Here is a 57429-nt window from a genome sequence, read left to right as displayed (position 1 = left end):
CCAGCAAAACAATTAAAAATATTTTTGGAAAAACTTTCACCTAAGGGAATAGCTCTGATGAATTGGTATTTCTATAAAGGGAAAAACGGAGAATATCCTTTTCATTTCGATGATCCTGATCTTATTGAGAACTTTTTTTCTACATTACAATTAAACTTTCTAGAGGTTTTTCATCCTTTTCTAATTACTACCAGAGCTTATAAACCTAAACTGTAAAAAAACAAACTAGATTGCTTTTGCAACGGAAATATTAATTCTTTTTCTATTTCTTAGGCCTCTACGAATACTTTCGAAATGAACCGAACCATCAGTTAGTGCGAAAAGAGTATCGTCTTTGCCTCTACCTACATTGATTCCAGGAATGACAGAGGTTCCTCTTTGGCGAATAAGAATAGACCCAGCCGTTACTTTCTCACCACCATAAGCTTTTACACCAAGTCTTTTGGAGTTTGAGTCTCTTCCATTCCTGGTAGATCCGGTACCTTTTTTATGAGCCATGATTTATGTAATCTTTTGATTTTATTTATTCAGATTCTACTTTACTAGCAGTGGTTTTGACATCTTTTGTTTCTTTTGATTTTTTAGGTTTTGATCCTACTGAAATGGATTGAACTAAAACTCTTGTTAATTCTTGACGATGACCATTTTTTCTCCTTGTCTTTTTCTTTGGTCTCATTTTATAAACTATTATTTTGGGTCCTCTTCTATGCTCCAAGACTTTAATTTCTACTTTCGCATCTTTTACATAAGGTTTCCCAAGCATTAAATCTTTGCCATCGTTAAGTAGAAGAACCTTGTCAATGGTTAAGACATCATCAACTTCTGCATGGCATCTATCTAAATCGTAATAACGGTTGGGTTGAAGCCAAAATTGTTTTCCTGATGCTTCAACTATCGCATAAGTTTTATCTTGTGGGGTTTCCTTTTTGGGAGATGATTTTTTATCAGACATGATTATTGGTGACACGTTAAGGCTCGAAATAAAAAGGATGTCCCTTTCTTTTAATCGATTAAGCCCTAATCGTAATCGAAAAACAAACTAACATTTTGGCTTTTTGCTGGTTACTTAGTCAAGATCTAAGAAGGACGAATGTTCTGTTGAATTTTAAGAGGTTTTAAAATGAGTGTAAGAAAGACATATATTCTCAAGCTTTATGTTGCTGGGAATACACCAAACTCAATGCGGGCTTTAAATACGTTGAGAGAAATTTTAGAAAGTGAATTCAAAGGTGTTTATGCACTTAAAGTTATTGATGTTTTAAAAAGCCCTCAATTAGCCGAAGAAGATAAAATACTTGCTACACCAACTTTATCTAAGATTTTACCCCCACCTGTCCGAAGAATAATTGGCGACCTATCAGATAGAGAAAAGGTGTTAATTGGATTGGATCTTTTGTATGATGAGCTCTCAGATAAAGAAATGTTTTACTCCTCAGATAATTAATTGAACTATTTAAACAAGAAGTAAATGAATTCTTAAGCCCAACCAATAACTAAGCAATTTTTAGTGTTTGTTTATTATGTTTTATACATAACAGCTTTTAGCGTTATTCAATAAAAAAACCGATCAAAAATGCATGTTCAAAAACTCCCCACTGGAATTGAGGGCTTTGATGATATTTGTCATGGTGGGTTACCTAATGCACGCAGCTCTCTAGTCAGCGGAACATCAGGGACTGGTAAAACAGTTTTTTCTTTGCAATATCTTCATCATGGAATATGTAATTTTGATGAACCTGGGATTTTTGTTACTTTCGAGGAATCGCCATTAGATATTATTCGAAATGCTGCAAGTTTTGGCTGGGATCTACAAGAATTAATTGACCAAAATAAACTCTTTATTTTAGATGCATCTCCAGACCCAGACGGACAAGATGTGGCTGGAAGTTTTGACTTGTCAGGTTTAATTGAAAGGATCAGTTATGCGATTAGAAAGTTCAAAGCCAAGAGAGTAGCTATAGATTCAATGACAGCAGTGTTTCAACAATATGATGCTATTTATGTTGTTAGGAGAGAGATTTTTCGACTAATAGCAAGACTTAAAGAAATAGGTGTAACAACGGTTATGACCACAGAAAGAATAGATGAATATGGTCCAATTGCTAGATATGGAGTTGAAGAATTCGTTTCTGACAATGTTGTTATTTTGAGAAATGTTTTAGAGGCAGAGAAGAGGAGAAGAACTGTAGAGATTTTGAAATTAAGAGGGACTACACATATGAAGGGTGAATTCCCTTTTACGATGGGTCCCCAAGGGATAGTTGCATTTCCCTTAGGAGCAATGAGGTTGACGCAAAGATCATCAAATATTCGTATCAGTTCAGGTGTTCCCGATTTGGATGAAATGTGTGGAGGAGGATATTTTCAAGACTCAATTATTCTTGCAACTGGTGCAACTGGTACTGGAAAAACAATGCTAGTTTCTAAGTTTGTTGAAGATGCTTATATAAATAAAGAAAGAACAATACTTTTTGCATATGAAGAATCAAGAGCACAACTTCTTAGAAATGCAACTAGTTGGGGGATTGATTTTGAAAAAATGGAAGCCGATGGATTATTGAAGATTATTTGTGCTTATCCAGAATCAACTGGGTTGGAAGATCATCTGCAAATTATCAAATCTGAGATTAGTGAATATAAACCTTCCAGAATGGCAATAGATTCTCTATCTGCATTAGCAAGAGGTGTCAGCTTGAATGCATTTAGGCAGTTTGTTATTGGGGTAACTGGTTATGCAAAACAAGAAGAAATAGCAGGATTCTTTACTAATACTGCCGAAGAATTTATGGGAAGCCACTCAATTACTGATTCCCATATATCAACTATAACTGATACTATTTTGCTTTTGCAATATGTAGAAATAAGGGGTGAAATGGCAAGAGCAATTAATGTTTTTAAGATGAGGGGATCATGGCATGACAAGAGGATCCGAGAATATATCATTACTAATGAGGGACCAGAGATTAAAGATTCATTTTCTAATTTTGAACAGATTTTCAGTGGAGCCCCTCATCGCATTAATCCTGAAGAGCAAATACCAGGTGTCTTTAAAAGCATAAAACAAAATGAAGAGTAACTTTATTAGATTAGAGACTTATCATTCTCAATTTCCCAATTTTTTCTTGCTGATTTAAGTAATAATTCATCAGAGTCAGAACCTTCAAGAGGAAGTTCAAACCAAAAAGTCGTTCCAGTATTTGGTTCACTAGCCATTCGTATCTCACTTCCGTGTTTATTAACTATCCCTTTGACAATTGAAAGCCCTAGTCCAGTTCCTACTTCAGTGTGAACTGAATCTTCAACTCTGTAGAATCTTTCAAATATTCTTTGTTGATCAAGTTCAGAAATGCCACACCCTGTATCAGACACCTCAACTCTGATCTTTGGCATTGGTGACAATATCTCGCAATGTGGAGCTTTATTATCTAAATCAACTGGCGAAGCAAGGCATATGTCAGGCCATGTATAAGCCTTTAAATTTATTGTTCCTCCTTCGTTACTAAATTTAAGCGCGTTACCAACAAGGTTGTCTAAAACTTGGAGAATCATATCCCAATTACCCAAAACAAATGCTAAATTATTTTCAACATTCAGTATTAATTTAACATTTTTATCTTCAGCGTTTAGTTTATAGTTTCTTAGGGTTTGTTCCATTGCTTCTTTTATACTTAGTGCTTCTAATTGGATCGTCCTACCAGACTCAAGTTTGGATAAGTCAAGAACATCATTGACCAAGCGTGTAAGTCTATCTGTCTCTGAATTTGCAACACCTAAAAATTCTTTTTGCTCATCTTTTGTAAGTTGTTCACCTAAGTCGTACAAAGTCTCAACATAGCTTTTTATATTAAATAAGGGCGTTCTCAATTCGTGAGAAACATTACTTATGAATCTTTTTTGTGCTGCGTTTAACTGGACTTCCCTAGTAAGATCTTGAACTGTAACTGCAATACCTTTAATATTCTCACCTGTAGTGTCTCTGACAGATTTAAAAACTATACGAAGTGTTCTTGGCGGCTCTTCAAGATTACAACGCAAATCATCGCTGTCTCCAAAATTGTTCAATAGAGAAGTTATTGGTGTTTCCAGCTCTTTTACAAGAGAATCAGGAAGTTGATTCAATAATTTTTGACCTTCAAGATTTCTCCCTTCCCATCGAAAGAGTCTTCTAGCAGTTGGATTGACTAAGACAATATTTCCTTGTTCGTCAAGAAGAAGGGCTCCATCTGCCATGGTGGCTATTAAAGATTGCTGCTTGACTTGTGCAGCTTTTAATTCTTCAATATTTGCAGCGTCATAGTCCTCTAATTTTGATGCCATTGCATTAAACCCAGTCAAGAGTTCTCCAAGTTCTCCACTCATTGGTAGATCTACTCTTGATTTGAAATTGCCTTTAGCAATTTCCCTAACTCCAATCACTAACTCTCTAATTGGACGAGTGATTGTTAGTGCATTAAATACGGCGCCTATTATTACTAAAACCCAAATAGAAATAAAAACCGCAACAGTAATCTCTCTAGTTAATGCGGCTGTAGCAAGAGCTTTTTTATTGGGTGTTACTCCTAGAGCTAAAGTTCCTAAATATTCACCCTTCCACAGCATTGGAACAAAAACATCAGTTACCTGACCTTGTGGAGTTGAATGTTGTCTAACTAATGGGAATTGAGGTTGTTTTTTTAATTCACTCGGTAATTGAAGTTTTCTTGTTAATTGTAAGGCCCCCTCAACATCCGATTCCGATGTTGTTGCACTTACTGGGATACCCAGTTTTACAAAGCCATCTGGGTCAGTAAAAAAAATGTATCTTAAGTTCCTACTTGAACGCCAAAACTTTTCAGCCACGTTGAAAAGTTCTCTTGTTTGATTCTTCGCTACTAATTCCGTAACGTTTCCAGATAATAATAATCCTAAATCTCTGGCATATCTTGTATCGTTCATACCAGCATCTTTTTGTATACTACTTAAAGCAAAGAAAGTAATAAGTGTCATTATAAAACTAACTACTAGTGTTCCAAAGGCTAATAATTTTGATCTTAAATTAAATCTAGACCACCATAAATTTATTTTTTTTAAAATACTTAAATCATCTAAGAATACGTCTTCTTTTAATGATGAAAAACCATTTTTTTTGTTTATATTTGAATTATTCATTAATGATAGACTAAGTTAAATATTTCTAACTTGGTAACCTATATCTTTTCGATAATGCATGCCATCAAAGTTAATTCCTTTGAGGCTAGAGTAAGCTAAATTGAAAGCTTTGTCGAAGTTTTCTCCTTGAGCAACTATTGAAAGAACTCTTCCTCCAGATGTAATTATATTGTCAAATTCATCTGACGTGGTCCCAGCGTGAAAAACTTGAAGTGAAGAATTTGATTCAACATTGATGCTAATCTTTTTTCCTTTTTGAGGACTTTCAGGGTATCCCTTAGAGGCTGCAACTATGCAAGCACTGAATTCGGATTTAAATGTAAGTTTTGGTGCCTTTTCAATCTCTCCTTGTGCACAAGCAAAAAGGACAGAAGCAAATTCATCTCCCATTATTGGCATTAAAGCTTGACATTCTGGATCACCAAAACGGCAATTGAATTCAATAACTTTTGGTCCAGATGATGTAAGCATTAAGCCCGCGTAAATAACTCCTATATATTTGATTTTCTTTTTTTTCAACCCTTTTAAAGTTGGGATAAGAACCAGTTCAGTTAAGTCTTTAAGATCTTCATCATTGATTAGAAGAGCTGGAGCATAAGCACCCATCCCGCCAGTATTTGGACCATTGTCTCCATCAAGTAATCTTTTATGATCCTGGGCTGGAGGAAGAACAACTAATTTTTCCCCATCACATAGAGCAAAAATAGAAACTTCTGGTCCTTCAATTTTTTCTTCGAGAATAACTTTATTTCCTGCAGATCCAAACTTTCCAGAAAATAGTTCCTTAATTGCTTCCTGAGATTGCTCAATAGTTTTGCAAACAGTGACACCTTTACCTGCCGCAAGACCATCTGCTTTGACAACAAGAGGTTGGTTGAATCTTTTAAGAATTTCTAGTGCTTCCTCTTTAGATTCTGTAGACCAGTACTTTGCTGTAGGAATATTGTTCTCTATCATAAGAGCTTTGGACCACTCTTTACTTGCCTCTAATTGAGCACCATCTTGGCCTGGACCAAAAACTGTTAATCCTGCATCACGCATTTTATTTGCCAAGCCCTGAGCCAAAGGCACTTCAGGACCAATGATGACCAAGTTGATTTCAAGTCGTTGACACTCACTAATGATTATTTTTTCATCTTCGGATTTAGGTTTTAGGCAAATACATTTTTCAAAGTTAGCGGTCCCTCCATTACCTGGGCAAACATATATTTGTTCAATTGATTGATTTTTTGATAGAGCCCAAGCAAGAGAGTTTTCTCTTCCTCCACTTCCAACTATTAAAATCCTTTTTAATTCTTCAGCTTGTTGATTCTTTGTCATGGTTTTTCTCTTTCTTGAATGAAAAATAGTTTTAGTGGATCTTTAATTACCTTTTGATTATTAGTTAATACATTTTTTTTTTGGGAAAGTTATTTAGTTGTTTGGAGTTTAGGTTTTAAAGAAATTTGTCTTGATTAAGGTGATTTATGTAGCATTGTCTATTTATACTAATTAGATATCAGAGGTATTAATGAATCATATCCAAGGATCACTACTTTACGAAGGGAAGGCAAAACGAGTGTTTGCTTGTGAGAATCCAAATAGGGTTTTAATAGAGTTCAAAAATGATGCTACAGCTTTTAACGCAAAAAAACGATCAGAGATTGAAGGTAAAGGTCGCTTGAATTGCAAAATTTCTTCGGCCCTTTTTGAATTGCTCGAATCGAATGGAATTCCCACCCACTTCTTAGAACTTCATTCAGAAACATTAATGTTTGCTGAAAAAATCAATGTAATTCCTTTAGAAGTTGTTATTCGCAATATTGCTACAGGTTCATTGTGTAGAGAGACTCCAATAAATGAAGGAACAATATTAACCCCTCCACTTCTCGAATTTTATTATAAAGATGATAAATTAGGCGACCCTATACTTACAGAAAGAAGATTAAAGTTACTTGATTTGATAAGTCCTTCTCAGAAAGAAGAAGTAGAGAATATTACTAAACGTTCGAATACAATTTTAAAAGAATATTTTGATTCACTAGATTTACTACTGGTTGACTTTAAATTAGAGTTTGGTCTTAATTCATTGGGCAAACTTGTGATAGCTGATGAAATAAGTCCAGATAATTGTAGATTTTGGGATAAAACAAATTCTGATCCTAAGGGACGGATCCTTGACAAAGACCGCTTTCGGCAAGATCTTGGAGGAGTGATAGATGCATACGAGGAGATTTTGAAACGTATAGAAAAAGACCTTTCTCATGCTTCTTAAGCAAATTATTCTTGGCCAAGAATTCCTTCGTTTAATTGAATTTTTTTGAAATCTATGAACAAAAGACACGCCAGCTCTAATAAGAAATTAATAAGCACTAGTGCATACGCTATTGCTTTTTCAGTGCCTTTTATTAGCCTTTTTGGAGAAACTAAAGCCTCTAAAATAATCTCAGCAGAAAATCAACTCTTTTTTGAAAATAAGCAGACTGAAAGTGTTCAATTTAATTATCAATCCAATAATTATAAATTGAATTTGAATCTTGAAGATTATTTAATTTCTGAGGGAACAAATAAAAAAGATGAAAATAATATTATTGAGGAAGAAAGAGTATTGATTTCAGAAGTTATTATTGAGGGACTTGAAGATCATCCTGATAAAGAGCGCTTGGAAGGATTAGCTTATGATGCAATGTTAATTAGACCTGGTAGTAAAGTTACAAGCAAAGAAGTTAAGAAGGATTTAGATCGGATTTATTCAACAGGTTGGTTCTCTGGCGCAAAAATTGAATCTTTACAGAGTGCTCTAGGAGTCCAACTTTTGATTAGCATTGAACCTAATCCTATATTAAATAATATTAGCATTCTTCCGTTTGAAAGGAAACTATCAAATACAAAATTAAATGAGATTTTTAATAATGATTATGGAAAAACCTTAAATCTAAATACTCTACAGATAAGAATTAAAGAAATTAAGGATTGGTATAATTCAAAAGGATACTCATTGGCAAGGATCTCGGGCCCAAGTCGTGTAACTAAAGAGGGAAGAGTTGAACTTAATATTCAAGAAGGATATATTTCTGGTATTGAAATTAATTTTATTGATGAAGATGGAAATACAGAAGATGAAAAAGGTAGACTAATACGAGGGAAAACAAAGAGATGGGTAATTGAAAGAGAATTAATTACTAAAATTGGAGATGTTTTTAATAGAAATAAATTAGAATCAGATATCAAAAGACTATACTCAACGTCACTTTTTAATGATGTAAAAGTAACTCTAAAACCAGTAAGTTCGGAACCTGGAAATATTATTATTGCACTAGGTATAACAGAGCAAAGAACTGGCTCTTTGACAGGAGGACTTGGTTATAGTGGGGCTCAGGGCGTCTTTGGACAGATCGGATTACAAGAGTCGAATTTGGTTGGAAGATCATGGTCATCAAATATGAATTTGACTTATGGAGAATATGGAGCGCTTTTAAATCTATCCTTATATGATCCTTGGATTAAAAATGATAAACATAGAACATCCTTAAGAACTTCATTGTATTTAAGTAGGGAAGTTCCTCAAGAATTTAGAAGTCAAGAGGGAGGAAGTATTCGAGGAGTTTCAGATAGATATGAAGCACCTAACTCCTTGATAAGTTACGATACTAATCAATCTCATAATTTAGATTTAAACAATAATAATACGTTAATTAATACCGGTCCATTTACCAATTTTTCTTCAGCCAGGTTGTCGGCACCACAGTTTAGCTGGTTTGATTATGAGGGTGACTCTATTGTTTTAGAGCGAACAGGAGGAGGTTTCTCTTTTGCAAGACCTTTGAATGGTGGTCAACCTCTAAAAAAGGTTCCTTGGAGTGTACTTATTGGTGCTAATTTCCAGAAGGTTAGGCCAATAGACTACGCGGGTGATAAAAGACCTTATGGCGTAGCATCAACAAATTTTAAAGAAGGTAAAGTCCCTGAGAATGAAGTTATTTGTGTTGCACATAATTGCTCTACAGAAAATACATTAGTTAGTTTAAAAAGTGCTATTACATATAACAATTTAGATAATTCAAGAAATCCAACTTCTGGAGATTATTTAAATATTGGTTCAGAGCAATTTATTACTTTAGGCGAGAATTCACCGACCTTCAATAGAACGAGGATTAGTTATTCTCGTTTTTATCCTGTTAATTGGTTGAAGTTTCATAAGGGTTGTCGACCCAAGCCTGGTGAAAAATCAGATTGCTCTCAATCGATAGGACTCCAAGCAAAGGTCGGAACAATTATTGGAGATCTTCCTCCTTATGAAGCATTTTGCTTGGGAGGAACCAGCTCTGTTAGAGGCTGGAACTCTTGTGATTTAGGTGTTGCAAGAAATTATGGTGAAGCCACAGCGGAATACAGATTCCCTATTTGGCGATTGGTTTCAGGAGTGATGTTTGTTGACGCAGGATCTGATTTTGGTTCTCAATCAAGTGTCCCAGGGAAACCAGGGAAAATTCTTGAAAAACCTGGAGCTGGCTTTTCAGTTGGACCTGGAGCAGTTATCAATACACCTGTTGGCCCAATTAGGATAGAGGCAGCGACTCAAGATTTCAGTGGCAATTGGCGATATAACATCGGAATTGGTTGGAAATTCTAGTGTTTTTATTCCCTAATGATTACGAAGAAGGTTGGACGCTTAAAAATGAAATTAAAAAAGATGGAATTGGATTGCATACAGGTCTTAAATGTTCAGTCATTATTAAGCCATCAGAATTAGAGGGATTTCATATTTCTTTTTCAGAGGAACCAAATAAAGTTATCCCTATAGAGATTTCGCAAGTAAGGAATACTCCTTTATGTACAACACTTGATCTGAATGGAAAACAAGTATCTACGGTTGAACACTTGATGGCCTCTTTAATTGGATCAGGTTTAACTCATGTAAATATTGAGATAAATGGTAGTGAGATACCTTTACTAGATGGTTCTGCTATTGGTTGGATAAAGGAAATTGAGAAAGTAGGAATGATTAATTCCTATACATCTCCTAGGCCAAGGCCAGAAATTAAATCTCCAATTTTTGTTAACAAAGGAGAAAGTTTGATTTTTGCAATACCATCAAAAAAATTGAAATTAATAGGTTTGATTGATTTCCCATATAAGGCAATTGGACAACAAATGTTTTCTATTGAGCTGACTCCAAATAATTTTGTTAAAGAAATTGCACCTGCACGAACTTTTGGCTTTCTTGATCAGTTAGAAGAATTAAAGAAAGCTGGTCTAATTAAGGGAGGAGCACTTGAAAATGCGTTGGTTTGTGATGGTGATTCTTGGGTTAATCCACCCTTGAGATTTGAAAACGAACCAGTACGCCACAAATTGCTTGACTTGATTGGAGATTTAGCTTTTGTTGGATTGCCGAAAGCGCAAATTTTTGTTTATAAAGGGTCTCACTCTCTTCATGCTGAATTTGCAGCTTCTCTTCAAAAGGTATTAACTTAATTAAATCTGATTTTGACTGACATTTCTCCTTCCCAGCCTCTTGTTTTAAATAGCGAGCAAATAATGGGGCTTTTGCCACATAGGTATCCTTTCGCGCTTGTTGACAGAGTGATTGAACATGAGCCTGGCAAGAAAGCTGTGGCAATAAAAAATGTCACTCTCAATGAGCCTCAATTTCAAGGACATTTCCCTGACAGACCTTTAATGCCTGGAGTGTTAATAGTAGAAGCAATGGCTCAGGTGGGTGGTTTGATTGTTTCTCAAATGCCTGATCTTCCTAAAGGACTATTTGTTTTTGCTGGGATTGATTCAGTTAGGTTTAGGCGTCCAGTCGTACCCGGAGATCAATTATTAATATCTTGTGAATTGATAAGCATCAAAAGGAAGAGATTTGGAAAGGTAAGAGGAGAAGCAAAAGTTGATGATCAGTTGGTTTGTTCTGGAGATTTGATGTTCTCTCTTGTGGATTGAAGTAATGAGTGAACGTGAATCTTCTGGAAGCTTAATCGGAGGTAACAAAGTTAATATTCATGACTTTGCAGATGTTTCTCCTAAGGCTGAACTTGGGAAAGGTGTATGTGTAGGTTCAGGGTCTGTTATTGGTCCGGATGTGATTATTGGTCCAAATACTTGGATAGGACCAAATGTAATTATCGATGGGAAAGTAAGAATAGGATCAAATAATAAGATTTTTCCAGGAGCCTGTATTGGTTTAGAACCCCAAGATTTGAAGTATAAAGGAGATTTTACTGATGTTTTAATTGGAGATAATAATACTTTTCGAGAATGTGTAACTATTAATAGGGCTACCTTTGAGGGGGAAAAAACTATAGTTGGGAATCAAAATTTGTTAATGGCTTATTCACATTTAGGACATAATTGTGATATTGGAAACAGTGTGGTTATCGCTAATAGCGTGCAGATTGCAGGTCATGTTGTTGTTGAAGATAGAGCTGTTATTGGAGGTTGCTTGGGGATACATCAATTCGTTCATATTGGTTATTTAGCAATGGTTGGAGGTATGACAAGAGTTGATAGGGATGTCCCTCCATATTGCTTGGCGGAAGGTCATCCTGGAAGGATGCGAGGACTAAACAAAGTTGGCATTAAAAGGCAAAGTATAGATAAAGATAATAAAGAAGAATATCTACAATTGAAAAGAATTTGGAACTTATTATTTAAATCTAAATTTGTAATTTCTGATGGTTTAAAAATTGCAAGAGAAGAGAATTTATTCACATCCTCCGCAAGGTTATGTCGATTTATAGAGCTTTCCATTGGGAATGGTAGAAGAGGTCCAATGCCTTCTCTAATGTCAACTAAATAAATAATGAAATTATTAATCAGCACTGGTGAAGTCTCTGGAGACTTGCAGGGAAGTCTATTAATAAAAGCGTTAAAGACTAATGCAAAAAAAAGAGATATTGAATTAGAAATAATTGCTTTAGGTGGTGAAAGGATGAGAAATGCTGGAGCTAAATTAATATCTAATACTTCTTCAATAGGTGCAATTGGTTTTTTAGAAGCGCTTCCTTACGTACTACCAACTTTAAATGCACAATCAAAAATTGACAATTATTTAAGTTCTTCCCCGCCTGATGCTGTTGTTTTAATTGATTATATGGGGCCCAATATTCGGCTAGGATTAAAAGTAAAAAAAAAGTTTCCTAACATTCCAATAATCTATTATATTGCGCCTCAGGAATGGGCATGGAGATTAGGTGATACTGGTACAACCGATTTGATTAGTTTTACAGATAAAATATTAGCTATTTTTCAAGAGGAAGCTAATTTTTATTCAAATAAGGGAGGAAATGTAGAATTTGTTGGCCATCCAATGTTGGATTTCTATAGAAATATTCCTACTAGAGAAGAATCTTTTAAGAGAATAGGATTAAGCTCTGATCAGAAAATTCTTCTTCTTATTCCTGCTTCTAGAAAACAAGAGCTTAAATATATTTTACCCACATTGCTTCGAGCGGCTAAGATGCTTCAGGACAAGGACCCTTCGATTACTGTTCTAATACCATCTGGTTTGAGAGAATTTGATGGAATTTTAAATAATTCACTAAATGAATACGGTGTTTCTGGAAGAATTATATTGTCGAATGAAGTTGATGATATAAAGCCATTTTTATTTTCTGCAGCTCATCTTGCTTTGGCTAAGTCTGGAACGATAAATATGGAATTAGCTTTGAACTCAGTTCCTCAAATTGTTGGATATAAAGTAAGTAGGGTTACCGCTTTTTTTGCTAGATATTTATTACGATTTAATGTGAAATATATTTCACCAGTTAATCTTCTTTTAAATAAAATGTTAATACCAGAGTTGATACAAGAGGATTTTAAAGCTGAAGAAATATTTAATGCAGCATTAAATATTCTTGAAGATAATTCGAAAAAAGAAGAAATCATGATTGGTTATAAAAACTTGAAAGATAAATTAGGAAAACCAGGAGTTACAGAAAGAGCATCAAAGTATATTCTGGACTTATTAGCACAATGATTCTTATGACTAAAATCTGTAGAAGACTAATAGTAATTTGCATGCTATTACAATTATTAATAGTTTTCCCGTTTCAAGCATTTGCTGAATCAGAAGAGGCTATGTTTGCAGGAGGGTGCTTTTGGTGCCTAGAGCATGATCTAGAGGCGATTGATGGAGTTGTTTCTGCAGAAAGTGGATACTCAGGAGGAGATCTGACTAATCCCACATATGAAAATCATAGTGGTCATCAAGAAGTAGTTAAAGTTAGTTTTGATTCTAATATTATTAGCTATAAAGATTTACTTAAGCAGTATTGGGTTAATATTGATCCTTTTGATAATAAGGGACAATTTTGTGATAGAGGTGATTCATATAAGCCTGTTATTTTTACATTTAATCAAGATCAAAAGCGAGATGCAAAAGAGAGTCAAGAAAATATCTCTGACATATTAAATATACCCCTAGATCAATTAAAGGTTGATATTACTGATTCAAAAGTATTTTGGTTAGCAGAGAACTATCATCAAGATTTTGCAGTAAATAATCCACTTAAATATAACTTTTATAGAACTAGTTGTGGAAGAGATAATAGGCTAAAAAAAGTCTGGGGTGAATATAAATAATAATAAATGACTTTAACCAAATATTTTAAAGAAAATATTTAGATCTTTGGTTTATATACTTAGTATTTAATTTGCTTCTAAACTTAATTCTTTTATCCAATTAACTAACGTTCTTACACCATAACCAGTTGCTCCCTTTGGATTTATATCTCTATCTTTTTCTGTCCAACATGTACCTGCTATGTCAATGTGAGCCCATGGAATGCTTGGATTAACAAATTCTTTTAGAAACAATGCCGCAGTAATTGATCCCCCTGGCCTAGGACCTGTGTTTTGTAGATCAGCAATAGATGATTTAATTCCAGATTTGTATGACTCTTGCATTGGCATTCTCCAGATACCCTCTCCAGCCTTGCCCGCCGCTTTGGTTAATTGTTCAGAGAGTTGATCATTGTCAGTCCATAAACCTGCTATTTCATCTCCTAATGCAATCACACAAGCCCCAGTAAGAGTGGCTAGATCTACGATGGAGTCTGGCTTAAGTTTGCATGCATAAACCAATGCATCAGCCAATGTTAATCTTCCCTCTGCATCGGTATTGTTTACTTCAATGGTTTTTCCATTTGAAGCTTTGATTATATCTCCAGGATGCAATGCAGAACCGTTAATCATATTTTCGCAAGCAGCAACAATAAAATGAACCTCGATGTTGCTTGGTTTTAGTTCTGCGATGGTTCTTGCTGTCCCGAGCACAGAAGCACTTCCTCCCATGTCGTACTTCATTTTTTCAATTTGAGAGGCACCTACTTTTAAGTTGTATCCACCAGAGTCAAAAGTTAAGCCTTTGCCTATTAATACAATTTTCTTTTTTGCTGTTTTTGGAGAATATTTTAAATGTATAAAATTTGGCTCTAGATCTGATCCTTTAGCAACTGCTAAGTAAGCTCCCATTCCTTGAGCTTCGCACTCTTTTTTGTCAAGAATTTTTAAATCTAGATTATATTCAGCGGCTAATTTTTCAGCTTCTTTTGCCATTTGAAATGGAGTAAGAAAATTGGGAGGGGCTGAAACAAGTTCTCTAGCAAATTTAACTCCTTCGCAAATTGGATTTATTTCAGCAATTGCTGACTGAGTTGTTATGTTGTCCAAGCCTATCAATTCCACTTCATTTATTTGAGCAGGATCTTTTGTTTCTGATTTGAATCTAAGATCTTTAATAGATGATAATTGAACTGCTTCGCCAACTGCACATGCACCTAAAGAAGGGTCAAATGCATCCCAAGGGAAAAATATTCCTAACTTTCTCTCGTAACTTGCAACTTGACGAGTAGCAATTGAAGCTGCCTTACGTAGATCATCAATTCGAAGAGTTTCGGCCTTGCCTAAGCCTACAAAGATTAATTTTTTTATTTTGCCTTCTATGAGTTCAATGGATATTTTTTGATTTTTTTTGCCTTCGAACTTTGAATCACTAAATTTTTTGCTTAATAAAGTATCTTTTATTATTGTCTTAAATATATTTATTTGGCTTTTGATCGTTCCTTCTAAAATTCCAGCAATAAGTACTGATCCTGACCATTCGTTAATTTCTTTGGAGACTGTCGAAATTTGCATTTCATTTTTATACTTGTAACTATGATAACAACTTTTACTAACTGATTTGAGAAGTAAATGGCGTTGACCATATTTCCCTTGTCTCCTTATTAAATGGTGGAAGCCAAGTTTGTATCAGCTGTTGTTCTAATTTTCTTCTTTCCTTGGTTTTGATTGGAACATCAAGCCAAAAACGAATGTTTAAATTGGTTGATATATTTGCTTTTTGCAGATAATCGGAATAACTTGAAAGATAATTTTTACAGTCATGTTCCCCTTTCCATCTCTTTTCTGCGGAAATTGTTTCTCCGATATATAAAATTATATTTTCATCAGAATCAATAATTTTATCCATTACAAAATAAACCGCGGGCCCCTCATGCATCGCTTTTGGCCACCTCCAAAAACTTAAAGGTAAAGGAGTAAGCTTAAGTGGGTTAATAGGTTCGTTTAACTCTTCTGAAATAGATTCAAATAGTGAATATTGATTTATATTTTTATTGCCGTATTTAAAAATGATAGATTGATGACTAATGATTTTTTCTTGCCATTCCTTAATTATTTTTTGGTTAATGAATATATCTTGAAGAGGAATATTCTCGGAAAAATTTAAATCACTCTTTTTAAATAAATTATGTTGCCGTTCGAATTTTATCATTTTTAAAAAAATTGAAATAAGATATAATGATCAATTGATTTTTTCAAAATGATATGACCAGTATTTTATATCATTTTGATTTAAAACAGTTTCAGCTTAGCTTGTCTAGATCAAATAAAAAGTGTTTTTCTTCATTAGTAAGTTTTATGTGACTTGAGTAAGAAATATATTTTTTTGGTGGTGTGGCTATTTACACTTCCCAAGCAAATTTTTTTACGTAGAAATGCTCTAAACTTTAACGAAGATTTCAATGATACAATTATTGTTAGACGTTGAATTCAAAATCGACCAATTGATCTATCAACTTGGGTTAAGTATATGAATTTTTTTGAGTCCGAAATTGTTCAGGAAGAGGCAAAAAAACTTTTCACTGATTATCAGAATCTAATGCGATTAGGATCTGATTATGGGAAGTTTGATAGAGAAGGGAAAGTTATGTTCATTGATACTATGGAAAATTTAATGGATAGATACAAAGTTTTTATGAAACGATTTGAACTGTCTGAAGATTTTCAGGCAAAAATGACAGTTGAACAGCTTAAGACTCAGTTGAGTCAATTTGGTATTACTCCGGATCAGATGTTTGATCAGATGAATAAAACATTGGTGAGAATGAAATCAGAATTGGATAAATGATTATTAACCTTTTTAAAATATAAACTATGTTAGATAAATTCAATGAATTACCTAATTGGATCTCTAGAGGTTTAGATGATCTTTTCCCTTATTATAATTCAGGAGATTCAGATCAAAGCTTTTTAAAAAGATTAGAACTTTCATCTATTGAAAAAAAACCTTTGCGTATAAAACTTGGAATTGATCCAACAGGCACTGATATTCATATAGGTCATAGTATTCTTTTTAGAAAATTGAGAGCTTTTCAGGATGCTGGACATACTGCCGTACTTATAATTGGAGATTTTACAGCAAGGATTGGAGATCCAACTGGAAAAAGTAAAACTAGAATTCAGCTTTCAAAAGATGAGGTTGAATCAAATTCATTAAATTATCTTGAACAATTAGGTCTAGGTAAAGAACCCAAAGATTCATTGATTGATTTCTCAACTCCTAGTCGCTTAGAAATCAGAAGAAATAGTGAATGGCTTGAAAATCTTAATTTGTCTAAAGTTATAGAACTTTTGTCGAATTCAACAGTTGGTCAAATGCTGGCAAAGGAAGATTTTAGTAATCGATATAAATCTGGTACTCCTATATCCCTTCATGAATTTCTTTATCCACTTCTTCAGGGATATGATTCAGTCGCAATCAATTCAGATTTAGAACTTGGAGGTACAGATCAAAAGTTTAATATTGCTATGGGACGAGATCTACAAAGGGCTTTTGGACAGAAGCCTCAATTTGGAATGCTATTACCTATCTTAGTTGGTTTAGATGGGACACAAAAAATGAGTAAAAGCTTAGACAATATTGTAGGAATCAATGAAGATTCATTATCTATGTATTCCAAATTAGAAAAGGTTCCGGATGATTTAGTTATTAGTTATTTAAATTTACTAACCAATGAAAATTTAAAAGAGTTAAGTTCAAATCCAAGAGAGGTTCAAAAATTTATGGCTTTAAAAATAACATCTAATTTTAAAGGAATTGAAGCAGCAAAAAAAGCTCAATTTAATTCTGAAAAATTAGTATTAGGTACTCAAGATTCTCTTGAGGAAATACCCGAAGCATCAATTGCTAATGTAAACTTTCCAGCTAAAGCATTTTATTTATTTAGTAAGATGGAAATGTGTTCAAGTAGCAGTGAAGCAAGACGAAAAATTCTTGGAGGAGGAGTAAGAATTGATGGAAAAAAAATTATGGATCCTAATTTAGAGTTTAATACTAGAGATGATCTCATAGGAAAAATATTGCAAGTGGGAAAGAAAAAATTTCTTCGAGTTTCAAATTGATTAAATTTTATGAAAAATATTGATAATCCCAGCGAAAAAATAATTATTGCCTTAGATGGTATGGATAAGAAAAATGTTTTGAATCTAATTGAAGAGATACCTGAAATTACCTGGGTTAAAGTTGGTCTCGAGTTGTTTGTTAGTGAAGGACCAGATGTAGTCTCAATATTAAGGGATAAGGGAAAAAAAATATTTTTAGATCTTAAATTTCATGATATTCCTACTACAGTTGCTAGAGCATGTTATGTAGCATCACAAACTGGTGCTGAATTTATTTCTTTACACACTTGCGCAGGCATAAAGGCTCTTAAGATGGCAAATGAAGCAGCACATGAAGGAGCCGCTAAAGTTAATTTAAGGCCGCCAAAACTGTTGGGAATTACAGTCTTGACTAGTTGGACTAGTGAGAGTTTTGCGAGCGATCTATTGATTAATGAATCAATAGATAAACGCGTTGCTCACCTAGCAGAAATTGCTTCGAAGTCTGGTTTAGGAGGATGTGTCTGCAGCCCTAAAGAGGTTCAATCCCTTCGTAAAGTTTATCCAGAGACTTTTGAGTTGGTAACTCCTGGAATACGTTCATTAGGTTCAGATATTAACGATCAATCAAGAATTTCCGATGCATCCGAAGCTATTAAGATGGGAGCATCAAAGTTGGTTATCGGAAGAGCAATTACTCAATCAAATGATCCTGCCAATATGTTTAAAAGCTTTTGCGATAAAGTTATTATTTAATTTCTCAGGGCTGTCCAATTCTTGGCTCTTTACCTTTGATTAGTCTGACTATATTCTCTCTATGCCTCCAAATTACTAAAGTCATAGCTAATATTGAAACAACTAAAAATGGTAAAGAAAAATTTGAATTTTGAAAGCTTATAAACATTATTAAAGGTAGAGCCAATGCAGCGCTAACACTTGCGAGTGATACTATTCTAAATAATGTGATCATTATGATAAATATGCCTAGTGTGCTAAGTCCAACTTGCCATGAAATGCCAAGAAATATTCCCAACCCTGTCGCTACAGCTTTACCACCTTTCCAATTAAGCCAGACAGGCCAAATGTGACCAATTAAAGTTGATAGACCTATTGCTACTTGCCATGAATCATTTAATTGGAAATATTTTGCTAATAAAATAGCTAGAACTCCTTTGAAAACATCTAGTAAAAAGACTATAATTGCAGCGCGCTTTCCAATATGTCTTAATACATTTGTTGCTCCTGTCGACCCTGAACCTAATGAACGGATATCAATTCCTTTAGCAAGTCTTCCAGCTAGATAACCACTAGGAAAAGATCCAAAAAAATATCCTAAAAATAGAATTAACAGATTCAAAATAATTTAAATAGGAATTTTTATATTAATCCATCTTCTTCGTAAATTTCATTTGGAGTCCCTGCAAAAGCTAGCCAAATAGGAAACTGAAGAATTGGAATTTCTACATTAACTTCAGCCGCATCAATAATTATAAAAGGCAACTCACCTCTTTCTTCCAGTCGATCTGCTCTTTCAATTAGTCCATCGGATCTCTCGAAAAGGACTATCCCGCTATTTGGCCCAAAATCTTCACGATTAAGTCCTAATGAATCTTGTAGACATCTTCTCCATTCTCCAAGCCTCTCTGGTTGACTCGCTAAAACTAAAGTCTGAAATTGTTCTCCATATAATTCACCTAAAATTGCAATAACTCCTGCTGCAACTAAAGCATTCTTTGACCTGCTTCCTCTGCTTGGTTGAGCACCTCTTCCCCCCATGCTGAAGAACCAATCTTCAAGCATTTCTACATCAATGGATTCAAGACTTCTTCTTAGTTTCCATGGCTCAGCATAGAAATCTGGTTGTTCTAGAAATTGATTGAAGCATCTTCTGATTAAACTCTCGTCAGGTTTGAAAGTATCAGAAACAGCAGGGATAACTTCTTGTTCTTTAGAAGGCTCAATTTTTTTATTTTCATCAAGTGGTGAAGGCGTCACTACTACTGGTGGTACAACAAGTTCAAGTTGCTCGGCTGCCTGAGCTAGGTCTTGCAAGGCACCAGTTAAATATTCTTGAAAACCTTTGACTTTTCTAGCGATTGCATCAGATTGACCTGTAAATGAACTTTTAAGTTGATTATCAATTTGTATTTTCTTTTTAGAAAGCTCTTCTATTTCTTTTTCTAATTGCTCTCGTGAAAGCTGAAGATCTTTAAGAGCAAGGTCGATTAAAGACTGCGTTTTAGGGCTTTTTTGATTGTTGTCAGGACTAATAAAACTTTGTGATTTAGCTTGCTTTTCGTGCTGTTCTTGCCGTGTATCTTTCGATGAAGACGAATTTTCTACAGAAATATTCTGTTTGGAATTTTGCTTTTCTCCAGATAGATTTTCTTCGGATTCCATTTTTCAAAAACTTCAATTAAGTTTTAGATTTCGATGATTCTACTTCTTTTTGTATTTCTAAATCCTTTACCCTTAATCTTAGCTGTTCTTTTAATGAGTTGACCTCAAAAAGTATTGGTAATAGATGTGGGCTTGCTTCTTCTCGAAAATAAAGAAAACCTGGCAATTTAGGTAATATAATTCTCCATGCTATCCAGTTCTTAAAAGGAAACCTTCTTAATTCATTCCCTAGTTGCATAACAATTAAATCTTCCTTAGTGAATTTTAGTTTTAAGGTAAAAGATTGTAGTAATAGGAAAAAGCCAAAACTGCTAATTACAATCGATGGCCAGGGTTGAAATGGTGTTATTAATAATAATAAACCCAAAAATATTATGATTATGGGTAAACGATAAGAAGGCGATAAAATCACACTATCTTTATCAAGAAAATTTTCAGAAGTCATAGTTTTTAGCCAAAAAGAACTTGGGTGAGCAAAACATCTACTAAAGAAACGGTTATTAGAGTCATTACTACTGCTCCAGTAGTACTTGAACCTACTTCTTTTGGCCCGCCTCTTGTAGTTAATCCCCATCCACAAGCAATGATTGCGATTAAGAAACCAAACACCAAAGCTTTAACGATCATAAATGGAAGATCAGATGTTATCAGCCATTCTCTTACCGAATTCCAAAATATGCTTGGTGGTATTTGATAAAGAATTGTGCTGCTAAATTGACCGCTAAATAAAGCTATAGAAAAAAATAGTAAGCATTGAATTGGCGCCATTACGACCATCGCGCATAGCCTTGGAACAACTAGATATTGAACTGGATCTGTTTGTAGCATCGTAATAGCATCAATTTGCTCTGTAACTTTCATTGTCCCTATTTGAGCTGCATAAGCAGTTGCAACTTTTCCAGTGAGAAGAGTTGCCGTAAGTAAAGGTGCTATCTCTCTAGCCATGCCAATTGCTAAAAGTCCTCCAACTGCAGAACCTAATCCTTGTTTACTCAATTCTGCGGCAACTTGAATGTTGAAAACAGTTCCTGCTGCAATACCTGTAATTAAAACAATAAGGAAGCTACCTGGCCCTGCTTCCATTAATTGATCTATTAAATCTGATTTATTTATGTTCCCCTTGGATATGGATGCAATTGCTTGCCCTCCAATTAACATGCTGCTAAAAAATCTTCTGAGCCAACGAGGTGAGTAGTTCATTGTATTACTCGTTTAGATTCGAAATCTAAATTTCGCCAGGGTTTCATAGTTATTAATCCAGCAATTACAAGAAAAGAAGGTATTAACCCCATGCATAATCTAATGGTAATAATTGCTGTTAGAGGTTGATCTAAGTCTTCAAAACTTGATAGACAATTAGTCGATGATTTATAACCTGATAAAGATAAAAGAACCCCTAAGAATTGGACGCTTAAACCAATACCGATTTTCTGAATAAAAACCATCCAGGCTGTATATACTCCTGAGGGCTTTTCGGGATCTCGATCAATAGCATCAGGAAGTAAAGACCAAGGTATAAGATACGCTGTCGAAGCTCCGAAACCTACTAAAACAATTACTAATAAAAGAATTAGCATCTTTATCCCTTCAATATTGCCAAATAATAATAAATTATTGATACTCACTCCTTTAGATATAGGAGGTAAAATCATAACTAAAAGACAAGCTAATATCCATATTTTGCCTCCTTTGAAAAGTGCAGATACTCTTCCATATCTGTTGGAGTAAAGGCTCCAAAATTGTAGACCTAATAGAGTACTAATTTGAAAGGGTATAGGGATCCATTTCGAAATTTCTATTGGAACAAGCATTACTTGTTCAAGATAGATTAATGAAACGGTTTGCATCAACTGTAGCCCGCACCAAAGAAGCAAATAAAGAGCGATAATTCGAGTGAAAAGCTTATTACTTAAAACCCTTTTTAGTTGTTGATTAAAAGGTTCAGTTTGAGAAGTTGGCTTTCTAGCTTTTTTTGCAAATGGGGCGAGTCCCCAGCAAGCAATTAACGTTGTAAAAGTAGCAATAATTCCTGTTACTCTCCCCATTGATGTATAACCTTCCACTCCTTGCGATAAGAAGCCCGCAGCTACTATTAAACCAGTCGTTCCAGCCAAAATAGACCCAGTAAATCTTGCCGCATTTAGTCTTGTCCGAATAGCTATATCTTGAGTGAGCTCCGTAGATAATGCTGCAAAGGGTAGATTTACGGCTGTATAGGCTGTCATCAAGAAAATTGCTGCAAATACGTAATAGGTCGTTTTTGCATCTACTCCCCCTGGGGGGATCCACCACATCGCGGCAAGGAATAAACCTAGAGGAACAGCACCTCCAATCATCCAAGGAAGTCTTGGCCCCCATCTTGATCTCGTGTGATCACTCATCCATCCGATTAGCGGATCATTTATTGCATCCCAAAGTTTTGAAACCATGAGTAGCGAGCCTGCAATAAATGCAGGGATTCCTGCAGCACAAGTGAAAAATAAAAATAGATAAGTTCCTAATTGTATTGCGGCTAATCCCGTTCCAGCATCCCCCATTGCGTAGGAGATCATTAGTCTTGTGCGATTATTTCCTTCGTAAATCGATGTGGAATTATTCACTCTTTTTTGGATAATGGGACTCGCAAGGTAATAATGGAAGAAGCTAACTTAACATTTACTCCATTAGGTAGTAGATCTTTAGTTCTAGCGCGGGCGTAGTTTAGTGGTAAAACCTCAGCCTTCCAAGCTGATGATGCGGGTTCGATTCCCGCCGCCCGCTTTATTTTGTTCCTCATAGCTTAATTTTTTTTGAATACTCGCTGGCAACCATAAGTACAAGACTGTTACTTTCAACAAGTACATTTGATTGATTTGCTAAAGGTTTTTTGGAGACATTTTTAGTCTTCAAAATAGAGGTATCAATATATTTTTTCCAAGGGGAAATTGGTGTTGGTAAGTCAAAAAGCATTGATTCTTTGTAAGCATTAAAGCCAAGCCAGATCGATGAGCCTTCATTGTTTTTGTTAATGCTAAATCCAAGAGTATGTGACCAGTCACCCCAGTCAGGTTTATTAACTTTAACGCCATGCCACTGAACCCAATAATCTGAATTTTTGACCTTTGTATTATCTTTTTGATAATCACAAATAATATCTGGACTAAAAAACTCAGGTAGGTGTTTCCTTAGAGATATGAGCTTCAAAACAAATTCTTTTAAGTCATGATCCCAATTCTTTTGATTCCAATCCATCCAACCAAGTGGGTTATCTTGACACCATGTGTTGTTATTACCTCCCTGGCTTCTGCCTACTTCATCTCCCATTAAAAGCATTGGGACTCCCGGGGATAAAAGGAGTGTTGCAAGAAGATTTCTTTGTTGTCTTTGCCTTAAATTATTTATTGCTTTATTAGTAGTTGGTCCTTCAACTCCATAATTAAAACTATTGTTGTTGTTCTCCCCATCTCGATTATGTTCACCATTTGCAAAATTATGTTTTTTGTTAAAACTTACTAGATCTTTTAATGTGAATCCATCGTGAGAAGTGATGAAATTAATACTAAATATATTCGCTAAATTATTATCATGATATAGTGCTTTATTTCCTATTAATCTATCTTTAAGTGGCCATATTGTGCTTTTTTCTCCCTTCCAAAAACGTCTAATATCATCTCTGAAGTGCCCATTCCATGTTCTGAATTTTCTTGCTGGGAAATCACCGAGTTTGTAAAGCCCTCCGCAATCCCAAGGCTCACTAATTAATTTCACATCACTTAATTTAGGATCTGCTTCGATCTCTTCGAATAGGGGTGGGGAATCTAAAGGAATTAAATTTTCACCTCTACTCAAAGCAATACCTAAGTCAAAACGAAATCCGTCAACACCTAATTCAATTGCCCAACATCGCAATGATTCTAATATTAATTTTCTAACTAAAGGACGATTAGCGGCAATACTATTTCCACATCCACTCACATCTTGATAATTTTCATTCTCATCTTGATGGTAGTAGGTTTTGGGGCCAAAACATTTCCAACTTATATTTGGACCATTTTGATTCCCTTCGGTTGTGTGATTATAAACAACATCTATTAATACTTCTAGCCCATTATCATGGCAAACTTCTACCAACTGTTTGAATTGCTTTCTTGCTTCTAATGGATCACAACTATCTACAAAATCTTGATGTGGTGTGAACCAATTGATAGGGCTATAACCCCAATAATTAACCAGTCCTTCAGGTGCATCATTAGCATCAAAAGCAAATACTGGAAGTAGTTCAATAGAAGTAATACCTAAACTTTTAAGATAAGGTATCTTTTCAATTAATCCGATAAAAGTCCCTTCCTTACCTTCGCTAATATTTGAATTAATATTTTTAGTGAATCCACCAACATGTAATTCATAAATAATTGTTTTATTCCATGAATGCTTAGGTCTTGGATGAGCTTTAAAATCAAAATAATCTCTTTTAGTTACTACTCCCTTTAGGCAATTACTATAACCTTTATTTCCTTGTTCTTCTTTATTCCTTATGTAATTTACCCACCCACTTATTGCTCTAGCACACGGATCTAAAACGAGATGTTCTTGAGGAGATGAGTGCTCGTCAATGGATATTCTATATCCATATAAAGAGCCTTCAGTTAGCCCATCAAGTTCAACGTGCCAATAATCTCCTGACCTGTTTTTCTGGTCTAAGGATATTGTTTCTTTTGCACAGTCATCATCTTCATTTTGGAAGATTAGTAACTCTACGTTTGTAGCATGTGGTGCTGCGATAGAGAAATTAACACCATTAGGTGTAACTGAGCTACCCAAAGGCCATGCTGAACCAACTTTTATTTTTCCCAATTGTGTTTATCCTTCATAAAAATAATCAAGTAACTTTTCATACAAGTTAGGGGTATAGTTTGTTTTAACAAGTTATGAAAAAACAAATTCAATTTTAAAAGGAAGCTGTTATTAAGGATATAGTGCTTTTTTCATAAATTAAATTGTTTTCACGCGAGAATTTGGTTTTTTTTTGCGATTTGGGGTTTGACTGAAGTTCAAATACATTCTATTCCAATTAAAATTTCAGTCTTTAAAGATTAGGAAAAATAATCAAGAAAAATTTTAGAGCTCTTTAAGGATTTCAGCTCCAAAAAAATTTTCTAGTCATATTCATAGTCCTAGAGCTAACAAAATCTGATTTTTCATTTATTCCTTCCCTTTTTTAGTGTGAAATTATTTTGTAATACCAATAAATGTGCTGTTCTGCAGACCTTTGTTAATTCATAAGAATTTAATTAAATATTTGATTTTTGCTAGAAAAAATAATTAATTTCAAACTTCAGACCTTTTCTTGATGAAAAACCTGAGAAGTCAAACTTTCCAGAATCCCTGTCCTGACAAGCTTCTTGGGGAAAATGGAAAACTTGAAATTTCTTTTGAACTGTTTAGTTTAAGTTTTTTAGATATTGTTCAATCGACAAATAATGCGTATATATTTTTTAGAAAGCTTACTGTCACAAGCTCTTTGGGTTGCAGGCAAGTGATTTGGTTCATACGATTAGCAAGATTGAGTTTTTTGGAGACTAATTACCTATTGGTTTCCCTCCTCTTACTCCCTGCTACTACATACAATCTTTCCAATGAACAAAGCAGATTTAGTCAACCTAGTTGCTGCTCGTACAGAGCTAACTAAAACCGACGTCTCTCTGGTAGTTGATGCCGCCATAGATACAATTATTGATTCTGTAGTGGAGGGTAAGAAAGTCTCCATTCTGGGTTTTGGCTCTTTTGAACCTCGCGATCGCTCCGCTCGTCAAGGATTAAACCCTAAAACTGGAGAAAAAATAGCGATCCCTGCTAAAAGAGTACCTGCCTTTACAGCTGGGAAGTTGTTTAAGGACCGTGTTCAGGGATAAGTCTTTTAAAAGCTGTTCTTGTTACTTACCTCTTCCTCTTGAGGGACTCTTTAAAAATGAGTCCCTTTTTTTGTACTAAAGAATTGTTTGTCATATTTAAAAAGCTATTAACTTTTTTAATGGAGATTATGTTTTGACTGGTTATCCCTTTGATAAAATCAAAATAAAATTGTTTGTTTTTATATATTTGCTAAGTCTTTTAAACCCAGTGATGGCATATGAATCAAGAGAGTATTTGTTAATTGATATGTTGGTAAGGAGTTGTTATAAAGATATGAAAAATTGTATTCCAGCATTATTTAAGATTAATAATTATCAGAAAAAAGCTGCAAGAAATAAAAAGTTTTCTTGTCAAACTAGATTACTTGGTTTAGAGGCAAATTTAATAATGGCTACGAACTTTAATTTAAAAAGAAAGGATGCTAAAAGTATTCTTGATTCTATCAAGAAATATTGCTAAATATAATCAATAAATTGATCAATAATGTTGGCATTGTTACTTGGTAAACAAATTAATGTGAAAAACTAGAACAAAATAGCTTCTTATCTGATTTATATAAGTAAGCTTAGAACTATAAAGATAAAGAAATTCTTCTAACTAAGAAAATGAGCCCCAAAGCCTCTAATTCCAAAAAAACTAATGATAAGGCAATTAAGACCAATAAGGTCAAGGATAATAAATTTAAAAAATCAAGTTCTAATGATCCAGACGTATTAGTTAACCTGCCAGCTGGTATGAAATATAAAGTCCCTGGTAAGCGTCAGAGAGTAGTTATCGGTTCAATAGTAATTGGTTTAAATGTCTTATTAGTTATTAGTGTGCTTGTTTACTTTTATAATCCATCATTCCAAGAGTTTGTTTACAATTTTGGTCGTAGCTAGTGGCTTTAAAAACTTAATAATTGAATTTTTATTAATGATTAGCTTCGATTGAGACAAATAGGAAAAAATTACTATTTTGGGAAAAAAGTAAAGTTTGACTAAGAATTTTTTCTTGAGTTATGTTATGGAAGCTATATATTTTAATGTTTTATTAGAGTCAATCTAATAGTGATGCTAGAAAAAAGCAGTCAGGAGAAGAAGTCGAAAAAGATTCCCCAACAGCGAAAGACAACTCTTAAATGGGGAACCAATGGTGAGCTATCTGCGCTTGATATGGTTCGTATATTGGATCGTTTAAATGATCAAGATTTAACAGAATGTGAAATACCCTTAGAAAAAGTAAAAAGGAAAAAAATATAAATGCTTTTTTTATCTACTATCAAGGGTAATATAATTTTAATAATATAAATATATTATCTATTATGAAAATAATTCTTGTGTTGATATCTTTAGTTGCAATAATTTTTGGATATTTATATTTTTTTACAGGATATAAATCTGCTTTTGAAGCCGATCAGCAATGCCATTATGAATTACGATTAAAATCTGTTGAATTAGAAGGATTGGGTTGCGATCATGATCTTGAAACAAATCAATGGCTACTTTATCAAAAGAGTATTAATGACGAGCCTTCTCAAGTTGTTGAACGTTTTCGTTATTAACCAATAAATTTATTATTTATTGTTGGAAACATATAGATAGCAATGATTGAAGAAATAAAAGCTGTAATTATAAATGTTGAAAATTGCCCTATCGAACCTGGGAGATATGTATTTTGAAGGAAATAAAAATCAATAAGTGAACCAATTGTTCCCCAAATAATTACCCAAGCAGATACGTATGAAACACCCACTAATGTTTTTTTATTCATGGCTTTTAGAATCATGCTAATGGAATAAATATAATATAAACCTTTGATCTCTAGCTAATTCCGAAAATTTTTAGCGTTGCTGGTTCGCCACCAAAAGCTAATTCAGTGAGTATGAGCATCAGAAAACCAATCATGGCTACTCTGGCATTAACAAGTTCAGCATTTTCATTGAAACCAAAAACTTGTTTGACTTCTTCGCCTTTATTATTTATCCATTTAGGGTATGAACTTAGACTATGGTTTTGATCATTTAGTTCTGGATCGTTTTTAGATTCAATTGTTTTTGCATCATCTAGCTCAGAATAGATATTTTGATTATTGACATCTGAATCATTCTCTGACATTTCAATTTAAAAGATGAATATGTTTAGATTATAAGCCATTTTTGTTTAGATTCCTGCTTTTCGAGATTTAGTCATTCTTTAAACTATTTGAAGTTATTAATTTTTAGTTTCATATACTACACAATCCTAATTAACAAAAGAGTTTGTAAAAATAATAATATCTAATAATTAAAATTAAATTATATATTACCAATTTATTTGGCTTGTATATAAAAAAAAGAAAAGAGTTATATCAAAGTTAATAATATTTGATTACTTTCGTTATTAAGTTTTGTTTGACTATTAATTTATGGCTTGTTTTTCTCTCAATTCCTTGCTAAAAAATATTATATGATTTTATGTAATGAATAGATCTATCCCTATCCCTATCCCTATTTCTATTAGGATTGTTATATATTCAGTTGGTTCCTTGATACTTAGTCTCCGAGAACTAATAAAAAAACTAACTGTTTCATATAAAAACTAAGCTTCTTTGAAAACTATGTTATTAAATTTGACTTGGCTAATCCCTGGCCTGCCAATAATTGCATCTGTTATTGTGATGGGGCTCTTTTTGAGTTTTAACAAAACAATGAATAGGCTTACAAAGCCAGTATCCTATTTTCTTATTAGCAGCATTTCTTTTTCTGAAATAATCAACTTTATTTTATTGAAAAATGATATATCAGGTAATGATATTCTTTTTGGGAGCGGGTTTGAATTGATTGTTGATAGACCAGCATTGCTATTTGCTGAATTAACAGGCTTGATTTTTTTATTGATTATGCTTTTTTCATTTGCTAAATTAAAAAGAAGAATTGGCTATGTTAGATACTTTGTTTTTCTTGGATTTTTAAGTGGTTTCGTTTATTTACTCTCTTTTAGTGGTAGCTCATTCCATTATTTTTATGATCCATTAATATCATCTTTAGACAAAACAGGCTTTTCTTTTTAGAGTGATTATTTGATAACCTATTGAGCTTAATCAAAAATAATTTTGATCTGTATAATTGATGATATGCTTTTCTGTTGTCATAATATCTAGGTTGTAATAAACTAAAAATAATTTTAGGATTTAAGGTTTTTACTTTGAGCGTAAATTCATATTTAGATCTTCCAAGCAATATTGCATTAGTTCATGAATGGTTTACTCCGAGATCATCAGGAGGTGCTGAGAATGTTGTGGAGGTGATTGATGACTTACTAAGTGAAATCGCATCAAAGCCAGAACTTTTTTCTTTGGTTAATGAAGAGAATTTACAAAAAAATAGCTGGTTGTTTAAAAGAAAAGTAAAAACTAGTTTTATTCAAAAATTACCATTCGGGATCTCGCATGTTCAACAATATTTACCCCTTTTACCTTTCGCGATTGAGCAGCTCGATCTAGAAGGATATCCATTAGTTATAAGTAGTAGTCATCTTGTTGCTAAGGGTATTTTGACTTCGCCTGATCAACTTCACATTAGTTATGTGCATACACCTGTTAGATACGCTTGGGATCAAATGAATATATATTTGCAACGAACTTTTTTAAGAAGAATTGGTTTAGGACCATTAATTAGATGGCAATTGCATGCTTTGAGACAATGGGATCAATTAAGTAGCTCAAGAGTTGATTATTTACTGGCAAATTCTAATTTTACTGCAAAGAGAATTTGGAAGTATTGGAGAAGGCGGTCAGAGGTCCTACATCCACCAGTAAATATAAATCGTTTTGCATGGAATAAGCCCAGAGACGATTTCTATTTAAGTGTCTGTAGGTTGGTTCCTAATAAAAGGGTTGATTTACTCGTTAGGGCTTTTAATAGGCTCAAATTACCTTTGATCATTGTTGGGGATGGAGCTGAAAAAGCATATTTAAAAGACCTTGCAGGTCCAACAGTTCAAATTCTTGGTTTTCAAAGTAAAGAGTATATTGAAAATCTAATGAGCAGATGTAGAGCGTTTGTTTATGCTGGTATTGAGGATTTTGGTATAGCTCCTGTTGAAGCAATGGCTTCCGGAGCTCCTGTGATTGCTTTTGCTAAGGGAGGGGTTTTAGATACAGTAAAATGCTTTCACTGCTCTTCAGATAAACAAGCAACTGGACTATTGTTTCCTTCTCAGACAGTGAAGTCTTTGATTGAGGCAATTGAGTTTTTTAAAGAAAAACAACTTTGGAAAGATTTAAATCCTGAGCCAATTAGAAATTGGAGTAATTCTTTTTCTCAAGATTCATTTAAAAATAGATTTGAGAAAACCATAAATAGAGTTTGGAGAGATCATATCAATTCTTGTGACATTGCTACTAGTGACCTTAGTTCTTCATCAAGAAATATTTATTAAGTATGGTGTAAATTTGCAGTCTTGAGATTACTAACTCAATAATTTGTGCAAACTAATCCAAGAAAATCTTTAATACGATGGTATGAGTTCCGTAAAGGCTCTCCAAGAATTCCTTTTGAAGTTATCTCAAAAGAACCTTCTTCTTTGTTGGCTGTAGAAATAATAAGAAATCAAAGTCGTTATGGACGCTCTTTAAAAAGGATAGGAGATGTTATTTTTTCTTTGATTGTTTTAACTCTAGGCTCTCCAATATTTATTTTTATTGGTATATTAGTAAAGTTAAGTTCTCCAGGATCTATCTTTTATATTCAAAAAAGAATAGGAAGAAACTATAGAGAATTTGGATGCATCAAGTTTCGTACTATGTATAAAAATGCTGATGATTTACTACCAAATTTGTTAGAGAAATATCCTCTTATGAGAAAGGAATTTGAAAAAGATTTTAAATTGCGTAAAGATCCTAGAATAACTAAATTTGGTAGATTTCTTCGACGATCTAGTTTAGATGAATTACCACAATTCTTTAATGTTCTAAAAGGAGAAATGAGTGTTGTTGGTCCAAGACCAATCGTTAGTAATGAAATAAACAAATACAGTCTTTTCATGGAAGAAGTTATTTCTGTTAGACCAGGACTCACTGGCTTATGGCAAGTTAGTGGTAGAAACAACCTTAGTTATAAAAAAAGGATTGAATTAGATTTAGCCTATGCAAGAAATAGAAATTTTATACTTGATTTGGAAATCATCATTCTTACATTAGGAGTATTGATCTTTCCTATGGATAGAGGTGCTTATTGATTTATAAATTAATAAATTTAATTATTAATGTAAAAACTATTATCCAAACGATTTGTAGCCTAAGACTTAAATTAAGTATCCTTTTGACAGAATCTATACTTGCTATTGGATAGGACATTGCAACTATAGGCTTTATTACTTTTACCCCTTTGTAATAATTTACTCCGCCCATTCTTACTTCAGCACAATAAGCAAATATTGCTTCAGAAATCCCTGAATTTGGTGAAGAATCAACAATACCTTCCTTCCAGGAATTACTTATAGTTTTTAAAATGGACGTGTTTGTTTTACAGCAAAAAGGAAGGGTAATTAATACAATCCTTGAAGGAATCCATACCATTAGATCATCCAGTTTTGCACCAGTAAAACCAATCCACTTTAATTTTCCCTCTTTGTATCCAAGCATTGAATCAATAGTGCTAGATGCTTTAAAAATCCATGCCATCGCCAATGGCCCAGGCATAGATTGATTGAATTCCCAGAAAATAGTTCCTATAAACATCCAAAATAATGGAGCAAAAATACCATCTACAGAATTTTCACTTGCGGTTTCTGCTGAAGCTCTAAGAATCTCATTAGTATCTAAATTCTCAACATCTCTACCAACTATAAGACTTAATTTTTGTCTGATATTATTTAGATTATCTCTATAATTTTCTTTTCTTATTGAATTTAGAATTTCTAAAATACTTTTGTTCAGACTTCTTGTCGCCAGTGAACTACTTAAAATGAAACAAAAAAATAATGTACTTAAAATAGGATTTTTTATTTCAAAAAATAAAAATAATCTTTCTATAATCCATCCAGATATACCACTTAATGATACGACTATAAATGTAATTATTAAGCCTCCAATAAATAATCTAGATTTATTTTCTTTCCCAATCTTCTCAGCTAATCCTTTCAGAAAACTAATAACCACACCCATAGATTGGACTGGGTGTGGCAAGTTTTTTGGATCTCCTATTAAAAAGTCAAGAAGAGCTGCAACAAAGATTAAGTAAATGATTTTTAATCTGATTTAAGCCAGCTAAACATCGAGCGAAGTGTTTTACCTACTTTTTCAATGGGAAGTTCTGAATCTTTTTGGCGAATTTTCTTCATCTCAGGTTTCCCTGCTTCGCATTCTTTTACAAAGTTTTTAGCAAAAGTACCATCTTGAATATCTGCAAGAATGTTTTTCATTTCTTCTTTTGTCTCTTTGGTTATTAACCTTGGACCGCTTACGTAATCTCCATATTCAGCTGTATTTGAAATTGAGTCCCTCATTGCAGTTAGACCTCCTTTCACCATGAGGTCAACTATTAGTTTGACTTCATGCAAGCATTCGAAGTAGGCCAATTCAGGTTGATAACCTGCTTCAACAAGAGTTTCAAAACCAGCTTTGACTAACTCTGATAGGCCTCCACATAAAACCGCTTGTTCCCCAAAAAGATCAGTTTCGGTTTCCTCCTTGAAATTAGTTTCTAGGATCCCAGCGCGTGTTCCGCCAATACCTTTGGCATATGCCATCGCAAGTGATCTTGCATTGCCTGAGGCATCTTGCTCAATAGCAAATAAAGCTGGAACCCCTTGACCATTTTGATACTCCCATCTAACAGTGTGACCTGGTCCTTTCGGGGCAATCATTACTACATCGACGAATTCAGGCGGTTTAATTAATTCAAAGCGAATATTGAACCCATGAGCAAAACTAAGTATTTTCCCAGGTTTTAAATGAGGTGCTATCTCTTTGGAATAAACATCTTTTTGAAACTCATCAGGCAAAAGTATCATTATCCAATCTGCTCTTTCAGAAGCCTCCGCGACGCTTAAAACTTCTAAACCATCAGAAGTTGCTTTGCTGGCTGAGCGACTTCCTTCATAAAGCCCAACAACAACTTTGATACCACTATCTTTTAAATTTAATGCATGCGCGTGGCCTTGAGATCCATAGCCAATAATTGCAACGGTTTTATCTTGAAGAAGACCTAGGTCTGCATCCGAGTCGTAAAAAAGTTTTGCCATGTGAGTGGGTATTTCAGAACTGTATTAAGGCTGAGCTTACGAAATAGAGTGCTATTGAAACCACTTCCATTGATATATTTTTTTGTCTATCAAGACAATTTAATTAATTAAGAGCAACATGCTTTTAACTTAACTTTCACTTGGATGGGTTATCACCCTGTCGATTAGGCCATAATTTTTTGCTTCTTCCGCGCTTAGAAAGTAATCGCGATCAGTATCTTTTTCTATCTTTTCATATGTTTGACCTGTCATCTCTGCCATCGATTTATTGAGCATTTCTTTTATTCTAAGAATTTCACGTGCTTCAATTTCAATATCACTCGCTTGTCTTTGAGCCGTACCGCCAAGTGGTTGATGAATCATTATTCTGCTATGCGGAAGAGCAAGCCTTTTGCCTTTTGTTCCTGCAGAGAGTAAGAAGGCACCCATTGAGGCCGCCAACCCAACACAAATGGTTACAACATCACTTTTTACATATTTCATCGTGTCATAGATGGCTAAACCCGCGGTTACGGAGCCTCCGGGACTATTGATGTACAAATAAATTGGCTTGCTACTGTCTTCAGAATCAAGATAAAGCATTTGAGCTACAAGGCTATTTGCTATGCCGTCGTTCACTTCTTGACCAAGAAATAGAATTCTCTCAGCACCAAGTCTTGTATATATATCAACCCATCTTTCAAATTGACTTCCTGGAAGACGGTAAGGAACGCTTGGAGTACCTATAGGCATGGCTTTTTAATGTTGAGTAGTTGAGGAAATGATTTAAAAACTTGGAAAAATATGTTGCTATGTGGGCAAAACTTTCTCGCCTGGCAAGTCTTTTCTACTAGTAAGAACTCTATCTATAATCCCATAATCAACCGCTTCCTGAGGGTTCAGATAACTCATTCGATCTGAGTCTTTGGATAATTGATCCACTGATCTTCCAGTGTTATGACTAAGGATTTCTAGCATCGCTTTCTTGTTGTGAATAACCTCATTAGCTCTGATTTGAATATCAGTTGCTTGGCCTTGAGCCCCACTTCTAGGCTGATGAAGGACGATTGATGCATGAGGTAATGCTGCTCGTTGTCCTTTTGTACCGGCCGAAAGAATTACTGCAGCGGTTCCCATTGCTTGACCTATGCAAATAGTATGAACCGGAGGTTTCACGTATCTGAGGGTGTCGCAGATTGCAAAGGCTTCAGTTTCAAATCCGATTGCATCTCCTGTGTACCAACTTGTTCCTGTGGAGTTTATATAAAAATAAATAGGTTTTTCTGAATTATCAAATTCCAGAAAAAGAAGTTGGGCAATAATTAGCTCAGTTACATCCATTCCGAGTTGCCTCTTGGCATCATCATCGGAAAATAGCGGTAATCCTAAATAAACTATCCTTTCTTTCAGAAGAAGCGATGGTAAATCAGGAGGTGGAGTTCTCATTACGGCAGAATCGCCATAATACGGTGCGGATGCGGTCATATGAAGTTAAGTCTTCTTGGATTCGAGCCTAGCTAGATCTAGCCTTGAGATGCTTTTGTTTTTTCAAATTTGTTCGGGGGCTGATCATTTGAAGCTTTACTAAAAACCATTCGGCCCGTCGGTGTTTGTAATGCTCCAGTCACAACTACTTCAATCCTTTTACCGATCCATTGGAGACCCTCCTCGATAACTACCATTGTGCCATCTTCAAGATAGGCAATACCTTGTGAGTTTTCCTTACCTTCTCTAACTACTTTTAAATTTAATTTTTCACCTGGTTGAACTTCAGGCCTAACTGCAAGTACTAGATCACTTAAATTGAGAACTTTTATTTCTTGGACTAAAGCTACCTGAGATAAGTTGTAATCAATAGTGATTAATATTCCTGAAATATCTGAAGTTAACTTTAAAAGAATTTCATCAGTTCCTTCTCCTTCATATTTTGTACTATTGATAACTAATCTTCTTCCGTAATTTTCTCTTAATTGATTCAGTAATTTTAGCCCTCTCCTTCCTTTCCCTCGTTTTTCATTGTTACTTGAGTCAGCTAGTTTTTGAAGCTCATCCATTACTGATTGGGCTACGATTATTTGCCCTTCTATTAGTCCAAATCTGAGAAGAGCCTGAATGCGACCATCAATTATTACGCTTGTATCTAAAACTTTCGCACTGGCTGGAGTTAGAATTCCATCTGCCATTAACAAAGACTCAGTGCTACTTGGATTGAAAAGACGTAAAACTGTTCTTCCATGAACATCGGCAAGGTTATAACCAAGTACTCCAAAAAAAATGTTGCTAAGTACAGCAAAAATAGGTTTTACAAAAAATAATTCAGCGGGTAAAGGTAAAAGGAGTACAGGTACTAATAAAAGTGTTGCTATGACAAGTCCAAGAACTATGCCAACAGATCTACTAACTAGTAGGTCTGTTGGCATAGTTCTTATTCTTTTAGTTAATTTATTTCTAAATTGCTGAAAAAGGAAAGCTATTAAAAGACCTACAAGAGCGGTTAATCCTGATAGAGCAATTTTTAAATTTTTAAGATTAGTAATATGATCTAAAGTCTCTTCAGGTAGCCAATTCACCCCAATCCATCCGGTGATTGCACCGGAAATAAGAAACAAAACCAGAATAACTATGTCTGCCATATGTTCAGGTTATGCTTGCTTCTCGTTTTTTACTAAAGCTTTATTTATTTTCAAAGATTTGGATTGTAAAAGTGACCATTTATTTGGGTTTGTAAATCTAGAGCTCAAATGGTAGCCCCACCAAGAAGTGCATATTTGCATATACCCTTTTGCCATAAAAGATGTTTTTACTGTGATTTTTCCATTATCCCTATAGGTGATAGCGTTCAAGTCCCAGGTAGTCCAGGGATAACTTCCGTTAACGCATATTTAGATTTACTTCATAGAGAGATTTCAATAGCCCCCCAAGGTCCTGCATTGTCAACAATCTATTTAGGCGGCGGAACCCCTTCGTTGTTAAAAAAAAATGAGTTAGATGAGTTGTTGAGAAATCTTCAAAAAAAATTTGGATTTCAAGATGGTGCGGAGGTAAGTATGGAGATTGATCCAGCAACATTTTTTGAAAATGATCTGAATGGATACATAGAAATAGGAGTCAATAGATTTAGCTTGGGCGGTCAGTCCTTTGATGATAATATTTTGGCCTCAATTGGTAGAAAACATAATTCCTCACAATTAATAGAGGCTTGCAATTGGTTAAATAACTTTTTTAAAAAAGGAATTATAAGAAGCTGGAGCCTTGATTTGATTCAGAATCTTCCTGGTATAAATTTGTCTAAGTGGATTAAAGAGTTGAACCAAGCAGTTGAAACGGAAGCCCCACATTTGTCAATTTATGATTTGACAATCGAACCAGGTACTGTTTTTGGAAGATTACATAAAAAAGGTAATTTGAATATCCCAATTGAATCTGAAGCTCAAAAAATAGATTTTTTAACAAATAGATTTCTGAAAAGTAGGGGTTTCTCTAGGTACGAGATTTCAAGTTACTCATTGCCGGGACATGCATCTAGACATAATCGTGTGTATTGGAGTGGTTCTGGTTGGTGGGGCTTTGGCATGGGGGCAACAAGTGCTCCTTGGGGGGAGCGATTCACTAGACCCAGAACAATTGCTGGGTATAAAAAATGGCTTCTACAGCAAGAGAGTCAATTATCAGAGAAAGCTTTGTGTAATGAAAAGTCAAAACCAATGCCATTGGATGAACTATTGATGATTGGCCTAAGAAGACGTGAAGGTATTCATTTTGAGGAACTTGCTAAAAATTCAGGATGGACGCAAAAAGAATGCGATAAAAATTTAAAATTACTAGAGAACTTTTGGTTGAATTCTTTAAACGATGGGTCTCTATTAAGAAACAATGGAAGATATTTTTTAAGTGATCCGAGAGGGATGCAAATTAGCAATCAGATTTTGATTCAAATGTTTTTGTGGTGGGATTCGCTTGATCTGGATTAGTAGAATTAATCCATTCTTTTAAGGCATCGATGCAAAGTTCTCGTCCTGCTAGGAAAGGTTTTGCAAAAGGAGGCTGTGAAATTGAAAGGCCAAGAATATCAGCTGTAACTCTTACCTGCCCATCACAATTACAGCCTGCTCCAATGCCAATTACGGGAATGTCTAAATGATTCTTTAATTGGCTGGCAATTTCTCCTGGGATATGTTCAAGAACTATTGCAAAACATCCTGATTCTTGAAGCATTTTTGAATCTTTGAAAATTTTTTCTTGACTGTCTTTGTCCCTGGCTTGTGATTTATATCCAAGTTGATGAACTGATTGAGGAGTTAGGCCAAGATGACCCATTACAGGGATTCCAGTTCTAATAAGTCTTTTAATTACTAATAAAGTCTCAGGTTCAGCTCCTTCAAGTTTCACTGCTGAAGCAGATGAATTTTTCAGGAGAGTTCCAGCAGCTTCAACAGCCTTGTCTTCGCCACATTGATAACTTAAAAAAGGGAGATCACAAACTACTAATGGTTGTTCGGAAAGAGGTTTAGAAAAGCCTCTACATACAGCCTGTGTGTGGTGAAGTATTTGATCAAGTGTTACTGGAAGTGTCGTTGCGTGTCCTAAGACAACCATTCCAAGTGAATCTCCTACTAAAACAACATCAGCTCCTGCGGCCTCTACTATTGAGGATGAAATAGCATCCCAAGCAGTTAATACGATTATCTGTTTACCAAACTTTTTAAAACGAACCAATTCTGTGGTTTGCATTTAATTCTTAATAACGTGGTTAGCTATTGCTAGAATATTATTGACTCGGCCCCATGCGGCTGTGACGCCTAAACCTGGTCAGGACCGGAAGGTAGCAGCCATATGGGATGCTCAAAGCAGGCGTGGAATCCGGGTCACCTTAATTAAAGCAATAAGAGCAATAAAAGTCTCAACGATTTTGTCTTAGACGTAAAAACTCAGGTATAGAAGCACCTGCTTCCCTATTTTCTGATCCTTCATAAAGTGATTGTGGCGTAAGTCTTGCTCTAGTTCTTTCATTTGAATAAATTTGATTACTGTCAAACCCAGTAGCAATAACAGTTACTTGAATCTCGCCCTCAAGTTTTTCGTCAACAACTGTGCCTACAATAATATTTGCTTCGGGATCTACTACATCGGAAATGACCTCAGAAGCAGATGTCATGTCTTCTAGAGTCATATCTTTCCCTCCAGTTATGTTTATCACACACCCTTTTGCTCCATCTATTCGAGCTGCTTCTAGAAGAGGACTATTGATTGCTGCTTGAGCTGCTTCTAGAGCTCGTGATCTTCCAGAGCCTAAACCAATTCCTAAAAGCGCAGTACCGGCTTCTGTCATAACAGAACGCACGTCAGCAAAATCTACATTAACCAATCCAGGACAAGTGATTATGTCGCTTATTCCTTGAACTCCTTTCATTAGAACATCATCAGCGCTTCTAAAGGCTTCTTGCAAAGGTGCTCCTGAAATCACGTCTTTTAGTCTGTCGTTTGGGATGACAATTAACGTATCAACATTCTCTGCAAGCCTTGCGATACCTTCATCAGCTTGTCTCAAACGACGTTTCCCTTCGAAACTGAATGGTTTGGTAACTATCCCCACTGTTAAAGCACCGCTTTCCTTGGCGACTTGAGCAACAACAGGGGCTGCTCCGGTTCCAGTACCTCCTCCCATACCGGCGGCAATAAAAACTAGGTCTACCCCTTCTAATGCTTGTTGAAGATCAGCCCTCGATTCTTCTGCTGCCTTCTGCCCAATACTTGGATTACCGCCTGCTCCAAGCCCTCTAGTTAAGCTTTGACCAAGCTGAACTCTATGAGTAGCGGATGATTGTATTAGAGCTTGAGCGTCTGTATTGAGTACGCGATATGTGACTCCATCAAGATCGCTATTAATCATGCGATTGACGGCATTACTTCCTCCGCCCCCAACGCCAATAACCTCAATACGTGCAGATTGACTGGGTAGGATTCCTTCATCCATGTTGAAACTAGGTTTGTTTCCCATTCCCATCACCATATTCAGGATTAGAACTCGTTTTGGGCATTATGAACATCATCTATGAATTCTGTTGGCTTATGGGTTCAAATTGATTAACAAATTAATTTCCTAGATTGACCTTGAATTGCTCCAAATATAATAATGATTTCAAAGGAAACATGTTATAGCAAGGCTTTTACTTTCCATTGTCTAGCAATTTTTCTATTTTTAATTCTGGTTTGCTTGGATCTTTAAGATCCACGATTTTTACTTTTGTGTTGATTAAAAGATTTGGTAATGATTTTTGTAGTTGGTTGAGTTTATTGATTTGCTCGATCAAACGATCAGTTCCTAAGCCTAGAAGGACTGAATCGAATTGCTCTGTTTTTAGGCTTATTTCTTGAAGAGGATTTATTTTGATTTTTTGAAGAGGGCTTTGAAAAATAAATCTATTTTTAATTATTTCAATAATTTCTTTTTTTTTATCTGGATTCCAATTCTCTATAGATAATTTTATTTTATTTTGTTTTGATTTATTTACAAATCGAAGTGGTATCCAGGATCCTTCGATATCAATCATTCCTTTTTCTAGATTGCTTGAAAAAATGCGACTCGCAAATGCGACTGGCTCTCTTTCTAAAACATTTACATGAATTTCAGGAGGGAAAAACTTTCGGCTTACTGAAACTCCTTTAATAGGAAGCTTTTTTATTAAATAAGATTCAATTTCTTTTGGATTTAACTCCAACAAATTTTTAGGAAAAAAAATACTAGTTGTTTTTTTTATGTCGTTTTTTGTTATTCCAGATAGGCCTGTTATTTTAGTTTGATCAAAACCTATTGGTTTCCAAGCCTGGTTTGAAAATGAAAGAATTAGAAAAATCGAAGTGCTAGAAAAAAAGAGTAATTGCCAAAGTTCAATTAGAAAAGTTTTGTTTTGAGCAATAAACGAGACTTTTTTAGTTGATATTCGGTTGTAGTTATTTAATGTTCCCTTTTTTCTTCTATTTGATTTCAAAGGTCGCATCTTGCTCTGGACATTAGTTTGTCCATCCATTGACGAGCACGTTCAGCATCTGAGAAAGGCACATCTATTTCTCTTCCCGAACCAACAAGTCTTAGTCGGCAACGTCCCTCAGATTCTTTTGTTAATGGTGCTTCTCCTGAACTGAGAGCCATAAGCTCAACCATTTCTAGTTTCTTAACTTCGAAAGTTGCTTCCTCCTTGAAGCTGCCAGCTTCAAAGCTGCTCCAGCATAAAATTCCAGCCTTTAATCGAGCAGCTCCTGTCCCATCAAGCTTTGCAAGCTCTGAACCTTTAGCCCAAATCAAATAGAGATTCTGTCGCCTTCTCTCGATCCAGCCAAGGGAAGCTATGAGAATAAAAGCCATCAATAATGGCAACCAAAGGAGACCGTGAATCATTTTTTGAAAAAGAGATCTAAAAATGTCATGGTTAATTCATTCTTTAGCTGTTTCTATGAGACTAGCAACAAGTTTTTCTAGTTTTAATCCAGAAGCTTCCCATAACATTGGATACATACTTGTTTTTGTGAAGCCAGGCAAGGTATTAACTTCATTTATGTAAATCTGTTGCGTGCTCTCTTGGTAAAAGAAATCTACTCTCGCTAATCCATAAGCGTTAATAGCTTTACATGCTTCGATAGCTAGCTTTTGTATTTTATTAACTATCTCTATATTTAAATTAGCTGGTATAATTGTACTACTTAGATTTTCATCGTATTTGGATTCATATGTATACCAATCAGTTTGAAATTTAACTTCGCCAATAACTGATGATTTCATTTTAGACTTTCCTAATACACCACATTCAAGTTCTCTACCTTCAATATTTTTTTCTATTATAATTCTCTCATCATATTTTACTGCAATTTCTATTCCAGTAATTAGTTCTTGTTTTGAGTAAGCTTTGGTTATGCCAATAGAAGAACCCAAGTTGGCTGGCTTTACAAAACAAGGATAGTTTATTATTTTTTCTATTTTATCAAAAACGGAATTCATAAATAATTCATTTAATAAATTCTCTTTATGTAAATAAATATATGGAGATTGAGGCAGATTTAATGAATTGAAAATAGATTTCATTGCTATTTTATCCATACCTAAAGATGAACCAAGAGTTCCGGATCCAACAAAAGGCTTTCCGGTTAATTTAAATAATCCCTGAATAACTCCATCTTCCCCGTTTGGACCATGCAATGCGGGGAACCATATATCAACTTTGTTACTTTCTTTTGCAAAGTTCGTTAAATTATGATTTGAATCTTTATTACTTTCTATAGTTTTAATTGATTCTTTTTCTTCCAATAAAATTGACTTTGAGTATGCTGAATCTTCCCAAAAGCCATGCTTGTCTATATATATTGGATTTACAACAAATCGATCACAATTATAAGAATGAGAAAAGGCGTTGTAAATAGTTTTAGCTGATTTTATCGAAACCTCATGTTCGCTTGAATTTCCACCAAATACTAGTCCTACAGTGAGTTTTTTATTCGACATGACTATTTTAGTTTGAATATTTTATAATAAAGTTCATTTAATTTATCAAAATTTATGAAAGGCTTCCAGTTAATGAGAATGGACGTATTTCATTGATTTTTATTGTCACAATTTCTCCTGGTTGATGTGATTTGATATTACTTGATGATCTCGGAAAAAATGTTAATCTATTTGTTCTAGTTCTTCCCATTAGTTGGGAATTATCTTTAGAATTTATATTCTCTATAAGTATTTCCTGTAATGAGTCTTTATATCTTAAATTTCTTTCTTTTGCGGTCTTTTCCACCAAGTTGTTAATTTCTCTTAGCCTATCAATCTTTATTGATTCAGGTAATTGATTAGGCCATAAAGCAGCTGGTGTATTTGGTCTTGGAGAGTAGGCTGCAGTATTAACAAGATCAAATTTAACATCCTCTATAAGTGATAGTGTTTCTTCGAATTCATCTCTTGTCTCTCCTGGAAAAGCTACAATTGCATCAGAAGTAATAGATGACTCAGGCATTATTTGTTTTATATAATCTATAATCTCTTTATAGGTTTGAACGGTATATCCCCGACCCATATTTTTGAGTACTTTATTACTTCCACTTTGGAAAGGGATATGAAAGTGTTCACAAACCTTAGGAAGTTTTGCACATACATCTATTAACTCTTTCGTAAAATACCTTGGATGACTTGTAGCAAATCTAATACGCTCAATTCCTTCAATGTCATGAATATATTCCAATAAATTTGAAAGTGTTAATTGTCCGGATTTATTAAATTCATAAGCTTTAAAGTCTCTACCATAGGCATCTATGTTTTGCCCTAACAGGGTTATTTCTTTGTATCCAATTCTCGCTAATTCTTCTATTTCATGTTTAATAGCTTGAGGTGTTCTTGATTGCTCTTTCCCTCTAACCGAGGGGACTACACAATAAGTGCAGCGCTCATTGCATCCATATATAATGTTGACCCAACCGCAGATGGCGCTCTCTCTTCTTGCTGTTGCTATGTCTTCGTATATGTGCTGTTCATCGGTCGCTAATACTTGATGCCCGTTATCAACTTGATTAAGAAGAGTTTCCAGTCGATTTGCATGCTGAGGCCCCATTACAAGATCTATTTCAGGAACTCTTCGTAATAGGGTTTCTCCTTCTTGTTGAGCTAAGCATCCTGCAATAATGATTTTCATATGAGGATTTGATTTTTTTCTTATAGCTTGCCTTCCTAGATAGCTATAAACTTTTTGTTCAGCATTGTCACGAATAGTACAAGTGTTGTAGAGAATTAAATCAGCTTTAAGCTCCTCTTCAGCAAGCTGATATCCCATTGTTTGCAATATGCCTGACATTCTTTCTGAATCAGCTTTATTCATTTGACATCCAAAAGTGGTAATCCAATAGCTTCCTCTGTTGGTCCTTAAAGATGTGCTTTGTTTATTAGGAGCTATTGATGATGTCATCGAAGATTTATTTCTTCCTTAGGAAAAAAGATTTTTGAGATTGATTGCAGAAATATTCAAGGGCGAGCGAGGGGATTCGAACCCCCGAATAGCGGCGCCACAAGCCGCTGCCTTAACCACTTGGCGACGCCCGCCTTGTGCTTTTAATCTACCAATGATTTGTCATTTTGAGATTCCAAAATGATTTTGGTAAAAAATTGAGCTTGATGACATTGTAGATAGTAAGGATTAAATTTTTAACTTTTTATATTTTGATCACAACGCAATTGACAGGTATTGAAGTTACTGTGGTGTTAGAACCCGGATTAAGAAAAGGACGGGAATGAAATCTATTCAAAAGTGAATTTCGCAAAAAATGTTGAATTGATTGCAAGTCCTCCAAAGTCTGGGTGCATAGATGTACTTGTTCCAAGATGTTTGATTGGCAATGGAAAGGATGTATTAGGAACATCAATTGATCAAGAAGGCTTGTCCTCTATTCAACTTGAGTGGAGGGATGGCACGATTACCTCAGTTAAGGGCTTAAAAGAAACATCTAAAGTTCCAGAGGAAATTCTTCTCCCAAGATTTGCCGAAACTCATGCACATTTAGATAAAGCATTCTCATGGTCTCGTTCACATAATTTGAAGGGTACTTACCAAGAAGCCTTAGCAGCAAATCTTAGTGAATATGAATTGAGGTCCAGCGATGAATTGCTTTTCAGCGTTGAAAAGTCTCTTGATTTAGCTCTTATTAATGGGATAAGGGCAATTAGATCGCATATTGATAGTTTTGGAAAAACTGCAATTAGAGATTGGGATCTGTTGGAGAATGTTAGAAAAAAATGGCAAGAGAAAATTTTCTTACAGTTCGTAGCGTTGGTTCCATTAGATTTTTGGCAAACTTTTGAAGGTGAGCTTTTAGCTCAAAGAGTTGCTTCCAACGGAGATCTTTTAGGTGGGGTCATTGCTCCCCCTTTTAACAAGAGAAAGACTTTTAAGTCCTTATTACATTTAGTTCAAATCGCCAATAGACTCAATTGTGATATCGATCTGCATATTGATGAGTCTCAGTCTTGTTCGGCTGGAGGATTGAAATTACTTCTGGAGGTATTAGATCAAGTTCAAAATGAGATATCAATAACTTGTAGTCATTTAAGCAGCATGGGATTGCTAAGAGAAAAGGCGATTTCACAATTGGCTAAAAAAATGGCTAAAAACAAATTAAAAGTTGTTGCGTTACCATTAACTAATTCTTGGCTTCTTGGAAGGAAAGATCGGTCCACTTTAATTAAAAGACCATTGGCTCCAATATTTCAACTTCAAAAGGCTGGTGTCGTCGTATCCGTAGGAGGAGACAATGTAAACGATGCATGGTTTCCTCTATCTAATTTTGATCCAATAAATTTAATGGCTTTTTCCATGCCAATTGCTCATTTATCTCCTTGGGACAGATTGGGCCTTTCTCCTTTTACATCGTCTGCAGCCCAAGTGCTTAACCTTCAATGGGATGGCCTTTTTCAAAAGGGAAGTCCTGCCGATTTTATTTTGTTAGATTCAAATAGTTGGGTAAAAGCTTTGTCTTACAGCCCTAAAAGAAGAGTAGTAATTAATGGCGAATTCTTAAATGAATTGCCTAAAAACAACAATTCAACATTCAACAATTCTCATCCATGACTAATAAAGAGAAAGTAGAGTTGCTTTTAGGTGAATTAAAATCAGTATCTGATCTAGAGATCTATCAAAAAACTAGTGATTTAAAAAGGTTCTCTAAGGATTTCTTTGATTATTCACCGATATTGATTGATGAATTAAAAGATTGTTTGGCTGACATAGTCGTTCGACCGCTTGCGGTTGATGCGATTATTGTTGTGGCTCGAATTTGTAATAAGTATTCAACTCCTTTGACCCTTAGAGGCTCTGGAACAGGGAATTATGGTCAATGTGTTCCACTTAACGGTGGAGTCGTTATGGTTATGTCTGGTCTTAGGAAAATTAGAAATTTCGATTCAAAATCTGGTGAAGTCACAGTTGAATCTGGTTGCTTGCTTAGAGATATTAATGATGAGTTGATTAAATATGGACGTCAGTTACGGCTACTTCCGAGTACATGGAGAAGCGCTTCCATTGGTGGCTTTATTGCTGGCGGTTCAGGTGGAATAGGATCCGTTCGTTGGGGCTTCCTTAGAGATCCTGGGCATTTGCAGGCCTTAGAAGTAATAACGACTGAGGATTTACCAAGAAAACTTGAGTTGAATGCAACCAATTCTGAAGCTTTAAATCATGCTTATGGAACCAACGGAATTATTACTGCATTGACATTAACAACTGCTCCATATGTTGAATGGCAACAAATAGTAGTCGATTGTTTTGATTTGGGTCAAGCGGTTGACTTGTTAAGTAAATTTAGTTGTGCAGCGTTGGAGCTTTATTTGGGAACTTTGTTAGAGAAGGAAATTGTTGCTTGTCTTCCCTCTGGGTCTGGCAAACCCTCAAACAAACATAGAATTTTACTTTTGGTCTCACCTGATGGTGTTAGCACCATTGAGCGACTTGCGAAAGCGGCTGGTGCTGACTTTTGTGACTTAGGTCCAGAAAATCTTAAGGTAGGGACAGGTCTTCGAGAGCTTTCTTGGAACCATACGACTTTACATATGCGTGGCATTGATTCTGATTGGACATATTTGCAATTGCTTCTTCCTCAGCCTGAGTTGGAAATGATGAAAAAATTGAAATCCGAGTGGGGATCAAATCTTTTATGGCATTTGGAATGTGTTCGTCAAAATGGAGTTCAAAGATTAGCCTCACTTCCTCTTGTTAAGTGGCAAGGTAAAGAAGCTATGAATCAATTAATCAGCCAATGTAGAGATCTTGGTGCGTTGATTTTTAATCCGCATACAATCACTGTCGAAGATGGAGGCCTAGGTGTAATTGATTCTGATCAAGTGCAAGCTAAGAGTAACTTTGATCCAAAAGGGATTCTTAATCCAGGTAAACTTAAAGGCTGGAATCTAAAAGTCAATTGATTTAATTTCTATTTTTTTAAACAATTTAACTTGTCAATATTTTTCTTTGAAAAAGGTCACCTATTAAATATAGCGATCCTGAAATGATAGGTGGTGGAGAGGGCCATCTATTTTGCTTTTTAAGTGTTGATAAAACTTCTTCTACACTAAATGCTTCTTTGATTTGGTCTATATATTCAGGGCAAAAATTTAAAATATGATCTTTTGACCAGCTTTGTTGTCCTGGGACAGGAACGATCCAAGCTAGATCTTTCTCTCTAATTAGCCTATGTAAAATGCCTATCATGTCTTTTCTTTTTTGAATCCCTAGTATCCAAATAATTCCACTTTCTTGATCAGTCCATGTGTCTCTTTCAATTGATAATTGCTTAGCCGCATGAGGATTATGTGCACCATCAACAACTATGGGCATCCCTTCCCATTTTGTTGTTTGAAGTCTTCCAGGCCATTTAGCAAGAGATAAGCCTTCTCGAAGTTGTCCTTCAGAAATATTCCATCCAATATTTTTTAATGATTCAATAACCCCTTTGGCTACAGCTGCATTTTCTTTCTGTATCGCTCCTGATAAGCCGAGTTCCCAGTCTGATGGTATAGGATCTACCCAATGAATGACTGCTTGTTTCCTCTTAGCAGCCTCTTCGAAAACTCTTTTTACAATATTGTGTTGAGTGGCTGTAATGATAGTACTCTTTGAAGTTATTACAGCTGCTTTCTCAATAGCTACTTTTTCTAGACTATTGCCTAAGTATTCACAATGATCAAGCCCAATAGCTCCAAATGCAATAATAGGTCTATATTGATGCGCGGTTGTTGCATCAAGTCTACCTCCAAGCCCTACTTCAAGGATAAGAAGTTCAACTTCCCTTAAAGTAAAATATTTAAGTGCTATTGCAATAACACATTCAAAAGGAGTCAAGCTATATTTTTTTGCAATTGGAGAAAGAGACAGGCTTAATGATTGAAATTCTTCTTTTGATATTGGAGTCTTGTTGATACATATCCTCTCGACCCAATCAACTAAATGGGGAGAAGTGGTAACTCCAGTTTTGATATTTACTAAGCTAAGAACACTATTAATAAAAGCCGCAATAGAGCCTTTCCCATTTGTTCCTGCTATGTGAATAGCAGGTGTTTCTTTGCAGGGGGCTCCCATGGCATTAATAGCCAATGACATGCGATCTATGCCCAGATTCATATCTTTATATTCTTTGCTCTTGCTTTCAAAAATGAAATTCGATTGTGCTATGAAAGTTTCATCAGACATTTGTCTAGTCTCGATAAAAGCTCGTTGATTTCTTTTTTTGTAATAGTTAAAGGAGGGACAATCCTTAATACTTTTACACCAGCTGATACTAGAAGTAGTTTCTCTTCTAAGGCGGATTTGACAATATCAAGAGATGTTATTTTGATATTGTCTTTGATAACGAGACCTTGAATAAGCCCAACGCCTCGAGTGGAAATAAATATGTCTGAATATTTATTTAAGAGTTTAATTAATCCTTCTTTTAATTGAGCACCTCTCTCGGTGACTTTATTAAGGAGGTCTCTTTTTTGTATTTCTTTCCCAACAGTTAGAGCTGCTCTGCAAGCGAAAGGATTCCCTCCAAAAGTGCTGGCATGATCACCCGGATGAAAGACATCAGCCAATTCATTAATCAATAGCGCTCCAATGGCATGACCTCCACCAAGCCCTTTGGCTAGTGTGAAAACATCAGGTTCAATACCTAGTTGTTCATATCCCCAAAGGGTACCTGTTCTTCCCATTCCAGTTTGGACTTCGTCAAATATCAATAAAACATTGCTGTGGGTACATTTCTTTCTTAAGAGCTCAAAAAATGATTTTTTTCCAATATTTATTCCCCCTTCACCTTGTATGGGTTCAATAAATACAGCTGCAATTTGTGGACCTGTTTTTTCTAAATCATCAAATAGATTTTCAAAAGATTCACTGTCGTTAAAAGAAAAAAACTGAAATCCCTGAACCATTGGCTCGAAACCCTTGTGGTATTTAGGTTGGCCTGTCGCACTTACAGTTGCGAGTGTTCTTCCGTGAAAGCTTTCCTTTGAGCAAAGAATGACTGGATTGTCGATATTACGTTCAATATGCCCATATTTTCTTGCCAATTTAATTGCAGCTTCATTTGCTTCAGCACCGCTATTGCAAAAAAATACACTCTTAGCAAAACTTTGTGAAGTTAACCATTGAGCTAGTTCTTCTTGCTCTGGTATCCCATAAAGGTTAGATACATGTTGAAGTCTTTTTAATTGTTTTGATAAGGATTTGATTAATGCTTTATCACTGTGGCCTAATGAACAAGTTGCAATGCCAGCGACAGCATCAAGATATTTCTGTCCTTTTGTGTCCCACACCCATGACCCTTTACCCCTAATAAGGTCTAGGGGAAAACGATTGTAAGTTTTCATCAATGAAGTGGGAGCGGTCGGACTTGAACCGACAAACCCGAAGGTGCCGCATTTTGAGTGCGGTGCGTCTACCAATTCCACCACGCTCCCATATGTTTATTTTATGTCAAAACTAGCAAAAATATGAAACTAAGCTGCATTTTTTTGAGTATCAATATTGTCTTCACTAATTATTTTGTTAGAGAAAGAACTTTGAGATATTGTTTGATCAAATTTTCTAGAAATAATTGAACCTGCATTAGTTAATTTTTCTTCTAGTTTTTCATATCCTCTATCTAAGTGTTCGAGGCCCGTAAAAATACTATTTCCTTTGGCAGAGAGACATGCAAGGATAATTGCAGCAGAAGAACGTAAATCTCCTCCCCTTACATTTGAACCTACAAGTTCTTTTACTCCTTTTATATAAGCAGTATTGTTTTCTAGATAAATACAGGCGCCCATTTTATTTAACTCCAAAACATGCTGCATTCTTTTCTCAAAAACTTTTTCTTTGATTTTGCTTGAACCTTTTGCTGTGGCCATAAGTGACATAAATGGAGCTTGAAGATCAGTTGGAAAACCAGGGTATGGACTAGTGGTTATGTCGACTCCTGAAATTTCTCTTGGAATAATTTTTAAATGATGATTCCCATGATGAGATATTGAGCAGCCACATTCTTGTAGTTTTGAAATAACAGCGCTCAAATGATTTGGGATTAATGGACCAACAATAAGCGGCGATCTTGTTATGGCCGCCGCAATAAGGAAAGTGCCTGCTTCGATTCTATCGGGGATAACACAATGAGAAGTCCCCCCTAAGGATTCAACTCCTATGATTGTGATTCTTTTTGTTCCAGCTCCATAAACCTTCGCTCCCATCGCATTAAGCATTTTCGCAAGATCATGAATCTCTGGTTCTCTTGCGGGATTAGATATTGTTGTTTTGCCTAAGGCTAAGCAAGAAGCCATCAAGATGGTTTCCGTAGCCCCAACGCTGGGATATTTAAGAGTGATGTTTGCTCCAAATAATCGTTTTTCTTTGTTTGAAATTTGAGCTTTTACAACACCATTCCTAACTTCTACTTCTGCTCCTAATGCTTTTAGCCCATTGATATGTTCATCAACAGGTCTTGCTCCAATATTGCAACCACCAGGTAAAGGGATTTTTGCTTTCCCAAGTCTTGTGAGTAAGGGCCCCACACAGAAAAAACTTGCTCTCAAGCTATGGACGAGTTGATAGGGTAATTCAGCGTTATGAATGGACTCTGAATTAATCTCTATAGAATTATTTGTTTTAGTTAATTTTGCTCCCAAATTACGGAGAATTTCTGACATGACTTCAATGTCCGTAAGTTGTGGGACATTTTTAATGAGGAGTTTTTCTTTTGTAAGAAGAGCAGCAGCCATTAAAACTAGTGAAGAATTTTTTGCCCCACTAACTTTTAAAACTCCACTAAGCGGATGCCTTCCTATTACCTCCAGATGTGGCGGAATAACATTCCTTTTAATTGTCGCCACACTACTCATATTGGAGCGAACTGCTTACCCAGCCATAATGCCAAGTGGATTTAAAATAGTCCAGTCAACCTTATTGAAAATTGATGGGTTCAAATTAAATATTGATAATGTTGAAAGTTTGAATAAAAATTTTAAGATGGTTTTTATTAATTTTAATAAGGATATCAGTGGTTATTTTAAGCCAAGAAACCTTTCTGATTTTTCAACAATTAAATAATTTGAGGTTGGACAATTAATTATTCTTATTCGCCATTGATTACAAGTAAAAGAAACCCTTTGGTCAAAAAATTAAGGTCTCTTTTGAAAAAAACTGGACGTGAAGAGCGTTCCTCTCTTTTGCTTGAGGGTTCTCATTTGTTAGAAGAATCTCTGAAAACAAACTGTTTGCCAATAGAAGTTATTGCAACTCCCGAATGGAGTGATGAGAATCAAGAGACCTTAAAAAAAATAGCTTCCAGATGTTTATTAACCTTAGTAACTCAAAACGTTTTAGAGGCATCTTTGTCAACTGTTACACCTGATGGTGTCGCAGCGATATTCCCAATTACAGGGTTACCAAAACCGGGAATAGCCCCAAAACACATTTTAGCTTTAGATAGGATTCAAGATCCTGGCAATTTGGGAAATTTATTTCGATCAGCCCTTGCTGGTGAATATGAAGTTATGTGGTTAGCTTCTGGAGCAGATCCCCTAAATCAAAAGGTTTTAAGATCCTCAGCTGGCTCAGTTCTTCATTTACCTTTTGAACGGATTGGAGATTCATCTTCTTCAAGTATTGAAATGCTTGTTTCAAAACTCAATATTGCAATTAATGATAATTACCAAGTAGTAGGAACAATTTCACCGAATAAAATTACTGATAACAAAGTGAAACCTTATTGGGAATTAGACTGGGATCTCCCTACTGTATTGGTTCTTGGTAATGAAGGCTCAGGCGTTCATCCTTCAATTGAAGCGTGTTGTACAGACTTTGTTACGTTGCCTCATAACTCATTAGTTGATTCACTAAATGTGGCATCTGCTGCAGTTCCTCTCTTGTTGGAGCGACAAAGAGTAAAAATGGTTAAGGGTATCCAAAAAAAACCGTGAGTGAAATTTCTTTTGACTTTGACTTAATTGTTGTCGGAGCTGGATATGGAGGTTTTGATGCCGCTAAACATGCCGCCGAGGCTGGCTTGAAAGTGGCGATTATCGAATCAAGAGATATGGGTGGAACCTGTGTCAACAGAGGCTGTGTCCCCTCTAAAGCATTACTAGCCGCCAGCGGTAAAGTTCGTGAGCTTGCAAATGTTTCTCATCTTGCTGAATTTGGGATACATTCCGCTCCGGTTAGATTTGAACGTAAGAAAATTGCGGAACATGCAAAAAGCTTAGTTGAGACAATTCGAAAAAATCTAACTAAAACATTGGAAAGATCCGGAGTTGAGATACTTAGAGGAGAAGGACGTTTAGAAGGTAATCAAAAGGTTGGATTAAGAGAAACTAATGGGGTGGATAGAATTTTTTCTGCTAGAGATATTATCTTGGCTACAGGCTCAGACCCTTTTGTACCGCGTGGAATTGAAATTGATGGACGAACTGTTTTTACAAGTGATGAGGCTATTAATTTAGAATGGTTGCCCAGATGGATTGCAATAATTGGTAGTGGCTATATCGGTTTGGAATTCGCTGATATTTATACAGCCTTAGGTTGTGAGGTAACCATGATTGAAGCTCTTGAAAAAGTAATGCCTACTTTTGATCCAGATATTACGAAAATTGCTTCAAGAAACCTAATTGATAAAAGAGATATTGAAACTCGAGCCGGAGTGTTCGCTACTAAAGTTAAGCCAGGTTGTCCAGTCGAGGTCGAGCTTACAGATGCAAAGAGTAGGGAAGTGATTGAGGAGTTACAAGTCGACGCTGTTCTGGTTGCAACTGGTCGAGTACCGTCGACTAAAAATCTAAATCTACAATCAGTTGGAGTTGAAACAACGAGAGGTTTTATTCCAATTGATGATCAGATGAGAGTATTGGTAAATGAAAAACCAGTTTCTAATTTATGGGCAGTGGGAGATGTTACGGGTAAGTTGATGTTGGCCCATACTGCTGCAGCGCAAGGGAGTATAGCTGTAGAAAATATTTTAGGAAAAGCAATAGAAATTGACTACAGAAGTATTCCTGCAGCAACTTTTACTCACCCAGAGATAAGTTCTGTTGGACTTTCGGAAGAAGAAGCAAAGGATCTTGCGAAAAGAGAAGGCTTTGAACTTGGAGTTGTTAGAAGTTATTTTAAAGCCAATTCTAAGGCCTTGGCTGAATTAGAAAGTGATGGAATTATGAAATTGATTTTTAATAAAGAGACGGGAGAGGTCCTTGGTGCTCATATTTATGGAATACATGCGGCTGATCTTATACAAGAGGTCTCTAATGCAATTTCTAGAAGACAACGGGTCAATGACTTAGCAAAAGAAGTTCATACTCATCCAACATTAAGCGAAGTTGTAGAGGTTGCCTATAAACAGGCATCTTTACAAATAAGGAAGTAGTTAAATTAAATTTTATTTTTATAGATCATTAATTATTTAAATTATGGAAATCAGAAGAAGACCTCCTAACCCAAGTATAAAAGTAGCTAATTTAGAGTATGCAATCCCTCACCCAGATTCAAAACCTAAAAATATTTTGGAGGAAATTGTTTGGGAAAAACATCTAGAAGTGGAGATTGCAAGAAAAAAAGTTTCGCTTGAAGATTTAAAAAAAAGATCAATGACTTACCAAAAACAAAAAATTTTATAGATGCATTAAGAAATAGTACATCGAAACCAGCACTAATTTCAGAAATAAAAAAAGCTAGTCCAAGTAGAGGAATAATTAGAGAGGAGTTTGATGCGAGAATGATAGGTAGAATGTATCAAGAAGGAGGTGCTAACTGCGTATCAGTCTTAACAGATAAAAAATTTTTCCAAGGTGGTTTTGATGTCTTAGTTGAAGTTAAAAAGGAAATCACAATCCCAATCCTCTGCAAGGATTTTATTCTTTATCCTTATCAGCTTTACCAAGCAAGAGCTGCTGGCGCTGATGCTGCACTTTTGATAGCCGCAATCCTGACTGATTCTGATTTAAAGTACTTATCTAAGGTCGCTGAACATTTGGGACTGACAATATTAGTAGAGGTTCATGACTCAGAAGAACTTGAAAGAGTATTAAATATTAATGTATTTAATTTAATAGGTATTAATAATAGAAATTTAAAGAGTTTTAAAACTGATCTTGAAGTTACAAAGAAGTTGGCTAAGAATTATGCTAACCAAATCAAGGAAAATTATATTACTTTAGTAAGCGAGTCAGGTTTATTTACTCGTGAGGATTTGGATTTAGTAAAGAGTTATGGGGCTGATGCTGTTTTAGTTGGCGAATCTCTTATGTCACAGGAAGATATATTAGGTGGAGTTAAAAAATTAATTGGTAAGTTATGAATTAAGGAAAAGATCTATACCAATCTCTTGAATCTATTTAGAGAAAATTTTGTCTACTTTTCCAATGATTAAATCTAATTCAATTAAACCTAATACTCGACTGTCTGTGCTTGCTAGGGAATTGTCTCCTCTTAAATCATATTTGTTTTGATAAATCCAATGAATTCTTTTAATTATTAACTTGTTTTTTGTTTTTGGATGAGAGGCAACAACGATATCGCCAATTTCTAAGTCAATATTTTTTTTGTTTAACTTTTTATATGTTACTAAATCTCCCTCTTTAAGAGTTCTTTCCATAGAGGTACCGACAACACGTAAATGTTGTCGGTATCCGATTATTAAAGTAAATAAAGTAAATAAGTCTGGCTTGCGGAAAAGACTTTTATCAGCTTGCTGTAATCCAGTTATCACTTCTACCTTTTGAAGACCAAAACATAGAGTGAATCTTTTGCACAGCTGCTAATAATTCTTCTGCTTTGGTTTGATCAATATTTACCTTGCATGCACTACAAAGTTTTGCTGCTTTCCAAAAAGTGTCATGAAGATCTGGATATGTAGCTAAGTGTTCAGGCTTGAAGTAATCAGTCCAGAGGATTAGAAGTTCTTTTTTGGCCTTTTGTGATTCTTCTTCTTTAATCGCAACGAAGCGAGAAAAAGTGTTGTTATAAGCTGAAATAGAAGCCTGATCGTTACCAGCTGGAGCTAGAGCAATAAGTTTTTTCGTCATAGATAAAACTGCCTCTGCCGCAACTCTTGCAGAAGCAGGGTCATATACACCGCAAGGTCCGTCACAGTGTGCGTGAACAGATTTTGCTGGAAGCTGGTTAAAGATTGATGTAAGTGTTTCGCTCAACATCTGAAAATAATTTGTGAACATTTTTTTTTACATTAATGGCGTTTGTCAACAAACGCCATAACTTTTTCTAGAGCTTTCTGAATAATTTAAGAAATTCACTTAACAGCTAATAATTCCACTTCAAAAGTTAAAACTGAATTAGGGGGGATTGGACCTATCCCTCTGCTGCCATACCCTAATTCTGGTGGGATGACTAATTTTCTTTTACCTCCAACTTTCATCCCTGCGACTCCCTCATCCCAACCCTTTATCACCATCCCTGCACCTAAAGAAAATTCAAAAGGACCTCTTTCATAACTGCTGTCAAATTCTTTCCCATCATCAAGAGTACCCTTGTAATTTACTGAGACACTTGTTCCTGGGGTGGCTTCTTGACCATCACCTAAAACTAATTCAGTGATTTTCAGCCCACTTGAAGTTACTTGAGATGCTCCTATCTCAGCTCCTCCGAGAGGAGAGTTACTTGCACTGGTTTTATCTGAAGCCATAGTAAAAAGTGATGGATTTGGGTCTTCTGGGTCTAATTCAAATGGATTAGTTACAGATTCGCTGGTTTTTGTGGATTGCCTTACATCCGCTTGGATTGCTTGGTCAATTTGTAAGGCATTTGTTGGAGTTGGTGAGATGATTTGGCTGATCACTGCAATCATCAAGCAGCTAAGGCAAACAGAAAAGCTAATTAAGATTTCTCTCACAGCAATATTAAGTAGTCGGAAATATTCTTACAGATTAATACCCAAATTACACCTATTTAAAAGATAACTAACCAGAGAGTATGAATTTTGTTGGTGTATATTTTATTAAATTAGATTTATGAATAATATCTATTCTCTTTTTATTAAAGCTTTTGCTGGTGGTGCTTTAGCCGGAATCTCCCTTGGTGAAGGCAATTATGTATTCATGCTTTTGGGACTATCTTTGCTTTGGCCTGCTAGTAAGAATCCATGGGGAGGCTTTTGTTGGGGTGCGATGGCTATTTTATGGAGTCATAAGTGGTTGCTATCTTTGCATCCACTAAGTTGGGTAGGGATAGACTCAAGTTTAAGCTTGCCTATTACCATCCTTATATGGCTTTTGTGTGGAGCCTTTGGAGGGACTCTGGTTTTTAGTTGGTCAGCTTTAAGTGGTTTTTTGGCTCCTGGAAGACTGCAGTTTTCTAAATTAGAAAATAAGTTTATTTATGCCGTCTTATTATCAACAATATGGGGGCTAACCGAAGAAATCCTATCTAGAGGCCCTTTGTTTTGGATAGGTGTAGGGCCAAGTTTATTACCACAAGATAGATATTTGGCAGGATTAGCAAGATGGATAGGTTCGGGCGGCTTGGCCTCTATACATCTTTTAGCTGGATGGTGGATATGGCAGCTTTCAGTTGCTTTTCAATCTAGAAAAAAACTCAAGAAATTGATTATTCTTGGCGTTGCGTATTTTTCTTTAGCTCATTTAATTGGATTTATCTTGTTGTTGGATTCTCCAACTGATTCGGCAGAACAGGTTGCGATGTGGCAAACAAATATTCCAATAAGACAAAAATTTAGTCAGGAAGAAATTAATGCTTTGCCTTCAAAAGTAGATAGAGCATTAACTGATGCTGTTGAAATGAATGCATCTTTTTTAATCTCTCCAGAGGGAACGTTGCCTTTGGATAGAACAAAGATTCGAGATTTTCCTGTGAAATTTCTTTCTGGAGGTTTCAGGAAAATAAATGGTTCTCTACGAAGTTCAATATTGGTTTTTAATCCAGGTGATGAGTCTTTTTCGGATGTATTGGACAAATCTAGATTAGTCCCTCTGGGCGAATGGATTCCTGCATTGCCTAACTTTATGAAAAATGGCCTTTCTGCAGTAGGTGGAATTGAAAGTGGGAATCCATCAAGACTTCTTGATTGGGAGGGTCCCTCTTTCGCAGGTGCTATTTGTTATGAATTGAGTAATGGAAAAGCTATAGCTAAAGCAGTAAATCAAGGAGCTAAATGGATTTTAGTCATTGCAAATTTAGATCCTTATCCTATGTCTTTGCAAAGACAATTTTTATCTATTGCTCAATTAAGGAGTATTGAAACATCGAAAAATTTAATAGCTGTCTCTAATACTGGACCAACATCTTTGATTAAAAGTAATGGAAGAATTGATACCCTACTTAAACCAAATAAAGAACTTGTTAAACTCGTTGACCTGGAATTAAACGGAAAGAAAACATTATATACATTAAACTCTGACTTGCCTTTGATTTCAGTTATTTTTATAAGTTTAATAGGCGTTTTACGATCACGTAAGTATGATGTATATTAAGAATTTTTCGAAATAATTCCTCCTCCTAATACATAATCACCCTTGTAAAATACTGCTGCTTGTCCAGGAGTAATTGAAAATTGATCTTCTTCAAAATGAATATGACATTTATAACAATAATTTTTTTTATTACTGTCAATAATTGGTATTAACTTTGCTTTCACTGCTTTGCTTCTGTATCTGATTTGGACCTCAACTTCTATTGGTTTTTGAGGTGCTTCAATTGATACCCAATTTATATCTTTGACAACACACTCTGACTTACCAGAATCTTCTCTTGGAGCAACAATTACTTTGTTTAAAGAGGCATCAATTTCAACAACATGTAGAGGAACTTCCCATGCAATACCTAATCCCTTTCGTTGTCCTATTGTGAAATGCTGAATTCCATTATGGGATCCTATGACTTTCCCGTTTTTAAGGACAATTTCTCCTTCCTTTTTGGGTAGATACTTATCAATAAAAGCATTCATTGATCCGTAATGTTCAGCAAGACAAAGGTCTTGACTTTCTGGCTTTTTGGCAGTTTTTAATGAATGCTTAAAAGCTTCGATTCGTGTTGTCTCTTTAGTTAATTCTCCCAGAGGGAAAATTGTTTTTCCTAAAATTTCTTGAGGAAGATCATATAAAAAATAGCTTTGATCTTTATTGAGATCTTTACCTCTTAAAAGCTTATGTCTTTTTATT

59 protein-coding genes, 3 tRNA genes, 1 other RNA gene and 1 pseudogene (2 of these 64 cut by a window edge) are annotated in these 57429 nt (G+C 35.1%); 30 read left to right on the top strand and 34 right to left on the bottom strand.

Translation table 11 applies throughout. The features are described 5' to 3' along the window. Positions 1-216, top strand: the final stretch of a protein-coding gene (locus tag O5640_RS05415) for a class I SAM-dependent methyltransferase (RefSeq protein WP_269613665.1). Its footprint begins 528 nt before the window's first position; the window shows 216 of its 744 coding nt (coding positions 529-744); its start codon lies off the left edge, out of view; it ends in the stop codon at positions 214-216. A 9-nt stretch (positions 217-225) separates the two neighbouring features. Here O5640_RS05415 and rpmA read toward each other — a convergent pair whose 3' ends face one another. Continuing rightward, on the bottom strand, positions 226-498 hold the full coding sequence (rpmA, locus tag O5640_RS05410; protein ID WP_269613664.1) for a 50S ribosomal protein L27: 273 nt from the start codon (positions 496-498) through the stop codon (positions 226-228). 25 nt (positions 499-523) lie between these two features. Then, a complete protein-coding gene (gene rplU, locus O5640_RS05405) occupies positions 524-952 on the bottom strand; it encodes a 50S ribosomal protein L21 (protein WP_269613663.1) in 429 nt (142 codons plus the stop codon). Positions 953-1120: 168 nt separating this feature from the next. Here rplU and kaiB point away from each other — a divergent pair, with 168 nt between their 5' ends. Next, positions 1121-1444 (top strand): circadian clock protein KaiB, encoded by a 324-nt coding sequence (kaiB, locus tag O5640_RS05400; protein WP_269613662.1) that lies wholly within the window; start codon positions 1121-1123, stop codon positions 1442-1444. A 129-nt stretch (positions 1445-1573) separates the two neighbouring features. After that, the gene (kaiC, locus tag O5640_RS05395) at positions 1574-3076 is read left to right on the top strand and encodes a circadian clock protein KaiC (RefSeq protein WP_269613661.1); all 1503 of its coding nucleotides are present in this window, start codon (positions 1574-1576) and stop codon (positions 3074-3076) included. A gap of 5 nt (positions 3077-3081) precedes the next feature. On the opposite strand, the gene O5640_RS05390 is transcribed toward kaiC, so the two are convergent. Both O5640_RS05390 and purD read right to left on the bottom strand, forming a co-directional pair. Continuing rightward, on the bottom strand, positions 3082-5148 hold the full coding sequence (locus O5640_RS05390; protein WP_269613660.1) for an ATP-binding protein: 2067 nt from the start codon (positions 5146-5148) through the stop codon (positions 3082-3084). A gap of 15 nt (positions 5149-5163) precedes the next feature. Continuing rightward, positions 5164-6468 (bottom strand): phosphoribosylamine--glycine ligase, encoded by a 1305-nt coding sequence (gene purD / locus O5640_RS05385; protein ID WP_269613659.1) that lies wholly within the window; start codon positions 6466-6468, stop codon positions 5164-5166. Between the two features lie 190 nt (positions 6469-6658). Between purD and purC the strand changes: the two genes are divergently transcribed. The 7 genes from purC to msrA all read left to right on the top strand — a co-directional run bounded on the left by purC (position 6659) and on the right by msrA (position 13716). Continuing rightward, positions 6659-7402 (top strand): phosphoribosylaminoimidazolesuccinocarboxamide synthase, encoded by a 744-nt coding sequence (gene purC / locus O5640_RS05380; protein ID WP_269613658.1) that lies wholly within the window; start codon positions 6659-6661, stop codon positions 7400-7402. Between the two features lie 54 nt (positions 7403-7456). Then, a complete protein-coding gene (locus O5640_RS05375; RefSeq protein WP_269613657.1) occupies positions 7457-9760 on the top strand; it encodes a BamA/TamA family outer membrane protein in 2304 nt (767 codons plus the stop codon). Next, positions 9760-10605 (top strand): UDP-3-O-acyl-N-acetylglucosamine deacetylase, encoded by an 846-nt coding sequence (lpxC, locus tag O5640_RS05370; protein ID WP_269613656.1) that lies wholly within the window; start codon positions 9760-9762, stop codon positions 10603-10605. The genes O5640_RS05375 and lpxC overlap by 1 nt, the downstream gene beginning before the upstream one ends. A 63-nt stretch (positions 10606-10668) precedes the next feature. After that, entirely contained in the window at positions 10669-11076 is a 408-nt protein-coding gene (gene fabZ, locus O5640_RS05365; protein ID WP_269613806.1) for a 3-hydroxyacyl-ACP dehydratase FabZ, read from the top strand. Between the two features lie 4 nt (positions 11077-11080). Next, positions 11081-11932, top strand: coding sequence for an acyl-ACP--UDP-N-acetylglucosamine O-acyltransferase (lpxA, locus tag O5640_RS05360; RefSeq protein WP_269613655.1), 852 nt, complete (start codon positions 11081-11083; stop codon positions 11930-11932). Between the two features lie 3 nt (positions 11933-11935). Further along, entirely contained in the window at positions 11936-13111 is a 1176-nt protein-coding gene (gene lpxB / locus O5640_RS05355) for a lipid-A-disaccharide synthase (protein ID WP_269613654.1), read from the top strand. Continuing rightward, on the top strand, positions 13108-13716 hold the full coding sequence (gene msrA, locus O5640_RS05350) for a peptide-methionine (S)-S-oxide reductase MsrA (protein WP_269613653.1): 609 nt from the start codon (positions 13108-13110) through the stop codon (positions 13714-13716). Before lpxB ends, msrA begins: the two co-directional genes overlap by 4 nt. A 66-nt stretch (positions 13717-13782) precedes the next feature. Here msrA and O5640_RS05345 read toward each other — a convergent pair whose 3' ends face one another. Then, complete coding sequence (locus O5640_RS05345; RefSeq protein ID WP_269613652.1) at positions 13783-15270, bottom strand: leucyl aminopeptidase; 1488 nt, start codon at positions 15268-15270, stop codon at positions 13783-13785. A gap of 37 nt (positions 15271-15307) precedes the next feature. Then, positions 15308-15907 (bottom strand): GIY-YIG nuclease family protein, encoded by a 600-nt coding sequence (locus tag O5640_RS05340; protein WP_269613651.1) that lies wholly within the window; start codon positions 15905-15907, stop codon positions 15308-15310. A gap of 318 nt (positions 15908-16225) precedes the next feature. Between O5640_RS05340 and O5640_RS05335 the strand changes: the two genes are divergently transcribed. The 3 genes from O5640_RS05335 to pyrF are packed head-to-tail and all read left to right on the top strand — an operon-like array spanning position 16226 to position 18552. Further along, positions 16226-16543: a DUF1825 family protein gene (locus O5640_RS05335; RefSeq protein ID WP_269613649.1), complete on the top strand. Its 318-nt coding sequence runs from the start codon at positions 16226-16228 to the stop codon at positions 16541-16543. A gap of 26 nt (positions 16544-16569) precedes the next feature. Beyond that, on the top strand, positions 16570-17817 hold the full coding sequence (gene tyrS / locus O5640_RS05330) for a tyrosine--tRNA ligase (RefSeq protein WP_269613648.1): 1248 nt from the start codon (positions 16570-16572) through the stop codon (positions 17815-17817). 9 nt (positions 17818-17826) lie between these two features. Next, positions 17827-18552, top strand: a complete 726-nt coding sequence (gene pyrF, locus O5640_RS05325; protein WP_269613646.1) for an orotidine-5'-phosphate decarboxylase — start codon at positions 17827-17829, stop codon at positions 18550-18552. Positions 18553-18556: 4 nt separating this feature from the next. Here the strand turns inward: pyrF and plsY are convergent, their stop codons facing one another. From plsY to O5640_RS05300, 5 genes are read right to left on the bottom strand one after another with little or no spacing between them, the layout of a single operon-like run. Next, positions 18557-19153, bottom strand: a complete 597-nt coding sequence (gene plsY / locus O5640_RS05320; RefSeq protein WP_269613644.1) for a glycerol-3-phosphate 1-O-acyltransferase PlsY — start codon at positions 19151-19153, stop codon at positions 18557-18559. A 20-nt stretch (positions 19154-19173) separates the two neighbouring features. Next, a complete protein-coding gene (locus O5640_RS05315) occupies positions 19174-20196 on the bottom strand; it encodes a DUF3086 domain-containing protein (RefSeq protein ID WP_269613643.1) in 1023 nt (340 codons plus the stop codon). Between the two features lie 16 nt (positions 20197-20212). Beyond that, positions 20213-20641, bottom strand: coding sequence for a DUF3119 family protein (locus O5640_RS05310; protein ID WP_269613641.1), 429 nt, complete (start codon positions 20639-20641; stop codon positions 20213-20215). Positions 20642-20646: 5 nt separating this feature from the next. Beyond that, on the bottom strand, positions 20647-21396 hold the full coding sequence (locus O5640_RS05305) for an MlaE family ABC transporter permease (RefSeq protein ID WP_269613640.1): 750 nt from the start codon (positions 21394-21396) through the stop codon (positions 20647-20649). Further along, complete coding sequence (locus tag O5640_RS05300) at positions 21393-22748, bottom strand: MFS transporter (RefSeq protein ID WP_269613804.1); 1356 nt, start codon at positions 22746-22748, stop codon at positions 21393-21395. Before O5640_RS05300 ends, O5640_RS05305 begins: the two co-directional genes overlap by 4 nt. 137 nt (positions 22749-22885) lie before the next feature. On the opposite strand from O5640_RS05300, the gene O5640_RS05295 reads away from it, so the two are divergent. Beyond that, positions 22886-22956, top strand: a tRNA-Gly gene (locus tag O5640_RS05295). A gap of 12 nt (positions 22957-22968) precedes the next feature. Here the strand turns inward: O5640_RS05295 and O5640_RS05290 are convergent. Further along, positions 22969-25029: a glycogen debranching protein gene (locus O5640_RS05290; RefSeq protein WP_269613639.1), complete on the bottom strand. Its 2061-nt coding sequence runs from the start codon at positions 25027-25029 to the stop codon at positions 22969-22971. Positions 25030-25811: 782 nt separating this feature from the next. On the opposite strand from O5640_RS05290, the gene O5640_RS05285 reads away from it, so the two are divergent. The 5 genes from O5640_RS05285 to O5640_RS05265 all read left to right on the top strand — a co-directional run bounded on the left by O5640_RS05285 (position 25812) and on the right by O5640_RS05265 (position 27631). After that, positions 25812-26087: an HU family DNA-binding protein gene (locus O5640_RS05285; protein WP_011295240.1), complete on the top strand. Its 276-nt coding sequence runs from the start codon at positions 25812-25814 to the stop codon at positions 26085-26087. A 133-nt stretch (positions 26088-26220) separates the two neighbouring features. After that, on the top strand, positions 26221-26547 hold the full coding sequence (locus O5640_RS05280) for a hypothetical protein (RefSeq protein WP_269613637.1): 327 nt from the start codon (positions 26221-26223) through the stop codon (positions 26545-26547). A 146-nt stretch (positions 26548-26693) separates the two neighbouring features. After that, positions 26694-26969, top strand: coding sequence for a hypothetical protein (locus O5640_RS05275; RefSeq protein ID WP_269613636.1), 276 nt, complete (start codon positions 26694-26696; stop codon positions 26967-26969). A 171-nt stretch (positions 26970-27140) separates the two neighbouring features. After that, positions 27141-27329: a hypothetical protein gene (locus O5640_RS05270; protein WP_269613635.1), complete on the top strand. Its 189-nt coding sequence runs from the start codon at positions 27141-27143 to the stop codon at positions 27327-27329. A gap of 62 nt (positions 27330-27391) precedes the next feature. Continuing rightward, positions 27392-27631 (top strand): hypothetical protein, encoded by a 240-nt coding sequence (locus O5640_RS05265; RefSeq protein ID WP_269613633.1) that lies wholly within the window; start codon positions 27392-27394, stop codon positions 27629-27631. On the opposite strand, the gene O5640_RS05260 is transcribed toward O5640_RS05265, so the two are convergent. After that, complete coding sequence (locus tag O5640_RS05260; protein WP_269613632.1) at positions 27628-27840, bottom strand: hypothetical protein; 213 nt, start codon at positions 27838-27840, stop codon at positions 27628-27630. The genes O5640_RS05265 and O5640_RS05260 overlap by 4 nt on opposite strands. A 50-nt stretch (positions 27841-27890) precedes the next feature. Further along, positions 27891-28184 carry a high light inducible protein gene (locus tag O5640_RS05255; protein ID WP_269613631.1) on the bottom strand — a complete coding sequence of 98 codons (294 nt, stop codon included), beginning with the start codon at positions 28182-28184 and terminating at the stop codon, positions 27891-27893. A 481-nt stretch (positions 28185-28665) separates the two neighbouring features. Between O5640_RS05255 and O5640_RS05250 the strand changes: the two genes are divergently transcribed. The 3 genes from O5640_RS05250 to O5640_RS05240 all read left to right on the top strand — a co-directional run bounded on the left by O5640_RS05250 (position 28666) and on the right by O5640_RS05240 (position 31286). Next, positions 28666-29118, top strand: a complete 453-nt coding sequence (locus O5640_RS05250) for an NAD(P)H-quinone oxidoreductase NdhF (RefSeq protein ID WP_269613630.1) — start codon at positions 28666-28668, stop codon at positions 29116-29118. A 134-nt stretch (positions 29119-29252) separates the two neighbouring features. Continuing rightward, positions 29253-30488 (top strand): glycosyltransferase, encoded by a 1236-nt coding sequence (locus O5640_RS05245; protein WP_269613629.1) that lies wholly within the window; start codon positions 29253-29255, stop codon positions 30486-30488. 45 nt (positions 30489-30533) lie between these two features. Next, a complete protein-coding gene (locus O5640_RS05240; RefSeq protein ID WP_269613627.1) occupies positions 30534-31286 on the top strand; it encodes a sugar transferase in 753 nt (250 codons plus the stop codon). A 1-nt stretch (position 31287) separates the two neighbouring features. On the opposite strand, the gene cbiB is transcribed toward O5640_RS05240, so the two are convergent. The 5 genes from cbiB to O5640_RS05215 all read right to left on the bottom strand — a co-directional run bounded on the left by cbiB (position 31288) and on the right by O5640_RS05215 (position 35905). Continuing rightward, complete coding sequence (cbiB, locus tag O5640_RS05235; protein WP_269613802.1) at positions 31288-32283, bottom strand: adenosylcobinamide-phosphate synthase CbiB; 996 nt, start codon at positions 32281-32283, stop codon at positions 31288-31290. A gap of 14 nt (positions 32284-32297) precedes the next feature. Beyond that, a complete protein-coding gene (gene ilvC, locus O5640_RS05230) occupies positions 32298-33293 on the bottom strand; it encodes a ketol-acid reductoisomerase (RefSeq protein ID WP_269613626.1) in 996 nt (331 codons plus the stop codon). A 129-nt stretch (positions 33294-33422) separates the two neighbouring features. Further along, positions 33423-34025: an ATP-dependent Clp protease proteolytic subunit gene (locus O5640_RS05225; RefSeq protein ID WP_269613625.1), complete on the bottom strand. Its 603-nt coding sequence runs from the start codon at positions 34023-34025 to the stop codon at positions 33423-33425. 57 nt (positions 34026-34082) lie between these two features. After that, positions 34083-34757, bottom strand: coding sequence for an ATP-dependent Clp protease proteolytic subunit (locus tag O5640_RS05220; RefSeq protein WP_269613624.1), 675 nt, complete (start codon positions 34755-34757; stop codon positions 34083-34085). Positions 34758-34795: 38 nt separating this feature from the next. Then, positions 34796-35905 (bottom strand): PIN/TRAM domain-containing protein, encoded by a 1110-nt coding sequence (locus tag O5640_RS05215; RefSeq protein WP_269613623.1) that lies wholly within the window; start codon positions 35903-35905, stop codon positions 34796-34798. A 108-nt stretch (positions 35906-36013) separates the two neighbouring features. Here O5640_RS05215 and hemW point away from each other — a divergent pair, with 108 nt between their 5' ends. Then, the gene (hemW, locus tag O5640_RS05210) at positions 36014-37243 is read left to right on the top strand and encodes a radical SAM family heme chaperone HemW (RefSeq protein WP_269613622.1); all 1230 of its coding nucleotides are present in this window, start codon (positions 36014-36016) and stop codon (positions 37241-37243) included. Here hemW and panB read toward each other — a convergent pair. Next, complete coding sequence (panB, locus tag O5640_RS05205) at positions 37185-38003, bottom strand: 3-methyl-2-oxobutanoate hydroxymethyltransferase (RefSeq protein WP_269613621.1); 819 nt, start codon at positions 38001-38003, stop codon at positions 37185-37187. The two genes, hemW and panB, sit on opposite strands and share 59 nt — an antisense overlap. A gap of 42 nt (positions 38004-38045) precedes the next feature. Between panB and ffs the strand changes: the two genes are divergently transcribed. After that, positions 38046-38142, top strand: an RNA gene (ffs, locus tag O5640_RS05200) — signal recognition particle sRNA small type. 30 nt (positions 38143-38172) lie between these two features. On the opposite strand, the gene ftsZ is transcribed toward ffs, so the two are convergent. The 6 genes from ftsZ to O5640_RS05170 form a co-directional block, all read right to left on the bottom strand. Continuing rightward, positions 38173-39276 (bottom strand): cell division protein FtsZ, encoded by a 1104-nt coding sequence (gene ftsZ, locus O5640_RS05195; RefSeq protein WP_420063699.1) that lies wholly within the window; start codon positions 39274-39276, stop codon positions 38173-38175. Positions 39277-39439: 163 nt separating this feature from the next. Next, positions 39440-40270 carry a cell division protein FtsQ/DivIB gene (locus O5640_RS05190; RefSeq protein ID WP_269613618.1) on the bottom strand — a complete coding sequence of 277 codons (831 nt, stop codon included), beginning with the start codon at positions 40268-40270 and terminating at the stop codon, positions 39440-39442. Continuing rightward, positions 40258-40668, bottom strand: a complete 411-nt coding sequence (locus O5640_RS05185; protein ID WP_269606653.1) for a hypothetical protein — start codon at positions 40666-40668, stop codon at positions 40258-40260. Before O5640_RS05185 ends, O5640_RS05190 begins: the two co-directional genes overlap by 13 nt. A gap of 36 nt (positions 40669-40704) precedes the next feature. Then, positions 40705-41766, bottom strand: a complete 1062-nt coding sequence (locus O5640_RS05180) for a D-alanine--D-alanine ligase family protein (protein WP_269613617.1) — start codon at positions 41764-41766, stop codon at positions 40705-40707. 52 nt (positions 41767-41818) lie between these two features. Next, positions 41819-43210, bottom strand: a complete 1392-nt coding sequence (gene miaB, locus O5640_RS05175; protein WP_269613616.1) for a tRNA (N6-isopentenyl adenosine(37)-C2)-methylthiotransferase MiaB — start codon at positions 43208-43210, stop codon at positions 41819-41821. Between the two features lie 61 nt (positions 43211-43271). Beyond that, positions 43272-43344: transfer RNA gene (locus O5640_RS05170), tRNA-His, on the bottom strand. A gap of 205 nt (positions 43345-43549) precedes the next feature. Between O5640_RS05170 and O5640_RS05165 the strand changes: the two genes are divergently transcribed. Beyond that, a complete protein-coding gene (locus O5640_RS05165) occupies positions 43550-44866 on the top strand; it encodes an amidohydrolase family protein (RefSeq protein WP_269613614.1) in 1317 nt (438 codons plus the stop codon). Then, positions 44863-46215, top strand: a complete 1353-nt coding sequence (locus O5640_RS05160) for an FAD-binding oxidoreductase (RefSeq protein ID WP_269613612.1) — start codon at positions 44863-44865, stop codon at positions 46213-46215. Before O5640_RS05165 ends, O5640_RS05160 begins: the two co-directional genes overlap by 4 nt. A gap of 25 nt (positions 46216-46240) precedes the next feature. Here the strand turns inward: O5640_RS05160 and O5640_RS05155 are convergent, their stop codons facing one another. The 4 genes from O5640_RS05155 to murA form a co-directional block, all read right to left on the bottom strand. Next, positions 46241-47479 (bottom strand): bifunctional folylpolyglutamate synthase/dihydrofolate synthase, encoded by a 1239-nt coding sequence (locus O5640_RS05155; RefSeq protein WP_269613611.1) that lies wholly within the window; start codon positions 47477-47479, stop codon positions 46241-46243. Continuing rightward, positions 47458-48639 (bottom strand): aspartate aminotransferase family protein, encoded by a 1182-nt coding sequence (locus O5640_RS05150; RefSeq protein ID WP_269613610.1) that lies wholly within the window; start codon positions 48637-48639, stop codon positions 47458-47460. The genes O5640_RS05155 and O5640_RS05150 overlap by 22 nt, the downstream gene beginning before the upstream one ends. Before the next feature lie 8 nt (positions 48640-48647). Further along, positions 48648-48729: transfer RNA gene (locus tag O5640_RS05145), tRNA-Leu, on the bottom strand. A gap of 39 nt (positions 48730-48768) precedes the next feature. Further along, complete coding sequence (gene murA, locus O5640_RS05140; protein WP_269613609.1) at positions 48769-50145, bottom strand: UDP-N-acetylglucosamine 1-carboxyvinyltransferase; 1377 nt, start codon at positions 50143-50145, stop codon at positions 48769-48771. Positions 50146-50388: 243 nt separating this feature from the next. Between murA and O5640_RS05135 the strand changes: the two genes are divergently transcribed. From O5640_RS05135 to trpC, 3 genes and pseudogenes are all read left to right on the top strand, one after another. Continuing rightward, positions 50389-51225, top strand: coding sequence for a TrmH family RNA methyltransferase (locus tag O5640_RS05135; RefSeq protein WP_269613608.1), 837 nt, complete (start codon positions 50389-50391; stop codon positions 51223-51225). Continuing rightward, positions 51222-52664 carry a dihydrolipoyl dehydrogenase gene (gene lpdA, locus O5640_RS05130; protein WP_269613607.1) on the top strand — a complete coding sequence of 481 codons (1443 nt, stop codon included), beginning with the start codon at positions 51222-51224 and terminating at the stop codon, positions 52662-52664. The genes O5640_RS05135 and lpdA overlap by 4 nt, the downstream gene beginning before the upstream one ends. Before the next feature lie 43 nt (positions 52665-52707). Beyond that, positions 52708-53594 (top strand): annotated as a pseudogene (gene trpC / locus O5640_RS05125) (indole-3-glycerol phosphate synthase TrpC). A 33-nt stretch (positions 53595-53627) separates the two neighbouring features. Here the strand turns inward: trpC and sodX are convergent. From sodX to O5640_RS05110, 3 genes are all read right to left on the bottom strand, one after another. Beyond that, on the bottom strand, positions 53628-54005 hold the full coding sequence (gene sodX / locus O5640_RS05120; RefSeq protein ID WP_269613606.1) for a nickel-type superoxide dismutase maturation protease: 378 nt from the start codon (positions 54003-54005) through the stop codon (positions 53628-53630). Next, on the bottom strand, positions 53980-54471 hold the full coding sequence (gene sodN, locus O5640_RS05115; RefSeq protein ID WP_420063698.1) for a superoxide dismutase, Ni: 492 nt from the start codon (positions 54469-54471) through the stop codon (positions 53980-53982). Before sodN ends, sodX begins: the two co-directional genes overlap by 26 nt. A gap of 74 nt (positions 54472-54545) precedes the next feature. Further along, positions 54546-55100, bottom strand: coding sequence for an FKBP-type peptidyl-prolyl cis-trans isomerase (locus tag O5640_RS05110; RefSeq protein WP_269613604.1), 555 nt, complete (start codon positions 55098-55100; stop codon positions 54546-54548). A 163-nt stretch (positions 55101-55263) separates the two neighbouring features. Here O5640_RS05110 and O5640_RS05105 point away from each other — a divergent pair, with 163 nt between their 5' ends. After that, positions 55264-56742: an apolipoprotein N-acyltransferase gene (locus O5640_RS05105; RefSeq protein WP_269613603.1), complete on the top strand. Its 1479-nt coding sequence runs from the start codon at positions 55264-55266 to the stop codon at positions 56740-56742. On the opposite strand, the gene mnmA is transcribed toward O5640_RS05105, so the two are convergent. Continuing rightward, positions 56739-57429 carry the 3' portion of a tRNA 2-thiouridine(34) synthase MnmA gene (gene mnmA, locus O5640_RS05100; RefSeq protein ID WP_269613602.1) on the bottom strand. The gene runs 524 nt beyond the window's last position, so 691 of the gene's 1215 nt are visible here — the last part of the coding sequence; its start codon lies off the right edge, out of view; the stop codon is at positions 56739-56741. The genes O5640_RS05105 and mnmA overlap by 4 nt on opposite strands.

Origin of the sequence: Prochlorococcus marinus str. MIT 0912 (assembly GCF_027359595.1) — a bacterium.
Lineage (GTDB): Bacteria > Cyanobacteriota > Cyanobacteriia > PCC-6307 > Cyanobiaceae > Prochlorococcus_B > Prochlorococcus_B marinus_C.
The sequence above is the reverse complement of the archived record's forward strand: the minus strand, read 5'-3'. Positions and strand labels throughout refer to the sequence as shown.

Coding starts and splice junctions, on each gene's coding strand:
- rpmA (WP_269613664.1), bottom strand. CDS start 498: ATGGCTCATAAAAAAGGTACCGGATCTACCAGGAATGGAAGAGACTCA.
- rplU (WP_269613663.1), bottom strand. CDS start 952: ATGTCTGATAAAAAATCATCTCCCAAAAAGGAAACCCCACAAGATAAA.
- kaiB (WP_269613662.1), top strand. CDS start 1,121: ATGAGTGTAAGAAAGACATATATTCTCAAGCTTTATGTTGCTGGGAAT.
- kaiC (WP_269613661.1), top strand. CDS start 1,574: ATGCATGTTCAAAAACTCCCCACTGGAATTGAGGGCTTTGATGATATT.
- O5640_RS05390 (WP_269613660.1), bottom strand. CDS start 5,148: ATGAATAATTCAAATATAAACAAAAAAAATGGTTTTTCATCATTAAAA.
- purD (WP_269613659.1), bottom strand. CDS start 6,468: ATGACAAAGAATCAACAAGCTGAAGAATTAAAAAGGATTTTAATAGTT.
- purC (WP_269613658.1), top strand. CDS start 6,659: ATGAATCATATCCAAGGATCACTACTTTACGAAGGGAAGGCAAAACGA.
- O5640_RS05375 (WP_269613657.1), top strand. CDS start 7,457: ATGAACAAAAGACACGCCAGCTCTAATAAGAAATTAATAAGCACTAGT.
- fabZ (WP_269613806.1), top strand. CDS start 10,669: ATGGGGCTTTTGCCACATAGGTATCCTTTCGCGCTTGTTGACAGAGTG.
- lpxA (WP_269613655.1), top strand. CDS start 11,081: ATGAGTGAACGTGAATCTTCTGGAAGCTTAATCGGAGGTAACAAAGTT.
- lpxB (WP_269613654.1), top strand. CDS start 11,936: ATGAAATTATTAATCAGCACTGGTGAAGTCTCTGGAGACTTGCAGGGA.
- msrA (WP_269613653.1), top strand. CDS start 13,108: ATGATTCTTATGACTAAAATCTGTAGAAGACTAATAGTAATTTGCATG.
- O5640_RS05345 (WP_269613652.1), bottom strand. CDS start 15,270: ATGCAAATTTCGACAGTCTCCAAAGAAATTAACGAATGGTCAGGATCA.
- O5640_RS05340 (WP_269613651.1), bottom strand. CDS start 15,907: ATGATAAAATTCGAACGGCAACATAATTTATTTAAAAAGAGTGATTTA.
- O5640_RS05335 (WP_269613649.1), top strand. CDS start 16,226: ATGAATTTTTTTGAGTCCGAAATTGTTCAGGAAGAGGCAAAAAAACTT.
- tyrS (WP_269613648.1), top strand. CDS start 16,570: ATGTTAGATAAATTCAATGAATTACCTAATTGGATCTCTAGAGGTTTA.
- pyrF (WP_269613646.1), top strand. CDS start 17,827: ATGAAAAATATTGATAATCCCAGCGAAAAAATAATTATTGCCTTAGAT.
- O5640_RS05315 (WP_269613643.1), bottom strand. CDS start 20,196: ATGGAATCCGAAGAAAATCTATCTGGAGAAAAGCAAAATTCCAAACAG.
- O5640_RS05310 (WP_269613641.1), bottom strand. CDS start 20,641: ATGACTTCTGAAAATTTTCTTGATAAAGATAGTGTGATTTTATCGCCT.
- O5640_RS05305 (WP_269613640.1), bottom strand. CDS start 21,396: ATGAACTACTCACCTCGTTGGCTCAGAAGATTTTTTAGCAGCATGTTA.
- O5640_RS05300 (WP_269613804.1), bottom strand. CDS start 22,748: ATGATCTCCTACGCAATGGGGGATGCTGGAACGGGATTAGCCGCAATA.
- O5640_RS05285 (WP_011295240.1), top strand. CDS start 25,812: ATGAACAAAGCAGATTTAGTCAACCTAGTTGCTGCTCGTACAGAGCTA.
- O5640_RS05275 (WP_269613636.1), top strand. CDS start 26,694: ATGAGCCCCAAAGCCTCTAATTCCAAAAAAACTAATGATAAGGCAATT.
- O5640_RS05270 (WP_269613635.1), top strand. CDS start 27,141: ATGCTAGAAAAAAGCAGTCAGGAGAAGAAGTCGAAAAAGATTCCCCAA.
- O5640_RS05265 (WP_269613633.1), top strand. CDS start 27,392: ATGAAAATAATTCTTGTGTTGATATCTTTAGTTGCAATAATTTTTGGA.
- O5640_RS05260 (WP_269613632.1), bottom strand. CDS start 27,840: ATGAATAAAAAAACATTAGTGGGTGTTTCATACGTATCTGCTTGGGTA.
- O5640_RS05255 (WP_269613631.1), bottom strand. CDS start 28,184: ATGTCAGAGAATGATTCAGATGTCAATAATCAAAATATCTATTCTGAG.
- O5640_RS05250 (WP_269613630.1), top strand. CDS start 28,666: ATGTTATTAAATTTGACTTGGCTAATCCCTGGCCTGCCAATAATTGCA.
- ilvC (WP_269613626.1), bottom strand. CDS start 33,293: ATGGCAAAACTTTTTTACGACTCGGATGCAGACCTAGGTCTTCTTCAA.
- O5640_RS05225 (WP_269613625.1), bottom strand. CDS start 34,025: ATGCCTATAGGTACTCCAAGCGTTCCTTACCGTCTTCCAGGAAGTCAA.
- O5640_RS05220 (WP_269613624.1), bottom strand. CDS start 34,757: ATGACCGCATCCGCACCGTATTATGGCGATTCTGCCGTAATGAGAACT.
- O5640_RS05215 (WP_269613623.1), bottom strand. CDS start 35,905: ATGGCAGACATAGTTATTCTGGTTTTGTTTCTTATTTCCGGTGCAATC.
- hemW (WP_269613622.1), top strand. CDS start 36,014: ATGGTAGCCCCACCAAGAAGTGCATATTTGCATATACCCTTTTGCCAT.
- panB (WP_269613621.1), bottom strand. CDS start 38,003: ATGCAAACCACAGAATTGGTTCGTTTTAAAAAGTTTGGTAAACAGATA.
- ftsZ (WP_420063699.1), bottom strand. CDS start 39,276: ATGGGAATGGGAAACAAACCTAGTTTCAACATGGATGAAGGAATCCTA.
- O5640_RS05190 (WP_269613618.1), bottom strand. CDS start 40,270: ATGCGACCTTTGAAATCAAATAGAAGAAAAAAGGGAACATTAAATAAC.
- O5640_RS05185 (WP_269606653.1), bottom strand. CDS start 40,668: ATGATTCACGGTCTCCTTTGGTTGCCATTATTGATGGCTTTTATTCTC.
- O5640_RS05180 (WP_269613617.1), bottom strand. CDS start 41,766: ATGTCGAATAAAAAACTCACTGTAGGACTAGTATTTGGTGGAAATTCA.
- miaB (WP_269613616.1), bottom strand. CDS start 43,210: ATGACATCATCAATAGCTCCTAATAAACAAAGCACATCTTTAAGGACC.
- O5640_RS05160 (WP_269613612.1), top strand. CDS start 44,863: ATGACTAATAAAGAGAAAGTAGAGTTGCTTTTAGGTGAATTAAAATCA.
- O5640_RS05155 (WP_269613611.1), bottom strand. CDS start 47,479: ATGTCTGATGAAACTTTCATAGCACAATCGAATTTCATTTTTGAAAGC.
- O5640_RS05150 (WP_269613610.1), bottom strand. CDS start 48,639: ATGAAAACTTACAATCGTTTTCCCCTAGACCTTATTAGGGGTAAAGGG.
- murA (WP_269613609.1), bottom strand. CDS start 50,145: ATGAGTAGTGTGGCGACAATTAAAAGGAATGTTATTCCGCCACATCTG.
- sodN (WP_420063698.1), bottom strand. CDS start 54,471: ATGTTCACAAATTATTTTCAGATGTTGAGCGAAACACTTACATCAATC.
- O5640_RS05110 (WP_269613604.1), bottom strand. CDS start 55,100: ATGATTGCAGTGATCAGCCAAATCATCTCACCAACTCCAACAAATGCC.
- O5640_RS05105 (WP_269613603.1), top strand. CDS start 55,264: ATGAATAATATCTATTCTCTTTTTATTAAAGCTTTTGCTGGTGGTGCT.